The following is a 57,671-nucleotide window of genomic DNA, read 5'->3' as shown; positions in this document are numbered from 1 at the left end:
ACTGGCCCTCTCCGGCAGTTTGCGGGCGATGTCCGTCAATTCCGCCATATTGCGCACGCTAAGCGTTTTGGCGCCGGATTCGATCGACGTTTGTTTGTTTTCCGCGCTTGGCGATCTACCCTTATACAATCCGGATTTGGAAAACGCGCCTCCGGCTGTCGCGATCCAATTCCGCAACGAAGTGAGCTCTGCGGATGCGTTGCTGATCGCCAGCCCGGAATATGCCCACGGCGTTACCGGCACCATCAAAAATGCGCTGGATTGGTTGGTAGCCTGGGAGGGATTTTCTTACAAACCGGTCGCGGTATTGAATGCATCGCCACGCGCCCATCATGCTGACGCCGCACTCAGGGAGATCTTGATCACGATGTCGGCAACGCTGATCGAAGCGGCATCAATCACCTTGCCGCTGCCGAGCGCCAATATTGGAGAAGAAGAACTGAGGTCTTCGCCGGAAATAGTCTCCGCACTGCATCAGGTATTGGCGGCAATCGAACACGCGGTGAACGACTTCTTGGCGATTGTCCCAATCTCTACTGTTGGTACCGCGGATACATGAGCGGCATTTGCGTAATTTTCGACTTGGACGGTACGCTGGTTGACAGCGAAGGACTTTGCAATCAAGCATTTCTCGATCTGCTGCCGCAGTTGGACGACACCCAACAGAGCTTGACCGAACGCTATCGCGGCCAAAAATTAGCGCCGATTCTTGCGGATCTGGAACACCGTCTGCGCCTGAAACTGCCGGACACATTCGAACGGGACTATCGCCAGCGCGTTGCGGAACTCTTCGCCAGCGATTTGCGGCCCATGCCCGGCGTTTTGGAAATGCTCGAAGCAATAACTTTTCCAAAATGCATCGCCTCCGGCGGACCGCTTTCGAAAATTCATCATGCCCTGAAAATTAGCGGCCTCGCACCCTATTTTGCAGACAACATCTTCAGCTCATACGAGGTGGGCTCTTGGAAGCCCCAGCCCGATTTGTTCCAATTCGCAGCCCGTGCGATGGGCTTTATTCCCGCGCAATGTGCGGTTATCGAAGACAGCGACATTGGAATTGCGGCGGCCACAGCGGCCGGGATGAAAGCGTATCGGTATCAGGGAAACGGAAACGGCAACGCCTCCTCGTATCGGGCAGAGCATGAAATGCAATTTCAGGATATGTTGCAGCTTCCGCAACTGCTCTCTGACTTCGCTAGTTTAATATCGACACCTGACCTGGCTTTTCCGGGCCAAACTCCGGAGAAGGCCGATTTTTAGCCGGTGCTTATATCCCAAGCCCCCGGCTTCGATGCGATGCAGACATCAATCCGCAATTTGCCGGTTACCTCGGCATAAGGCTTATATAGCCGGCCGATTGCGGCAGCAAATTGAGTTGCTTTAGAATCCGGCCACCTGAAAACCTCTGTTGCAAATAAATATTAGGAATCTGTCATGACATTTCCCAAATCGTTGGAATACGGCGGTCACGCCTTGGTCTGGTCCGGAGGTTGGACGCCGGAAGGCGCGCGTAAAGCCATCAGCGGAGCGGCCCGGGCCGGTTACGACTACATCGAAATTGCGCTGTTGGACCCATGGCAAGTCGATGTCGCGTTAACCAAGGATTTGCTACAGGAATTTAACTTACGCGCCCATGCCTCGCTGGGTTTGTCCGCCGGCACCGATGTCACCAGCACCAACCCGGCGATTATCGCCAACGGCGACGCACTGTTACGCAAGGCAACCGATGTGCTTCACGCGATTGGCGGTACGGAATTGTGCGGCGTGATCTATTGCGCGTTAGGCAAATATCCGGGCCCCGCATCCAAAGAAAATCGCGCCAATTCGGTGGCGGCCATGCAGCGTCTGGCGGATTACGCGGCGGATAAAGGCATCAATATCGATCTGGAAGTGGTGAACCGCTACGAAACCAACATCATGAATACCGGCATCGAGGGCTTGGCGTTTCTGGACGAAGTGAATCGGCCCAACGCCTATTTACACCTGGACACCTACCATATGAACATCGAAGAAGACGGCATGGAAAAATCCGTGCTGGCCGCGAAAGACCGGTTAGGCTACGTGCATATCGGCGAGAGCCATCGCGGCTATTTGGGTACCGGCAATGTCGACTTCGCAGCGTTCTTTAATGCTTTGCGGAAAATTAATTATCGAGGGCCGATGACGTTTGAGTCTTTTTCCTCGGAAGTCGTCGATCCCAATTTGTCCAATACGCTTTGCGTCTGGCGCAATCTCTGGCACGACTCCGATGATTTGGCCGGGAAAGCGCTGAGCTTCATAAAGGAACGTTATTAAGCGATGAAGAAAGTCATTATTTATCTGCATGGCTTTAACTCCGCGTCCAGCGGCTTGGACGGGAAGCTGCTGGTGGGCAAGGAGAAACTCCTTGTCATGCAGCAATTCTGCTTGGAGCACGATATGCTGTTTTTTACCCCGAATGTCGATTACCGCGATTTTCAAAATCTGGTCGAGGACATGTTATTCGAGTGGAATCAATTTCTTGATCAGGGTTACGACGCGGTCTTCATGGGCTCTTCGATGGGCGGATTTGCCGCCGAATACCTGGCCATGAAAACAGGCAGCAAGGCCATCATGATCAATCCGGCTATCAGCCCCAGCGCATTATTACCGCGGTTTATCGGCGTAACCCGTAACTACGAAACCCGCCAGCCTTACGATTGGCAGCGGAAACACTGCGATCAATATCCGCGGTATGAACAGGAACTAGCCAACAACCGGCTGGCAATAGACCGCACCATTTTGTTGGATATGGCCGACGAGTTGCTCGACGCCGCCAAGACCCAGGCTAAATATAAAACTATCGCCAATGTCATCACGTTTGCCGGCGGCTCGCACAGTTTCGAACATATGCGGCAGGCCTTGCCGATCATTGAACGCGAACTTAGCAACTGAGGGCGTAGTCACTGCAAAGCTTAAACCGGATTAGCCCAGCGTTTGCCGAGGTAAATCCGGCCGCCGCCCCCATTCCGCCCAAGAGCCGTCGAACATCGGCACGTTGCGGATGCCCATTTGATACAGCGCCAATAGCAATAAAGCCGCCGAAACGCCCGAACCGCAAGTTGCAACCAAAGGCTTGGCGCAATTCACCGCCTGGTCCGCAAAGATTTGCTGCAAACTTGCCACCGGCAGTAAGGTGTGGTCATGGCCGGCGAGCAAATTTTGATAGGGGATGTTGATACTGCCTGGAATATGTCCTGGTTGCAGGCCTGTATCGCTTAGCGGACGCTGACCGTTAAAGTTGTCCGCGGAACGGGCATCCAATATTTGTTTGCTGCCTTGCTGTTGAATCTGTTGCATCTGGGCTAAATCGACCAATAGTTCCGGACAAAACTTAGCGTTAAAAACTTTCGGCTTAGGCCGGACCGGTTCGGCAGCCAGCTGAAACCCAAGCTGCAGCCAGCGCTTCAAGCCGCCGTCAAGGACCTTGACTCTATCGTGTCCGAACACCCGAAACATCCACCAAGCCCGGGCCGCGGCAAAAAAGTGATTGTTGTCGTAAATCAATACCCAAGTCCGGTTATCGATGCCCAATTCTCCGACTTGCCGAGCGAACTCATCGGCATTAGGGAGCGTATGCGGCAGCGGATTGTTTAAGTCGGCCACGGCGTCGATATCGAAAAACCGGGCGCCCGGAATATGCCCCGACTCGAATTCCCGCCGGGCATGCCGTTGCTGCCTGGGCAGGAAAAAGCTGGCGTCCAGAATAATCAAATCGACACGCGCCAGATTCTGTCGCAGCCATTCGCAACTGACCAAGCCGTCGTCGTGATTGAGGTCGATTCTGTCGAAAAACCAAGCTTTAGCCATATAAAATCAAGGGTCGATGCAAGATGAACTATTCAGAGCGCGGCCAAACGCTGATAAAGTATACCCATCCCTATTGAGCAGAGTACTCGTGACCACTTTATTTCCAATTCCCCCCAATCATCCGCAGCGCTTTGTGCTGCACAACGAAGTCCATGCCAGGGCCTCGTCGATTCTGAGTTTGCCGGTCAGGGCCAGTTATCTGGCGTTGTCGCTGTCGAGCGACGAAAAAATGCAGGAACGTCAGCACTTGAAAGCCCTGTGCGAACGCTTTGGCGCCACGCCGCCGGATCAGGAGGGCGACCATTTTAGCGCCAGCTTCGATGCGTTTCAGATGAGCTGGGAGCAACACGGCGAGTTCAGCACCTATACCTTTTATGCCTACGACACGGATGGAGAACCCTTTGCGGACCCGGCCTTAAAAAAAGTCCCGGTGGATTGGCTATCGCAGATCGGCGGCCAAGTGATCGTTGCCGCGCACGCCAGCGTGGTATCCGCCGCGGAGGTTAATTACCAGGACGAAATGGATTTATCGCCGCTGACGGCCTACTTTGCCGGCAACCCTATTGTCGGCTCCAAAGTGACCGGCGGCGCCGCTGCGGTTTTCACCGATTTTCGTATCCACGTGGACGGCTTCAGCCGGTTTCTGGTGGTGAATCAAAATTTGAGAACCGCACAGGCCGGCCGCTTATTACATCGCTTGTTCGATATCGAAGTTTACCGGGTCATGGCGCTGCTGGCCTTCCCGATTGCGCGCAAGCTGTATCCGGAATTGAAGAAGGCCGATAGACAGTTGTATACCATCACCAACTCCATGACGCAGCCAACTAACGACGACGCCAAATTATTGGACGAACTGACGGCATTGGCGGCGGAAGTCGAGAACCATATTTCCACCCATCAATTCCGTTTTGCCGCCGCCAGCGCTTACTATCAACTGGTCGGTCAGCGTCTGGAAGACTTGCGCGAAGTGCGTATCCAAGGCATTCAAACCTTGGGCGAATTCATGAAACGCCGCCTGGAACCGGCGATGCATACCTGCAATTCGGTATCCCATCGTTTTACGCTGGTTTCCGAACGCGTCAGCAATGCCAGCCAGTTGTTACGCACCAAAGTCGACATTATTATCGAACGGCAAAATCAGGGTTTGCTGTCGTCGATGGCCTTGCGGGCGAAAATGCAGTTACGTATGCAACAAACTGTCGAAGGCATTTCGATGGTGGCAATTACTTATTACGCCGCAAATTTGATCGGTAAAATTGCCGAGGCGCTGCACAGCGTTGGCTGGCATGTTGACGCCAGTCTGGTTGAAGGCGTATCGATTCCGTTTATTTTAGTCATCATCGCCATCAGTACCAAGAGAATCCATAAAATTATTGCCAGCACTACCGATTCCTAGGTTTTTACTGTCGGCCTCGGTCAATCGGATAGTTTGACTGCGGCCCCCGCTTGGTAAAGTCCCGCGCCCTTAGGTCTATATTCTTCATTCACCGTGCGGCTAAGGCCGCCGGTTAACGTAACTTGCGGACTCGAATTTTCTCCGCCCGTTTCAGCGTCACGCCGCGACCTTCGACAGATCCCATTCACGCCCTGTTTTAACCCTTCCCATCTTCCGCATAAGCGCACGACTCCAAGTGTGGCGATTGTTTGTTAAGACTTCATGTAGTCGCCCGCCGACACAGCATATTCCCGTGCCGACGAAGCTCATCTAAATACCGACAACGAAAGAAAGTGTGATGCATTTCTTACAATTAGTTTTAATTAGAATTAATAAAGTTCTAATCAAAACTAAATGCTGATAAACTTTGTTCACTCTCCCTGATCTGCTTGCAAGCCAGGGTTAGGTCTAGTTTGCTTTAACCCCAACGAGTCCGTCTGACTCTTAAATTAATTTTGTTCGTGTTTAGCAAGGTTTTCGTCATGCCATCATTCAAAAATTTCTTATCTTCCGCCATAGCCATCACCTTTATCAATGCACTGTCTTTTTCCGCCGCTGCGGCCACTTTTAGTCATGAAGAAGTGAGGGCGGCGCTGGAAAGCACTATTGCCAAAGTCAAAGCCTCCATCTCCGCCGTCGAAAGCGGTGCGGACCAAGAAACCGTGGCCGACCTGGTAAGCAATGCCAAACAACAGCAAAAGGACATTGAGAATAACGATCTCGAAGTCAAACGCCAACAAGCCGGAAAGCGCTTGAATACCGCCTGGAAGGCAGCACGCGGCGGCGATTTGCAGTTGGCCGGCGAATCGTTGAGAGACGCGTTAAGCCGCTATGAAGAAATGCAAAAAATTTACGTTTCCAGCCACTAGGCGGTCGAATGTCAACCGATCGGCTCATCCGGCGGCCTTTTCTTCGGCGCACAAAATAGGGGCATGTTGTGCCCATATCGACAATAACATTCGAAACGCGCATCGTTAAAGTCTTTGTATTTTTACGCGCTGCTTCGCGAATAACATCAGTACTCTTGCCGGGTATGTATTGGGCTTGAACCTAAAGTGCGAGGCGCTTCCTGCCCTGGAAAAGAAAAAGATCGAATTGCCAACGCAGCAAGCGGAGACGAGGAATATTCTTATATCGCGCTCGGTGGCACACTTACTGCTGGGTATTGGTATCGAACAAGCATTGTCAACTTTCGCTTTGCTCGATTCGGAATTCATCCGGGTATATACCCGGTTCATACACTACATATGAACCGGGGCCTTGCATCCAATAATTGGAGATTGCAATCATGAAAAAGCTAATAATCGCGCTATCCGTAATGGCTGGAATCGCTATCGTGCTGTTTGCGGCATTCAATCCCACGCTGCCGGTTTACAACTCGCAGTACGACATATCCTATTCGGATTTTATCAAGGACGTACGCAGCAAATCTGTTGCTGAAGTTGTGATAGACGGCAGATCGATCAATGGCCATCGCCATAACGGAACCCAGTTTGCCACTTACAATCCCGGCGATGCGCGGATAATTGACGATTTGTTGGAGTACGACGTAAAAATCAAGGTTGAGAGACCGGAAAACCAGTCAACCCTGACGCAACTACTTTTCTCATGGGCTCCCACCTTGCTGCTGATCGGCGTTCTAGTGTATTTCATGCGCAAGCAGCAAATGGGTGCCGGCGGGCAAAACGGCTTCGGTAAAAGCCGCGCCAAATTGATGACGGAAGATCAGGTCAAGGTGCGCTTCAATGACGTGGCCGGCGCCGAAGAGGCCAAACAGGATGTGGCGGAAATGGTCGACTTCCTGAAAGCCCCGGGCAAATACGAAGCCCTAGGGGGCAAAATTCCGCACGGCGTATTGATGGTGGGGCCTCCCGGTACCGGTAAAACTCTATTGGCTAGAGCGATTGCCGGCGAAGCCGGCGTGCCGTTCTTCTCGATCTCGGGTTCCGACTTCGTGGAAATGTTCGTCGGCGTCGGCGCCTCCAGGGTGCGGGACATGTTCGAGCAAGCTAAAAAACGCGCGCCCTGCATTATTTTTATCGACGAAATCGACGCGGTCGGCCGCCAACGTAGTACCGGCGGCAATATTGGCGGCGGTGAAGAGCGCGAACAAACCCTCAACCAACTATTGGTGGAGATGGACGGTTTTAGCGGCAACGAAGGCATCATTGTCATTGCCGCGACCAACCGGGTCGATGTGCTGGACAACGCCCTGCTGAGGCCGGGCCGCTTCGATCGCCAGGTCCAGATCGGCCTGCCGGACATCAAGGGCCGCGAACAAATTCTCAAAGTTCACGCCGCCCGGGTGCCCTTGGCCGACGATGTCAACATCAACGATCTGGCGCGCGGCACTCCCGGTTTTTCCGGCGCCGAACTGGCCAATCTGATTAACGAAGGCGCCTTGTTCGCCGCCCGCAACAACCAGCGGGAAGTGACAATGCACGACTTGGACAACGCACGCGATAAAACCATCATGGGTGCCGAGAAACGCACCATGATCATGAGCCGCGAAGAATTGTTGATGACCGCTTATCACGAGGCCGGCCATGCCATCGTCGGCCGCTTGGTACCCGAGCACGACCCGGTTTATAAAGTCAGCATCATGCCGCGCGGCGGCGCTTTGGGTATTACCATGTTTTTGCCGGAACGCGACCAATACAGTGCCAGCAAGGACAAACTGGAAGGCCAAATTTCCAGTCTGTTCGGCGGCCGCATCGCCGAGGCCTTGATTTACGGCAAAAACAAAGTCACCACCGGCGCCTCCAACGATATTCAGCGCGCTACCCAGTTGGCGCGCAATATGGTCACCAAATGGGGCTTATCCGATCGCCTGGGCCCGATAGATTGCGGCGACAACGAGGGCGGATTTTTGGGCTCCAACAAACCGATGTCGGAACAAATGGCACGTCTGATCGATCATGAAATACGGCAAACGTTGGCGCATAATTACCACCGCGCCGAAACCATCCTGAAAACTCATCTGGATATTCTGCACAACATGGCGCAAGCCTTGTTGGATTGGGAAACCCTGGATAAATATCAGATCGACGAGTTGATGCAGGGCCGGATGATAGCACCGCCGAAGGCTGTCGAACATGTAACGCGGCGCAGAGACAATAGCAAATTGCCCGAACCGGCGGCGGCTGAAAATACGCCGCCGCTCGGCAAAATTCCGGCACTGTCCTAAGCTCGGGGCCGGGCCGAAAACAATTTATCGAACGCTTGCTTGCTGGCCCTGAATAAATGGTAGAGTTTGGGGCTGTAGCGTTCAAATCGACCCGGCCGGATTGATTGATTGATGACCAGGGGATATTTTCTAAATTTAGTGTGATTCCACAACCCCATAGAAGCTTGAATAAATTTGTTTTAAATTTGGCTCCGGCGCCCTGTTTGGCGCAAGGCTATTGCGGCGGGGCGATGGCGGCATTGATACTGTTGACAGCCTGTACCGTGCCTAATCCTGCTCCGCTCGAAGGAAATTATCCGGTACCTACCGCCAAGCAAACTGTTTCCTGGCGCGACTATCAAGCTAAAAATAGCCCTGCGTTCGTTACCTCCGGCTCTCCGGCCGTAGATAACGGTATCGATACCAAGCAAGTCTACGATTTGCCGGCTCTGGTGGATTTGGCTTTACACACGCATCCCGAAACCCGGATTAGCTGGGAGGAGGCAAAAGCCGCCGCCGCCCGTTTGGAAAGAAATCGCAGCAGCTGGTACCCAACCCTGACGGCAATGGCGTTCGGCCAGCATTTTACAACCAGCTTCCCCATACCCGGCAGCGCGCTGGTCAGCAGCGGATACTCCTCTCTCGCCAGTTTGGATTTGGCATGGACCTTATTCGATTTCGGACGCCGGGAAGCTTTGGTCGATGCCGGCGCGGAGCGGCTGAGCGCGGCTAATTTTGCCTTCGACCGCAAACATCAGGAAATTGCCTATCGGGTCGCCAGCAGCTTTTTTGCCTATCAGGCTGCCTTGGCCAAGGTAACGGCGGCGCAGCAAACCTTCGAGTCGGCAAAGACCAATGCCGACTCGGTTCAAGCCAAACTCAAACAAGGCCTGGCAACAAAACCCGACTTATTGCTTGCACTGCAAGAGCAGGCAAAATCCAGTTACGATCTGCAAGATGCCCGCGGTTCCGTCACGCAGGCGCGGGCCGATTTGACAATGAGCCTGGGCGTTTCCCCGTCTTACAGCCTGCAGCTGGTAGACCTGAGCAAACTACCGTTGCCGGCCGAACTGGCGCAATCGGTGGAAAAAATCGTCGATCAGGCCTTGGAGCGGCGTCCCGATTTGCTAGCGCGCCTCGCCGAATTGCGCGCCCGCGAAGCGGACGTGAAGAAGGCCAGAGCCGAATTCTGGCCCAAAGTCTCATTGCGTGGCATGGTCGGCAATCAATACTGGGGCAATGTGCATACCAAGCCGCCGGGCAACGAAAGTTATTCCGCCAACGCCATGGTCGATACGGCCATGTTGAATGTGGAATGGACTTTGTTCGACGGCTTTGAACGCAATAATGCCGTACGGGAAGCGGAGGCCAAACAAGCTGCCTCCCAAGCCCAGCTTGAGACCATGCGCCTGGAAATTATGCGAGACATCTGGAAAGCCTATGCCGACACCAAAACCGCGCTGGAAAAACGCGAGTTTGCGCTGGCGCTTCTGAAAGCCGCCGAAGAATCCTATGCGGCAACTCAAGAATCCTACACTCACGGTTTTTCGACGGTGATAGAACTGCTGTCGGCGCAAAAGGATCTGGCGCGCGCCCGTTATACCGAAATCGATAGCCGAGCGACTTTATTACGCTCCGCGGCAACTCTGGTTTATGTGTCAGGCGAACAAAGTCAGGATGCTTCGCCCGAGGACGGCGGAGCCTGGAGCGGCCGTGTTGCCCCCTGACAAGCGAACGTTTCGATTACACGGCCTCGGATTTCCCCAAGCCATTCCCAGGTTTTTCTTGAGCGTAAATAGGCTTATAGCTATTATCGAATTCTAATTAGAACAATTTTTTGCATTATGTCCTCCACCTCAACTTTTCCTACCGTGCTACGCCAGTTACTCCGCACCCACCAAGCGTTTCTGTCTTACGCGGCCAAGCACGTGCACCGGCTTGAATTAACGCTGCCCCAATACGATGTGATCATCACGCTGGGTAACACACCCGGCATGCAGCCGAAGAAACTCGGGGAGGAAACTTTGATTACCAAGGGCACGCTCACGGGGGTTGTCAGTCGCCTGGAGGATAAAGGGCTAGTGGAAAGATCGGCCTCGAAAAAAGACGGCCGCAGCCAGATCATACGCTTGACCGAAGCCGGTCGCGCTGTATACGAACAGACTTTCCCGGAGCATTTGACCCATATCGGCCGCCTCTTCGATGAGTACGCGCCCGAGGAAATCTCAAAGCTGGAAGCGGATTTGCAGAGGTTGCATCAAGCAGTCGTCACCGCTCGCGGCGATCATATCGAACAACTCGATGATGAATTCTAGCGCAGGAGTACGGAAATGATCATACGTTTTAGGCTAAACGCATGATGGTCACAGGGCAATTACGCGACAGGTTTTTACTGGCGAGTCTCTCGATTTTCCTGACCGCTTGCGACCCGATGCTGAGCTTGGAGGGTTCGTTCTGGCCGGCATGGATAATCTGTATCCTAACTGGGCTGGGCACCAGCATGCTGCTGATGTGGCAATTGGTGCACTACCGCTTGGCGCCCTATTTGGGACCGCCGTTATTAATCGCTCCCAGCCTGTGGGCCTTATGCACCTTTATCATCTGGTTGCTATTTTATTCAACATGAAAGCGATGGTTTTTTGATGGAAAACAGTCAAATCGATAGCCGAGGGTTAAGCCTCAAAAACCGGATGTTGCTCGGTCGCGCCATCGGCATCGTCATAGTGCTGGGTGCGGTAGCGACCGGCTCTCTGGTTTGGCATATCAACTATCAAAATCCGCGTACCAACGACGCAATGGTGCGGGCCAACATTGTCGGCATCGCGCCGGAAGTCAGCGGCCGCATCGTGGAACTGCATGTCGAAGACAATCAATACGTCAAACAGGGCGATTTGCTGTACGCGATCGACCCGCGGCCCTATCAGGCCAGATTGGACAAAGCTAAGGCCGAGTTGCTGCTCGCGGAAAAAGACGTCGATTCGCGGCGAGCCTCCAGCGGTTCCGCCGAAATCGCCATCGAACGCCTGGAGCACCAGCGCGCAGCCGCCAATGCCGAAGTCAAAAGAATCGAGGCGGAAGACGAATATCTGCATAACTATCTGGAGCGCCTGGAACCCTTGGCCGATAAGCAATACGTCACCACCGATCAGCTCAAGCAGGCGCGCTCCCGCTACACCGCCTCGCGCGCGGAATTGGCGGATGCCCGAGCCAAAGAGCTGTCGGCGCGCAGCGCGATCGAAGAAGCCAAGAGCGACAGCCGGCGGGCGGTATCCTTGATCGCCCAGGTCGGCGATGTCAACGCCCGCATCGAAGCGGCCAGAGCCGTCGTCACCGCCGCCGAACTCGATCTGGAGTACTGTTACGTGCGTGCGCCGTTTAACGCTTACGTCACCAACCTCAATACTCGCGAGGGCGAATATGCCAAGGCCGGCGCGCAAATGTTCGCATTGGTCGACGACCGCCACTGGTATGTAATCGCCGACTTCAAGGAAACCTATTTGAAGTCGATCAAGCCCGGCCTGGAAGCCGAGGTGTTTTTGGTCGGTTATCCCGGCAAACGTTACCGGGGCGTAGTGACCGGTATCGGCTGGGCCAATTCGCCCGATAATATCAAGCAACAAGGCGTGTTGCCGGAAGTGCAGCGCACCTTGAACTGGGTGATCCTGGCATCACGTTTTCCGGTGCGAATCGAGATAGAAGAACGCGACCCCGAGCACCCCCTACGCATGGGCATGACCGCGTTTGTCACGGTACGCGACCGGCGCCCGGCGGAAACCGGTAAAGCCCTGCCGCCATCATGAACAGCGGCGACAGCCGCCGGGTTTCGAGTCCGCACCCAAAACACAGCCGGCTTTGGTTTGGCACCAGCCTAGGACAGTTTCTCAAGGCGGAACTCAAGGATTCCCCGGCACGGCGTGTTGCCGCCATGCGCTTGTTTGCTGTGTCACTAACCATAGCGCTAGTCAGTCAAACCCTGCATATCCCGCCCTTGGGGGCCATTTCGATACTGATTTGCTTGAGCTACGATGCGTATGCCAATGCGGGTCAATCACTGGCGTTTGGCGTGCGTCAGCTAGGCTATCTGCTCGTCACGACCTTGGTATCGGTATTGACGCTGATGCTGGCCGGCAACGACCCCTGGCTATTGCTAGCCCTGTCTTTCGTCATATTGGCGCTGTCCCTGTTTCATGCCCGCTTGATCGCGTGGCCCACGGGCATTGCCTTATGGTATTCGGTGGCGGTGCTGTACAGTCCCAGCACGCCCGGCGAAAATATTTACCACGCTTTATGGAATATCCCGATCATTGGGGTACTGGCGCTGGGTACCTGGACCGTGGTGCATCTGACCGTCAAACCGCAAGATCCGTTAAAACTGTTAAAGGCGGATATCGGGATACAACTGGCGGCGGTGGAATACATTTTCAGCGCGCGCCTGGCCGATGCCGGGGCGCACGGCCCCAGACCGGAGGCACCCGCGCATGCCGCCGCCGGCAGCCTCGGCAAGCTGCTGGGATTACTGGCCAACGCCGAACTGGTACATCCCGCTTTACACGAACGCCACCAGACTTATCGGGCGCTGTTGCTGGAAATAGACGGTCTTCGCCAGTTGGCGGACTGGCTTAATCAAGTCCTGGCGGTGGAATATCGGGCCCAGCCGATGACGCCGGAAAAACTGAATGTCTATCGGGCTTTGCAAAGCGCCTGTGCCCGATTGAGGGAAGGTCTGGCGGAATCGCGCGATGTATCCGGAGAAATCGCGAACTTGCTAAATGACGAGGTGTTGCAAAATTATGCGCGGGAAACCAATCCGTCGCTGTTGACCGCCTTGTGGCGCGCCTTACAGCGCATTGCCGGGTTGATGCGGGCTTTGCATCAACCGATAACCGCCGCTGACAGTAAGGATATCGACCGGGAGTCCGACGACAACCCGGAACGCAGCTGGTTGCCGGCCTGGTTTGCTTACGAATTTTGGGCAACGCATGCCGATAGCGTGCAATTCGGCATCAAGTTCACCCTGGGCGCGATACTGTGCATGCTGATCGTGGAAAGCCTGGGCTGGCCCGATATCAATACAGCCATTCCGACCTGTCTGGTCGCCGCGCAAACCAGTCTTGGCGCAGACTATCGGCTCTCGCTGTTGCGGGTGTCGGGCGCCGCCGTCGGCGGGATCTGCGCTTACTTTTACGTATCGTTCTTCCAATCTCAGCTCGATACTATCGTCGGCTTTGCGTTCGCCACAGCGCCATTCTGGGCACTGGCGGCCTGGATTACCGCCGGCAGCGAACGCATCGCCTACCTGGGCCGGCAGCTTGGTTTTTCGTTTGCGTTGTTTGTGCTGCACGATTTCGGCGCGGTCACCGATCTGTATCTGCCGCGCGACCGGGTCATCGGTATTTTGCTCGGGCTTATCGTGATGGGCGTTATCGATTACGCGCTGTGGCCGAGGCGCTCGATTGTGCTGGCGCGCCACCATGCCGTATCGGCGTTGCGCACGCTCGCCAGCTTCACCAAGCGCTTACCCGATGTCAGCCATCTGCTGAACTACACCTTGCCATTGCGGTTGTCGGCGGAAAAAGATCTGGCGGTCGCTCAAGACCTGTTAGCCCACGCGGTATTGGAACCGGATGCGCGTTTGCCGGAAAAAGTTCACGAAAGGGCCGCGCTTAGAACACTTATCAGGGATACCAGCCATCTATCGGGCTTGTTGCAAGTCAGGAAACGCTATCGCTTACTCAGCGGTCAGCGATTCAGTCATTTTCCCGAAGAATTGCAACAGCTTAGCCGGGCGTTCGATGCGGCGCTGGCAAACGCCCTGGAGCTCGTCGCCAAGCGTCTGCAGGGTGAACAGCAGGTCGCCGGAGTCGAACTTGCCGGCTATCAGGCGCGTCTACATCAAAGCTATATCGATCATCATCGTATCGACAGTTTGGCCGACGATTTAGCGAGGGAATGGGAGTTGCGCTTTATGCTGGATCAGCAAATCGTGGAGCTGATAGAACATATCGACAAAACAGTACTGGCTACTGTTTTCAATCCGCCTTATAGCGTGTAAGCATTTCGCGCAATGGCACCGCTTTGATTTTTCCGGCGTGACCGGCGGAGCCAAAGGCTTCGTAACGCGCTTGGCAAAGGGCTTGCATCGCGTCCCGGGCCGCTTGATACGTTTTGCGGGCATCCAGTTCCGCTACATTTTCCGCTTGGGATAAAAATCGGCGCATCGCGCCAGTCGAGGCCATGCGCAAATCGGTGTCGATATTGACTTTACGGACGCCGTATTTGATGCCTTCCACAATTTCCGCTACCGGCACGCCATAGGTTTCCGGAATTTCGCCGCCATAGTCGTTGATGACTTTCAGCCAATCTTGCGGCACCGAACTGGAGCCGTGCATCACAAAATGCATATTCGGCAGGCGTTGCTGCAAGGTTTTTAAGCGGCTGATCACTAAGACTTCGCCGGTGGGCGGCTTGCTGAATTTGTAAGCCCCATGACTGGTACCGATGGCCACGGCCAACGCGTCGATTTGGGTTTGCTTGACGAATTCCACCGCTTCGTCGGGATCGGTCAGCAACTGGCTATGATCCTGGTTGGCTTCCAACGAACCCAGGCAGCCTATTTCCCCTTCAACCGATACCCCGCAGGCATGCGCCATCTTCACCACGGCACGGGTAACGTCAACGTTATATTCAAACGAGGCGGGCGTTTTCATGTCATCCAGCAACGAACCATCCATCATCACCGAACTAAAGCCGGATTGAATCGCTTGGGCGCAGATGGCCGGGGTGGGGGCGTGATCGCGGTGCATCACCACCGGAATATGCGGGTATTGTTCAACGGCCGCCAATATTAAATGACGCAAAAACACTTCTCCGGCATAGCGATTCGCACCAGCCGAACCTTGCATAATGACCGGACTATCGCAGGCATCGGCCGCTTGCATGATGGCTTGCACTTGCTCCATATTGCTGATGTTGAATGCCGGCACGGCAAAGCCGTGCTCCGCCGCATAATCCAAAAGTTGTCGCAATGACACTAAAGCCATGTTCGGCTCTCCTTAACGTTTGCTTTATTTTAGGTGTTGCCTCATCACAGAGGCGCCAAAGTATGGTTTGGGGAGGAAGCGGGGCACTTGGGTTAAAACTGCCCAATTCAAGATGGCGCATAGTAATGCGATTAAGTTGAATAAGCCAGAGCGACTAGATCGAATGTCGGAAATTCGAGAATAAAGGCGCGTCTAACTATCCGGTAAGCACGCGGATAGCACTAACCGCTGTTGATCCGCCGAGTAGCAGTATTTACGGCCAATTAAACCTCGCTCGGCTTAATGAAACCCATGATGACCGTGATGCCCCCAGCCGCCATGGCGGCCATAGCCCCATCCGCCTCGGTACATCGGCACGGGTACCGGTACAACCGCAGCGGAATATCCATAACTATATCCGTAACCACCGTAGGGGACATAAGTGGCTGGATACGGATCGGCGTAGGGTGCGTAGGCCACACAACCGCTCAATAACATCAAACCGAACGCAAAAACCATTACACGCAGTATCCGTTTCATGACTACCAGCCGCCTCTGGCATGACGGTCAAATCGCGGCATCGGTATTGGTTGCCGATAGCTAAAGCCGCGCACCGGCGGCAACCCGTAATATTGTGGAGGCGCCGGGTAATAACCCATCCTGGGCGGTACCGCATATCCTCTGTAGTAGGGGTTATAACCATAGCCCACGTCATCGCGGAAATGGCGATGATGATGTCGGCCGTGCCAATCATCGTGTGCAACTGCCGCGCTGGAAAAGAAAATACTGATTGCCAATACTGCCAAGACCCTGAACATACATCCTCCTATTTGGATAGTTTTCAGTTGCGGCGGATTGTTCTCCAATTGGCTTAAAAATCACTTAATTGGCAATTTTCTTTTTATGTCTGTACCTTTACCTGAAACGGCGGCATACCTTAAACGATCCTATCTCGTCGGTTGCTAAGCGCCTTCCGCAGACGGCGCCTCCACTTCCTGAGACTTTTTCTTCCGCCCCAACTTCAACTTACTTGCTTGGTCGGCATCGATTTTAGTCACCAGCCCAGCGGCATTACCGAGCAAATCGACTCTGACCGCATCTTCCGTCAGGCAATCCCAGTAACGATTGCCCCAACACCAAGCTTTTATCGCAGCGCGTAATTCATTCTTATTGGTGCCTAGCTCGGTCGCTTGTTCCAAAATATCTTTATGAATACCGATTTTCAGCGGTACTTTGGCGGCGGGTTTTTTCGGGAAAGCCAGAGGAAACTTCTTTTGCAGCAAGCCGATGACAGCCAATAGCGGATCGACCTTACCGGACTTTTTAACCGTTGTACGGTCGTCGGCTTTCTTTTGCCGTTTTGTCTCTTTCTCAGCTGCCGCTTGTTTTACCAGTTCGTCTCTGAGGGATGCCAATTGTTCAAATCCCATAAATTATCCACGCATGTATTAAGGAATAAGAGAAATTGTACATCGAGAATCCTCAGACCAGTAAAGCAATCGATTTTTTACTCCATGACGCCGTGACGAATTTCCGGGAACCAGCCTTCGCCCGCAAACGATTACTGCCGAACGCACGCAAATCCATTCGCTAACCGTACTTAGGTAGAATAGCCAGCTTCCGGCAGCATGACCAGCCCCCCTGTTGCCGGTTCTGTAGCAGACGCCCGATCGCCTCCAAGTCGATTGAGGGGAAATAAATCATGCTCCCATCAAAAACCATTCCCCACGTCCCCAAATCATTGCATATCGGGCGAGAAACAAAATGTAAAACGCATCGGGTTCAAGATAATAGCGAGATGCCGGAAATAGGGCTTGGCAACGAGGAGCCATCGGAATTTTTCATAATGTCCATGCTATTAAACCGATAAAATCCAGGCAAATCGGCAGCCGGCACTTGACTATGTGATAATCGGCGCGTGATGATTCATCATCGCGCCAAACTGGAACCAATACATGTACTCATCATCGGACGAAACCGGCATCATCACTGCTTATATAGAAAAATTGGAAGAACAGTCTATCCCACGAGCCTTAGCCCTTAAAAAACGGATTGAGAGCGGCGAGCTGTTAAATGAAATAGACATTATGTATTTTGAGGATCAACTGGCGAATGCGAGTAGCATGATGCCCATGCTGAAGCACCACCCGGAATATCAAAAACTGATTGCCGAATTAGCCAGCCTTTACCACGAAATTTCCGAACACGCCTTGAACAACGAGGTAAGCAATAAAAAGTGACTGTGATTAACTCATGCGGTTGGCGGTAGCAGCACTATGGAACGTAATTAAACAGGAGCATACATGAGCAGTTTGTTTGACCCCATCAAAGTTGGCGACATCAATTTACCTAATCGCATTGTGCTGGCGCCCTTGACACGTTGCCGGGCCAGCGCCGGACGCGTGCCTAACGCGCTGATGGCCGAGTACTACGCGCAAAGAGCCGATGCCGGACTGATGATAAGCGAGGCCACCAGCGTCTCCGCGCAAGGCGTGGGCTATCCCGACACTCCCGGCATTTGGTCGGAAGAACAAGTCGACGGCTGGACCAAGGTCACCCAAGCCGTTCACGCCGCCGGCGGCCGAATTTTTCTACAGCTTTGGCATGTAGGCCGGGTTTCGCACCCGGATTATCTCAATGGCGAACTGCCCGAGGCCCCCAGTGCGATTGCGCCATTGGGACATGTCAGTCTGCTGCGGCCCATGCGGGATTACGTAACGCCCAGGGCTTTGGACATCGACGAAATTCCAGGTATCGTCGAGACTTACCGCAAGGGCGCGGAAAACGCCAAACGCGCCGGTTTTGACGGCGTGGAAATTCACGGCGCCAATGGCTATCTGTTAGACCAGTTTTTACAGGACAGCACCAATAAAAGAAACGATGCCTATGGCGGCCCGATAGAAAATCGCGCCCGCTTACTACTGGAAGTGACCGATGCCGCGATTTCGGTATGGGGTGCGGGTCGGGTCGGCGTGCATCTTGCCCCCAGGGGAGACGCGCATACCATGGGCGACTCCGATCCTTTGCGCACTTTCGGCTACGTGGCGGAGCAATTAGGCAATCGCGGCATCGCCTTCATTTTTACGCGGGAATCGCTTGGCGAAAACCGTATCGGCCCGGATTTGAAAAAACGCTTCGGCGGCATACTGATCGCCAACGAAGGCTTTAATCGGGAAACCGCGCAGCAGGTAGTTGCGGCCGGCGAAGCGGATGCGGTTTCGTTTGGGAAAGACTACATCGCCAATCCCGATTTGGTCCGCCGTCTAAAACTGAATGTAGCTTTAAACCCTTATCATACCGATACTTTCTACGGCGCTCCGGGGCAGGACCCGAAAACGGGATATACGGATTATCCCAGTTTAGTGGCGGAAGTGGGTTAACAAGGAAAGCGCTTCTTAAACCTATTCTATCCGGCGCGGGGGTTAGGCATATTGCATGATCCTAGCCTCCGCGACAACCGAGATTACGGTTTGTCTGCAAAAAATGAAAGAGATCAATTCCCCCACAACTTCATAAGCCGGCTTTTTAGCCATGTGACCGGATTATTGTCGAATTCCTCGGGGAGCAAACCCATTTTTTTCAACGACGATTGACAGAGTCGAATGTATTCCTGCCGCTTCAGCATTTCTTCGCTTACCGCAGCCTTGATTCGCGGATAACGGCTTAACAGGTCCGCAAAGCAATCCTCGGGTATCGTAAACAAAACGACTTCGCCGACGGCGCGCATTGATGTCGGATAGGGAATCTTCAGGAGCAAGGGTAGCTCGCCGAAAAAATCGCGATGTTGCAGGCTAAACAAGCGCTGACTGACTTTCTCGTTCTCGAATATCGCATCGACCTCGCCTTTGAGCATGACGCAAAAAAATGGAAAGTATTCGTCCTGTTTAACCAAAATGTCGCCAGGATTGAAATAACGCGGCGAGCCCTTTTCAATCAGCTCGCGTATTTCCAGCTCATCGAAATACTGAAAATAAGGCAGTTCAATAAGAGCATTGTGTATGGACGGCATGCTCGCTGCGTCCGGCGAACCGTTGATCGGGTTGGCGGCCGCCTCCATGGCCGGGTAAAGGTTCCGGTTATTCGTCGGATGGTAGGGAATTTTAATGGCATGCAGCCGAAATAAGTATTCAATCCGAAAGTTTAACGCGCTTCTGATCAGGCTACGTTGATCGATATGATCGGTCCAAACCCAAAGTTCGAAATTCAACCCGATATCGCCAAAACCTTGAAGCAAGGCTTTGGGTGCCGGATCGCTTAATACCTTGGGTTCCTGGCCGGCGGCTTTCAATAACAACTCGGTCACCAATACCAGATTGCTCTGCTGTTCGACCACAAGCGGAATTTCAACCCGCCCACGCTTGGCTTGATTCCCCCATTTTTCCACGATATTGTTGGTGAGCTGAACATTGGGAATGATCAGCTCCGAACCTTGGAACGACGTAATCACGGTCGAGCGCAGAAAAATATCCCGGATGCGTCCTTCGCCACCCTCAAAATAAATAAGATCGCCCACTTTTAGTTTGCGTTCGCTCATCAGGGTAATGCCGCTGGCAATGTTCTTGGTGATGTCCTGCAAGCCGAAGCCGACCGCGACGCCCAGGCCGCCGAAAATGAGCGCCAGTGTCTCGAATTTGATGCCCATGACTTGCATGATCACTACGATACCAACCGCCAACAGCGTAAAGCCGGTGAGATTGGCGATCAGTTTGCGATCGCCTTCGTTGACAATCAGGCCGACCAACAAGCGCGTATTCAGGACATGGCGTATCCAGCGGACGACCAACAGCATCAGCCCTAAACACAGCGTGAATTTAGCCAACCAAATGACATTGACCGATTGCGTGCCCAGCGTAAATATTGGCGTTTCAAAAAATAGGAAAGGTTGGGACAGCAGAGCGGATGAATCGATAGCCATAAATTAACTTAGTTGTAAAAGCCGGAGAAATTGCCCCGATTATGGGGCAAACTCGCCGGCAATTGCATCAATCAACTGCAACGGAACCTGTTTTTAGAATACCGCGTTGAATTGGGTACGGACGTAGTCGGTATCCCGTCCTCCCGCTTCGGTAATCACCTGTTCCGCAAAAAAATGACTGTAACTAAAGCCAAGCGAAAAATGTCTATCGATTTCCCACTCTATATTGGTGGAAAGGGCTTGGGTGACGAATCGACCGTTGGCTCCTAGCGTCTGTTCCAACGGATTAAGTCCACGCGCATAAACCGCATCGTGGTTTGACAAGCGCCAGTAAAAATTCCAATCGACAGATAGCCGGACGCTGGGCAGCGGCTGCAAGGACAGATTCGGCATCAGATTAAAAAAGTTCTGCGGTGCCAATATTGCCGCTTCCTCAAAATAAGTCAGATTGGGGTATAAGGGATTAAACGTATTCAACTGCCGGTCTTTTGCATTCCTGTCGCCACTGGCAACATTAGCGCTTAAACCCAACCGGGGGCGCCAGTCCGGGATGGCAAACGTATATCCGGTATTGGATGCCGCGGTCCAGGCATTGATAGTCAACGGTCCGAAGCTGCCGATTTGATAAATGCCTTCAAAATTCCAATCCCAGCCTGACCGCTTGCCAAACACTCGGCTGCCGAACGAATGACGGGATTCATCGGCGACTGTATTTTGATAATGCGCGTCTTTGCGCTGCAGACCTATGTAATAGATCTCGACATCGGTCGGCTTGAACGACCATTTGCTGTTCAGCCCCCAGAGTTTTTCTTGCCTATTTCCCCGGTCGTCGAAACTCGCCGGTGTTATCGCCACTTCTTCAAAGCCGAACGCATCCAGGTCCAGATAGGCGTTTTTTAGAGAAAGCCGCACGCCATCGAAAGCCCGCCGCGCATTTTGGCCTTCACGCACACTGATCAATCGGGACGAACCCAGCGCAAACTCCTGCCGGCCGACACGCGCGGTCAAAGTTTGATACTGCAAATCGATAAAACCCTGCTGCAAATCCGCGCTATCGTTATCCAAAGGCCCTTTCCGCAGCCCCAGATTACTAGACAGATAGCTGGCCAATTGCACAAAGGCCCTAACATGTTCGGTGGCATGCAGATCGGCGTGCAGCAAAAAGCGATGCAAAAACTGCTGGCCGTCGGCGTGTGTTTTCAGTCCGAACAAATCGTTGTCGTAGCTATTGAAACGTTCCCGAAAATTTCCGCCCAAGGATAAATACACGTCCTCGCGGTCGGCGATCAGCGGCAGGTATTTGAGCGATTCATAACTGCTCCGCCGAGTTTGCTTGGCAAGGTATTGGTAATTTTCCTGCCAGCGGTTGCTGTTAAAACCCCGCTCGGACTCTAGCGCGATCCCCGCTGTGCTAACCAGCGATAAGGCCAATGGAATGAGTCCGGGTTTCATTGGCAATGACCTCATTCGCGTTTTTGCATGAAGGCTAGCCGCTATTAGTAGGCAAAACAGCCGCAGCCCAGTGCCCACGGATTTTCAATCTGCGCTTGTTTTCCAGTATTATCCAGCCCCAACCAGCGCGACAGCTTGCCATCGTGGCCTGGGTGATGACCGTGAATCGCACAGGCGTGCGCTGCGCATGAAGCGGCCGGCAACGCAGAATGCGTTTGCGGTGTTTGATGACCACCGAAATAGCGCACCGGCGACCAATCGGGACTGGCCGGCGGCAACGGCGTATCGAACCGGCTGAAATCATCCGCCGCGTAAACAATCCTACCGCCTACCATGGTCAGCAGCGAGGTAATGGCTTTGATGGCCTCGTCAGGGACGGTCATGAAATCGTGCGATGTCACGATCAGGTCGGCATACATGCCTGGCGACAAAGCGCCTTTTACGGTCTCTTCCTTCGATTTATACGCGCTGCCGGCGGTCCACAGACGCAAGGCCTCCTCGCGTTCCAGGCAATTGCTTTCGCCGTAGAGCGGCAAGCCGCCGACCGTTCTGCCTGTCACCAGCCAATACAGGGAAACCCAGGGATTAAAACTGGCAACCCGCGTGGCATCGGTGCCGCCGCCTACCGGTATGCCCATTTCCAACATTTTTCGCAGCGGCGGCGTATGCTCGGCAGCCTTTTTACCGTAGCGGTCTACAAAATATTCACCTTGAAAAGCCATGCGGTGCTGTACCGCAATGCCGCCGCCCAACTGCTTGATCCGCGCCAGATTTTTTTCGCTGACGGTTTCGGCATGGTCGAAAAACCAGCGCAAATCACCGAAGCGGGTGTCGCGATCAATCGCCTCGAACACGTCCAGGGCCCGGTCTATGGTCTCGTCGTAAGTAGCATGCAGCCGGAACGGCCAGCGATTCTCCACCAAAAATCGAACCACATCGCCCAGCTCTTTTTCCATGCTGGCCGCCATGTCCGGGCGAGGTTGCAGAAAATCCTCGAAATCGGCGGCGGAAAACACCAGCATCTCGCCCGCGCCATTCTGGCGAAAATAACTGTCGCCGCTGTAAGGTTTGACAACGCCGGCCCATTTCTGAAAATCCGCCAGCTCGCCGCCCTTATTTTGGGTAAACAAGTTGTAGGCGATGCGCACGGTCATTTGTCCGTCAGCATGCAGCTTTTCGATCACCTGATAGTCTTCCGGGTAATTTTGAAAACCGCCGCCGGCATCGATACAACTGGTCACACCCAAACGATTCAACTCACGCATGAAATGCCGGGTGGAGTTGATTTGATCGTCCAGCGGCAATTTCGGTCCCTTGGCCAGGGTCGAATATAGAATCATCGCATTGGGTTCGGCAATCAGCATCCCGGTCGGATTGCCGTTGGCGTCGCGCTGAATTTTGCCGCCGGGCGGATCGGGCGTGTCTTTACCGATGCCAGCGGCGCGCAGCGCGGCGCCGTTCAATAACGCCCTATCATAAAGATGCAGGATAAACACCGGAGTATCCGGCGAAACCGCATTGATTTCCGCCAGGGTCGGCATCCGCCTTTCTTTAAATTGAAACTCGCTCCAGCCGCCAACCACCCGCACCCATTGCGGTGCCGGCGTTCTGGCCGCTTGCAACTGCAGCATCGCCAAGGCATCGGCGATGCTGCCGACACCTTCCCAGCGCAGTTCCATGTTGTAATTCAAGCCGCCGCGAATCAAATGCAGGTGCGAGTCGTTCAAGCCCGGCAGGACCCGTTTACCGTTCAAATCGATGACAACGGTATCGGCCGTTGCCAGCGTTCGGATCTGTGCATCAGACCCTAGTGCAACAACTTTTCCGCCCGCGATGGCGATGGCGCTGACTTCCGGTTGTGCGTTGTCTAGCGTGGTAATCTTGCCATTGAATAAAACAGTGTCCGGGCTAGAGATAATCATGGGCGGTGCCTCGATCTGTGAATTTAACGAACGGAATACTGCCTATTTATTGACCTGGTGCGGATATTTGGCGCGTTGCCCATAGTCGTGCACCAGGCTGGCCGCGTAGTCGATACCCATGCCGTAGGCACCGAAATGTTCGCGGGCAATATCCGTAGTGCCGACATAGGTTTCTTTACGGCTCCAATCGCGTTGCAGTTCCAAAAGCACCTGCAGCGAGGTAATCGACTCCGCCCCATGTTGTTCGGCGCGCCTGATGGCGGCATTGTGCGCTTCTACCGAAGTACCGCCCGAGGCATCGGTATTCATGATGACTTCAAAGCCTTCCGCCAGCGCACAGATGGTTGGGAAGATCAGACAAGCTTCCGTCCATAACGCGGCCATCACCAATTTTTTACGTCCGGTTTTTTTAACGGCGGCGACGAAGGCCTCGTCTTCCCAGCTATTCATGCTGGTACGTTCGATTGGATCCAGCTGCAACACATCCATCAATTCGGGCCAGATATAACCGCTGAATGATTCGGTTTCGACGGCGGTAAGAATGGTAGGAATATTGAACAACTTGGCCGTCTTGGCCATCGCAACGGCGTTGTTCTTGAGTAATTGGCGGTCGATATTGGTCACGCCAAAAGCCATTTGCGGTTGATGATCGATAAATATAAACGCACAATTATCAGGGGTAATAAGTTTTTCGGTGGCTGCACTCATTGATTGCTCCTTTAAACTAAATTGATTAAGTCAGAATTCACGGACTTGTATTTGACCAAACTCTGAGATTTGAGTATTGAACAATATTGACTTTTTTCTTAAAAAATTAACGTATAAATAAAATGGTTTAATATCTCTCCCGTAAACAAAATGCAAAGTGGAAAAGGCGGCGTCTGTAGGAAAAACGCTACAAAACCTATGACAGTTTTACCGAACAAATGACAGTAATTCGGCAGGTAAACAATCTCGATTAAGCGATTCGAAATTGGCCCGGCGTTACCCCGACCTTTTTTTTAAACACGCGGTTTAGATGGCTTTGATCGGCAAAACCGCACAGCATCGCAACATCGGTTAATGCGAATCCGGTAGAAATAAACTTTTTGGCTTGGATAATTCGATATGCTTGCAGATATTCGTGAGGCGTAATTCCCAAGCATTTTTTAAAATTTCTTAAAAGTACAAACGGATTCGATTTAGTGATTTCCGAAAGCTCGTTCAGCGAAATATTTCGATTATAAAAAGTCCGCAAATATTCAATGGATATTTTCACTTTCGAAGGCTTTAATAGTTGCGGGCAATCGTAATGATTGCCTGTCACTTGCTGCAAAAACCGATTTACGAATAAAGCCAGACAAGTCGATCGTTCCAGGGCGCATTGGCTGGTTTCTAAAACTCTATGCGTGTCGGCAAAGTAATTCCGTAAATACAGGTTATCAATGATCGGATTTTTGAAATCCAATACAAACTTGCTTAATTCGTGTTTTTCGCAAAAATCGATCAGTTGCCGAGGGCTGATTTTGATTTCTCGACAAATTGCACCATCCTTGTTTATAAAAGCCGATTTCAGGGAGAATATTTGCCCCGCATCGCGCATTACCAGACAGTTTGGCGTTTCAAGATAGTTCTGGCCATTTTGCCGGCTTTTCCAAACCGCACCGGAAAAACCGATAATGGCAATTTCATCGTGAAATATTTTTTCCAGTGAAATAGACTGCTCTGGCGTTATATCGAAGCGAGAAAAATGACATCCTTCAATCTGCCAGTTCACTATTTTGCTGGAAGTAGTTTGTCCCATAATTTATCCTCCAGTTAATAAAGGTCGTTTTAAATTCGGATTGCCGGGAATGCGATAACGATTGTCACAATCCGCTGCCGTTGACTTGCGCCCAAGATATAATCCGGACACTAACTTTTAAAAAACCATTTCGCGATTAGCCGGACATAAAGCGGCATGATCAAATACACCACCAAACCAACAATCACCAAAGCCAATACTCCCTGGCGAATGCCGAACTCCCCCAACTGAGGATATTTTATAAACACGGGTTCCATCGCCTGTGGCACATACATCGTCAACGGCCAGATCACCGACGTCGTCACCAGCCATTGTTTCCAACGCCGCGGATGATTACCCACCGCCGGCGGGGTAAACCAGTAATCGATACCGGTTTTGATATCGATCGCTTCTTCGCTGTCCAGAATCCCGTTAATTTCCTGAAGCAACTGCTGACGTTCCGGAGACCGCTGCCAGAATTCCAAGGCCTGAATACCGGCAAAGCGCACCACGATCAGATACTCGTTGTGGCCGTCCGGCGGCCGAACGACTTGTACCCCCAAATGCCCCGGAAAGCTCGCCGCAATCGGCATGATTTTGCTTAACCAATGCTCGTATTGCTGAAGGTTGCGCTTACCTTTTTTCAGCCGATGACGGATGGCGAAAAAAACTTGTTCGTTGTTGGGCGGCGTTTGGCTGATTTCGTTCATGTCGCGCTACCGGCTGGGTTTTTCATGCGGGCGTAAATCAAACACCAACACTTCGGCATTGTGACCCTGTTGTATGTCAATTTGGCCCTCGCCTCGGATGCGGGCGCCATCGCCTGCGTGAAGCACGGTGCCGTTCACTGTCAAGGTACCGCGTACCAGGTGCACGTAAGCGTAACGGTTATCGGCAAGCGTTAACCGCGCCTGTTCATCGGCATCGAAACAACCGGCGTAAACCCGCACATCCTGGTAAACCGACAAAGATCCTTCCGCACCGTCGGGCGAAATAATCAGCGCCAGCCGGCCTTGTTTTTGCGCGGGGCTAAAATGACTTTGCTGATAGCGCGGTTCGACGCCTTTGCTATTCGGCACCAGCCAAATTTGCAGAAAATGCACCAACTCGCTCCGCGAATGATTGAACTCGCTATGAGTCACACCGGTTCCGGCGGTCATTAACTGAACGTCGCCGGCTTCGATCACCGAGCCGTTATCCATCGAATCTTTGTGTGCCAACGCCCCGTCGATGACATAGGTAAAAATTTCCATATCCCGATGCGGATGTGTGCCAAAGCCTTTGCCCGGCTGTACGATATCTTCGTTGATCACCAACAAATCGGAAAATCCGCTTTGTTGCGGATCGTAGTAATTGCCAAAAGAAAAAGTGTGTCTTGAGAATAGCCAATCGAAATGAGCGCTACCTCGGCGGTGGGCGGGACGAATTTCCAGCATGATCGGACTCCTTTCAAAAATTTCGAATTTACATTCACTCAGCTTTTGTATGGAATATTAGGGTTTTAAGCGAGTGAAACTAGAATACTCCTGAATTTTTATTATATAAAACGAGTTATTTTGCTTTTAATATTCGATTTTTTCGAAAGTGATTTTGGAGTTCTAATGAAGTTATCGCTGGAAGCTATTCAAATTATCGATGCGATCGACCGCACCGGGTCGATGTCGGGCGCGGCGGAACTGCTGCATCGCGTGCCCTCCACTATTTCCTATGCCGTCGGTAAATTGGAAGAACAATTGAAGCTGAAGTTATTCGAACGCAATGGCCCCAAGCTTTCGCTAACAGCGGCCGGAAATGCCTTGTTAAACGAAGGGCGTTTGTTATTGCACGCCTTCGGCGACCTCGAATCTCGGCTATATAAAATCGCTTCCGGATATGAAGCCGAACTGACCGTGGTGTTTGATTCGCTGATACCCAGCAGGGTGTTTATTAACGATTTACATGAGTTTAATACCCTGGAATGCGGAACCCGCATTCGCTTCACCGCGGAAGTGATGAGCGGCGTATGGGAGGCTTTGCGTGAGGAACGGGCGGATATCGTCGTTGCCGTCGGCGATTGTCCGAATTGGAGCGGCTATCAAGTCAGGCAGATCGATACCGTGGATTTTGCGTTTTGCGTCGCGCCCGTCCACCCGTTGGCTGCGGCGGATCAGCCAATTAAAACCGACATGCTGCATATACATACCGTCATCGCCGTCGCCGACAGCGCCCGGTCGCTGCCGGCAAAAACAGTAGGCTTATTGTCCGGGCAAAAACGCATTACGGTGCCGAATATCGACACCAAAATCCAATTTCAACGGGCCGGTTTGGGCTTTGGCTTTTTACCGCGACGATTAATCGCCCATGACCTGGAAATCGGATCGCTGATGGAATTGCAGGTTGCAGAAGCACGTCCGTCGGAACCGGTGTGGCTGGCAATGCGCACCGCAAATAAAGGTGAAGCGGCCGGTTGGTGGTACCAAACATTAAGCCGGCCGCTGTTAAGCGACGTTTGAAACATCGGCGCATACCGTCGCCCAAGCTTAGCGTCGGCTGTGCCGGTTATCGGAGGCGCGGCAAACTCATTTGGAAATGGTAATGGTCGGCACCGACCCTTTGGGTAATTCCGACATGGTCATCTGATAAATCTGCGCCAATACTCTGAACGCCGTTTCATTCCAGGGATACGTCGGATCACGAGCCACCGAATAATACTGTTCGTCGTAATTCACGGCTAACAGCGTATCGTTCGGTTTGTCGTCCGTCACCCGGATCGCAAGCGCGGAGACCGGATTTTCGCTGACCGGCGGGGTTCTGGGATCTTTGCTCACGTCCACTTCCGGTTCCGCGGACAAAGTGCGGCCGATGAAATATAAAATATTGCTGAAACTTCGCAAACGCAACCGGCCGTGAATCGGCAACTCTCCCCCCGGATACCCCGCCCGAATATCGATTAAAACATCGTTCGGCGCAAGCGTCTGGCTTTCGTCATCCAATTGCTGCCGTTCGGTTTCCGTCAACAATGCGGGGTTGTAGTTGCTGATCACAAGCCGCGATTGCTGCAGCTTTTTCAATGTGTATTGTTCATGCGCCTGGTCGATACTAATGTCGTATTCTTTTTCCAGTGTCGAAAAATCCTTGGAAGATAATTGCTGGATGGGTAATTGCCAGCGTTTCGTCAGGATCAACGGTTCGAAAAACAGGTGATCCTGGTCCTGAATGGTGGACAAATGCAATACCATTCTCCGGAACGCCGCATAATCCTCCTGATTGCGCGGCCGGTTGTGGTACACCTCCTCAGTGCCGTTTTCGATGGTGCGGAATTCCAGCCCCGCCAGCCGCAGTAATAAATCCACATCCACATTCTGGCGCAGCAACAGCGCAAGTTTGTCTTCGCTCAACGGTGTCAGCATGCGCCGGGTAAATTCTTCACCCTGCATCGGCACAATGCTTATGGTGGGGTTTTCCGCGGCTCCCACCCCAAACAAGGGCATTAACGTAGTTCCGCTATTACCGGTCAGAGCCGGAGTCGCCCCCACATTGGCCTGAAAATTCATCGTAGCGGCAATATTGGAAATACCGGTAAACAAAATGGGTTCGTTATTACCGGCTCGGGCGATATTGAGCAGCAACTGCTCCGTCAAATCACTGGCAACCGATTCGTTGTAATTCCTGGACAGGGTACTGATCGCTAACGGCGACAGACAACCGGACAGACCAATGCTACTGAATATTCCAATAACTAATAGTGCTTTTTGCATGAAAAAAATCGGATAGTTGGACGAGTGTTTTTTAACGGCAAACCATAGCACACTACACAGTTACTCCTAAAATCGGGTGTCGGCTGAGGCCATTCAAGATGTCGCTATGGCTCCGAAATTCGGTTTGGCGGATGACTCCGCGCTTATCCGCACTACACCTTGACTCGGCCTGGTTCAATATCACCATCAAAACGCACTTTTGATCACGCCGCCATCCACCCGCAACGCGGCACCGGTAGTGGCCGAAGCCAACGGGCTGGACAGATAGCACACTAGGGCGGCGACTTCGTCGGCGGTCGCAAAGCGTTTGATCAGCGAAGTCGGGCGGACTTTTTCGAAAAATTGTTGTTCGAATTCTTCGAAAGTTTGTCCCTGCTGCGCGGCCAGTTCGTTAACGAAATCGCCGACGCCCCGAGAGCGGGTCGGGCCGGGCAGGACCGAGTTCACGGTAATACCGCTGCCGGCCACGTGCTCGGCCAATCCGCGCGCGACCGCGATTTGCGCAGCCTTGGTCATGCCGTAATGAATCATTTCCGCCGGGATTTGCACCCCGCTTTCGCTGGAAATAAAGATTACCCGGCCCCAGTCTTTCTGTTTCATTGCCGGCAAATACAAACGGGCCAGGCGTACGCCACTGAGGACATTGACCTCAAACAGACGGCGCCAGTCGTCGTCCGGAATGTCTTCGAACGCTAGTGGTTCGAAAATGCCTAGGTTGTTGATCAAAATATCTACATGAGGATGCGCGGCCACCAACTCGGCAGCCGCATCGGCCTGGGATAAATCGCCGGCAAAGCCGAACAATTCGCTGACGGCGAAAGGCTTAAGTTCGTTAATCGCGCGTTGCACCGACTCCGGCGCGCGGCCGTTGACGATGACTTGCACGCCTTCCCGCGCCAGCGCTTTAGCAATGGCGAATCCAATACCGGCCGTGCTGCCGGTCACCAGGGCAATTTTGCCGTTCAATTGCAGATCCATCGTGTCTCCTTGCCCAATCCGGGCGGTAAGCTGAGTTGCGGTTGCTTGATTCCGGTCGACCTTGCCGAGCCGGCGATCGATAAAATCTACCGGCGGGTTGGCTATAACTCAAGGTTTTGCGAGCAAACTTACACCAGAGCTAAGGCGTTGTCGATCCGCACTGCTTACACCGGGAAAGCTCTGCAATGCGGTGAGATGGTATGCATCTGCTGCCGTAAAGGCGGTTACCCGGCCGATGACTAGACAGTATTCCCGGCCGCAATTTGCTACATACCAAGACGCAGGAGTTTTTGATTTTTGACGGAGAGAACGGGGAAAACGAGATAGCTATTCGCAAGCGAGCTTTTTTACAAACTGTTCGATACCAAGCGGTTTAGCATTCAGTTTGCGGACTGGGTGCCCCAGTCGATACTGGGGGCACCCGCCATAAATTAGCCGCATAGGCTTAATTGACGCTGTTAATGTGCGATTACCAGTCTAAAAGACCAATTCCGCATCCAGCACATTTAAAACTTCCGGCCTTTGTTGCACGAATACTTCCGGCCGCTTCAAGATGCGATGCCAATTTCGCCGGGTCATCTGCTCAATCCAGTCCAACACCTCATCAAATTCGTTCTCACTCCACGATTCGATAATCGTCAGCGTGACTGGAGGAGCATGTAGAAACTCAAGCGCGCTTTTCATATTTGCGTAACGTAAATTCATGGTATTTCTCCTATGGCGTTATGCTGGGCTTTGAATGACTGTGTCGAACTTTGACCTACTGTTAATTTAACTCCGTTTATAAAGACCCCAAAAAAAGCCTCTACCGTGGAAAATGGTAGAGGCCATAGAGTTCGCGGCCAGGAGGAGCCGCCAGAGGTCGCACGAAAATCTTAAATACGGGCAGGCGTTGCCGGGTTCAAATTACTGGCCAACGATGCAGCGCCAAACAACAGTGTGGAAAGGATAAATTGACCCGACATAAAACTCAGCATGCCGGTGACAAAGAACAAGCCGGTCGTCACGTCTCTGTAAAAGCTTTTTGATGTATTCATAGGGTCCACCTTGACTGGGTTTAGTTGCTTTGTAAGTACGGCTTCACTATATACCTACGAATAATATTTACAATCAGGCATTTATTACATGATTTGTTTCTTAATATGAAACTATTTAACGGAACTTTTGCGGCACGCGCCGCAACATTGCAATAACAGGCGCTCTTACCCTACAAGCACCACTAGTTTCGACGAGACATCGGGCTCGAGCGTTTCCGATGCGAGACATGAGGAAAGCGGATTGCTTACACGACAATCTGGGACGAACAAAAAACGGGCGTCAAGATGGCGCACCGGCGATTTGGCTGAGCGCCAGCTCGGCTTCGGAGCGCCTGGGTTGTATCCTTGCCAACTCAGTCAGCAGCGAGCGGGCGGCAACCGCATCCATATCGGCAAAAGCGAGCGCCATGCGCAGCAGCGGGTCGTAAGCCGGCCGGAAATCCGGGCTGATGCGCAATACCGAAAGCAATGGTTCGCGCACCTGCGCCAACATATCCCGCACGTTCGCCGCCGGGTGCACATCCTTGCCGGCCTCAAGGTAACGATTCCTTGCCGCCCAATATGCGATCAGACGCCGCTGCCAGTCAACATCGGTCTTAGCGACGATCTCAGCCGGCTCGATGGACAGTTCATGTAGCAAGGCAATCAGCCTGTCTCTTGGCAACGATTCCGGCGCATAAGTAATACGCGGCGCACGGTAGGCAACCACCGGATGATCGTCGGTGTTGGTGGCGGCGTTGCCGGCGAAGCGCGCCAGCGCTTTCGGTCCGGCAACGAAACTGCCGAACAAGGCGAATTCGTCCTCGATCCCAAAATCGGCCGGACTCCTCGGCAACGCGGTTTGGGCCAAACGGTCATGCGTACTTTCGACATTGAAAGCAGCGTCGTCCTTTCGCCCGATCAGACCCAACACCGGCGTTTCCAGGCTGTTACTGGCGAACATGGCCGATCCGGCCGGATACGCGGCGATAAAGGATTGCACAATGCTGCGCAGGGTCCCCAGATCGAGCTGATGCAGCGGCAGCCATTGGCAAAACACACCATCGTCGGCAAGGCGTCCGCGCACAGCCTGGAAGTGCTCAACCGTATATAGTGAGCCCGACCCGCTGCGCGCCGGGTGAAAGTTATCCGAGACGATCACATCGTAATGTTGACGGCTGGACCGGACATAACGACGGGCGTCGGCTTTCATGGTATGCATACGGCTGGAAGCCTCGCCCGCAAACACACGCTGCCGGAAGTATTGCGACGCTTCAATAACCTCTGGCAACAACTCCACGGCATCGACTTGCAGGCTAGGGTCCTCTGCCGCCGAGGACGCGGTCATACCCGTGCCCAACCCCAGAAACAGCACGCGCTGCGGCGCCGGATGCAGAAGCACCGGCAACAAAGCCTGCCGCGCGTCGACCAATAGGCTCGAACTGCTGCCCTCTTGTTGCCTATTGTTGATGCGTAAGCGGGCGACGCCGTTGGCGTCTTCCACGACGCTGACGGCGGCCATCGCACCTTCCCGGTAGCTGACGATATGCCCGCCTGCGGGTACATCGACGAAAGTCAGCGGCGGCGCCCAGACGGCCAACGCCGACGCCAACCCTGCCGGCAACCAGACCATGGGTTTTAACCAGGAGGGCTTGGCGGTCAGCATCAGATAGCCGCCGGCGATCGATAACAGCACGGATTTCGCCCCCAGCAATGGCGTCAGCCACACGCCGAACAACAACGGCGCCAACGCCGCGCCCAAGGTATTAAGCCCCAGCGAACAACCGAAACTGATGCCGGAGGTACTGGCGCGGGCGCAGAGAAGGCTGAACAAAGCGCCCATCACCAGCGTCGGCAGGCCGAAGGCGGCCAGCGCCAGCGCCGCCTCCGCACCGATACCTGTCATAACGTTGGTTCCCATGCTTTCAAGCAATACGGCCTTGAAGCGTTCTGACGCCCATAGGCTGGCCGTACCGAGCAGACAGGTGGCCGCCAACGCGCAGAGCAGGCGGTCAGTTAATTTTTCCCGGTCGCCGAACCGACTCAGCCAGCGTTGGTAAGCCGCGGCGCCAAGTGCACTGCCCACTAAATACACCGCCAACAGCATGGCAAAGGTGTAAACCGTATCTTCGGATACTTGGCTGAGTACGCGTACGACAAGCACTTCGTAACCGATGCCCAGCAAACCGGTGAATGCCAGTCGCGCCTGCAAACCGCGTCCTGCGGATGAAGCGAATTGAATCGGATGCTGAATCGTCTCGATACTATGTGGCAGCGCGGCAAGTGCCACGCCGGCACACAGCAGGTTGAGCGCAATACAAATGGCTGCCGTTCGCGCCAGACCGAGCTCGGGTAGCAGCCAGAACGCGGCAGCAAGCACGCCGATTACCGCGCCGCAGGTGTTAGCGGCGTAAAGTGCCGCAATAGAGCGGCCTTCGCTATGCAGCCGGGCCGTCACCCGCTCCATCGCGGGCAGCGTCGCGCCCATTGCGGCCGTAGCCGGTAACAGCAGCACAAAAGTGCCGCAAAACGCCACGGTCCACTGCCAAACCGGGGACGGCTGTGTGCCGGTAAGATCGAGCAGCCAGCCGCTAAAGGGCGACATTAGCAGGGCTAACAATAGACTCCACAAAGCGACGACCACTTCGGCGGCCGCATACCAGCGCACCGGATGCCGGCTACGCTCGATACGCGGTCCTATCGCCAAGGCGCCCAGGCCCAGGCCGCCGAAGAATGCCGTCACCACCGCCAACACGGCGGCGGATTCATGCCCCAGCCACAGCGCGCATTGTTGGGTCCAGACAATCTGATAGCCCAGGCCGGCAAAGCCGGAGGCCGTCATCAGCAAAAGCGGGGACCAGCGGGAATTCACGTCGAGCGGAGCGGGCAACAGTTGGGATAAGTATGTAGGCAAAGACAATTCGGCAACCTTAAGTTATTTGGTTAGGCGAATTCGGCCGCAATCGGCCGGACCGCCCGGACGGTAACGTCTGAAAGAAAGGCGGGATAAGTTCGGCACTCAAGCGCCGAACTTGATGCTATAGCCCCACGAGTTCAGCTGAGTAGGTATCGCGTTCATCGCCAGCGTGATGCGCCGCTCCCCGGCATTCGGCGGCACCGCGTGCATAAGATAACTGGGAAACAGCACCAGATCGCCCGGTTCCGGCTGGGGGCTAATCCATTTCTCCGCATTAAACGGCCCGGTGATGACACCTTCGTGGTCGTTCTTGAAGGCGAAATCGGTACCGCCGGGCGACTTCATAAAAACCGTGCGCGACGAATCGTGCGTCGGCGTCAGATAAACCACGCCGGAAATAAAGCTGTTGGCATGGTTGTGCATGGCCTGATGGCCGCCGCTGTCCAGTACGTTGACCCACATCTCCTTCAACGACCAGCCCATCATTTCGCCGAACAGCAGTGCGCCGAATTCGCTTAACTTCGGCGTGATCAACGCGGCGGCTTCGACCAGCAGCGGGCTGTCGCCGGGGCTAAGCATCGCGGTGTGCGAAAGATTGGCGGACGAATTGTTGTCTCGCACCGCCAGCGTGCTGAAATGTTCGACTAAGCCTTCAACCAAGGAGCGAGGCAAGGTTGCCGGCGCCCGCATGATAGGGGTGGGGAAGATACCGATGACTTCGTTCATTCGCTTGATTGCCGTATTTGTTACAAGAAGTTGTAAAGCCGTTCCGATGAGAGCCGGGTCAGCCGAAGATCAATGCGGCGCGCTCCCAAGACCAGTAAGCGGCCACCGAACCGATACCATACAGCAGTGCCGGGCGGGCCAGTACGACCTTGGGCCAACGTAAACTCAGGCACCACAGCGCCCAAGCGCCGGTCACTGTCAGTAATTGGCCGATTTCGACGCCGACATTGAAGGTTAGCAAAGCGGGCAGCAGATGGTTTTCGGGCAGGCCGATTTCCTTTAATGCTCCAGCAAACCCCAGGCCATGGACCAAACCGAACAGAAAAGCAATCAGCGCCGGATAGCGGCGGGCCAATGTTTGTTGTTTGTGCAAAGCTTCGCCGGCAACCAGGACGATGGATAGCGCAATCGTGGCCTCCACCGGTGCAGAATGCAATGTCAACCAGCCCAAGGCACTGCAAGCCAAGGTCACGCTATGCGCCAAGGTAAAGGCGGTGATAGTCCACAACAATTGACGGTTAAAGCCGACCAGCAGCAATAGGCCGATGACGAACAGCAGGTGGTCGATGCCGGAAAGAATGTGCTCGACACCCAAAACCGTATAGGCCGAGGCAATTTCGCCCAGTCCACGCTGGTCGTCGGCGGATCCGAACAATTGCACGGTAGGCTGGCTTGCCGTCAGGGTGTAGACCCGCGATTGGCCATCGAGCCAGAAGATCTTCACCAGCGCAGCCGAAAAACGTTTGCCCACTCCATCCATGGTCAGCATACCCTTCAGGCCCGTTTCGCCGCAATGCAATAAGTTCGCTTCGGCTTGGCAGCCCTCCGGCCACGATGGCGTCAGCTCGTCGGCGACCGGACGTTTCTCGCTGGCGCCCCATTGCCAAAAATACTCGCCCTTGGCCATTTCGCGGACTTGCATCTCGGCCATGCTCATTTCATGCGCCGCAGTGACATTGCTCAGTAGCGATATAAAAACCGCCAACAGTATTTTTAAAGTTAGAGGCTTCATTGCAGTATCACGGTCTCGTGTTTGACGGTGTATTTTTTGGCCAGGGCGCGCACTGCGGCGGTGCGTTGTTCAGCCATGGCGGCATCGGTCCAATCCTGTAATACCACGCCACGCAGATTTTCGAACACGGCCGGTTTGGGCGCTGCAATAAGGTCGAGACGAATCGCTCGCCAGCCGTCACGAGTCGGCATTGCCCGCCATTCGTTGACCGGCGCTTCTTCCAACGCCTTGGCGAATTCGGCGCCGTAGCTTTGTTCGAGATTTGCGCGCGGGCGCCCCTTGAACACCCGCAAGCCGGCCTGAGCATCTCCCGGCGCGCCAGCGTTTAATGTATTGACAAAGGCGCGGACGTCGGACTCGGAGTTCTCGCCAGACAGCACGGCCTCTTGGAAATCGTAGCGGGGCGGCTCGTCGTATTTCGCGCGATGACTCTCGAACCAGTCGCGCAGCAGTTTATCGTCGTACGGCGGCAATTTAGTATTGGCGTCAATCACGCTCAAGGCTTTAAAAATCACGCGTTCGCGGATGGCGTCGTCGCCTTTGTCGAGCTGCATTGCCAAACCTTCGCGATAGAGCACCTCATTATCGAGCCAGACTTGTTGCAGCGCCGTCATTTCCTGTGGTTCTGGTTCGCGGCCGCGGTACTTCTCGAATAAGTCTCCCGCTTCGTCGTCGATTTCGGTGGTCACGACAATGGTATTTTTGTCGTCGGCTTTACCGACGATCCAATAGTCGACACCGAACAGCAAGCCTCCCAGCAACATGAAGTGCAATAGCGGTTCGCGCAACCAATTTGGCCAAGATTCGGCGCGGCGGGCAGGGGTGGAATCGTTATCGGTCGATGTTTGTAATAGTGTGGACATAGTCATATAGCATAAAAACAGTCGCCAAATTCGCGCGGCAAGGCAGGAAAATGGCAATGGGCTTCCAAAGGAAAAAACCCTAAAACAAGAAAAGAGCCGCGCGACAAAACCTCGCGGCTCCTGCCTCCTATTGGGTCATAAGACCCGTATCACCGAAGGTTCAGACCGACGCTTTCAAACCGCGGCGGCTGATCGCGCCGACCATCGCCAAACCGGAACCCAACAACCAAAACGCGGCCGGGACCGGTACCGAGCTGATGTTGTCCAGACCGACAAAATTCGCGCCAGCGCCTGCCAAGTCGAACGACTGGGCAGAGCCGTTGAACAAAAACGTGGCCTGGGTCCAAGTATCGTAAGCACCGCTGTTGTTGGCCGCCAGATCGAAGCTACCCAATAGCGTACCGGTACCGTTCAAACCGGAATAAGCCTTCACCGCGCCGGTTACAGCGACGGGGCTGGAATAGAAGAACGATAATCCGCCGGTTACGCCGGCAGCAACATTAATGAACGCCGCGTCGTGAGCATAGGCAGTACCTTGCGCGGATGGCGCGCCACTGTAATAAGTGAAGTCGGCATCGTTAGACAAACCCGATACGTTGATGAAAGACACGCCAAGGTTAGGGCCGCCAGTGTTACCGTCGGCAGCTGCGCTACCGTTGTAGTAGTCGTTGACATCGCCGTTAAGGTAATCCCAGTTCTTCTCGAAATCCACCAGGAAACCCGAGGCCGAAGCGAACGCAGGCGTGCTGGCGAACAAGGCCACTGCAAAGAGTTGTTTGAGTTTCATTTTGTTTCCTATCTATAAGTTACTTGTTGATGCGCTGTTCGCTTTACTTGACGCCGGCGACGGTAGTCGAGCCGTTGACTTGAACGTAGATCGGATTGCTGTAGAACCACAGATCCGACCAGGCCGCCACATCATACGACACTGCTTTTTGGCCGGTGATCGGACTGGTGCCCGAGGCGGTTGCCAAGTGCGAAGGGCACTTGTCGAATTCCGTTGTACCGCTGGTAGCTGTGCACGGAATACGCAGCATGGTCAGGTCGTTTGAGTTGGTGAACACGTCCGGCAATGGGTTGCCGTTGGCGTCGGTTTCATAAGGCACGGCCGCCGGCAAGTTGGTACCGCGCAGTCTCAGGTATTGCGAGGCAGTAACGGCTGGCACGCGGTAGGTCATTTTCAGGAATTGAGTCTCGTCAACCCCGGATAATATTGGCGACCATGCGGCGGAACCGCTCTCGTTGAAGGTTCTGACGATGGCAGCGGAAGTGTTTTTAGCCGCGGCGGGCACCACCGACAGATCGGCCACGCTTCCATCAGCTCTCAACCAGTTGGCGTTTCTTGGCCATTCACCCGAATAATCGGCTGCACCCGGTGTTTTGTAGCCAGTCACCAAACCGCGGATCAGGTCGATATGGTCGAGTACCGGCTGGTTCAAAGGCTGAGAAATACCGACTTGAGCGAGCGATGGGTTGGGGAAGCTGTACGGTGAGGAATTGTTGCCTTGCGGATCGCGGACAACGACTGAAACGACAATTTCCGCGCCCGGACGTACAACCAATTTTTCGCCCATGGTGGCGCAACCGGTGCTGTTAATGTCGGTATTGTTGGTTGCGGCGGCGACAGCCAGCGCTTCCACCGAGGCGTTTGAACGAGCGGCCGGACCTGGGTAAGAGGCGCAAGCGATGAAACCCAGACGGTCGATGATTTGTCCGCTGGAAGACCAGTTGTTACCGCTACGCAAACCGTCAACGATGGTTTGTGGACGCAACTTATCGCTGCCGTTGCGAACCAGCGAGTAGGTCCGTTGGTACTCGCCAGGATAAAAGTCCTGAGTCGAGCGGCGGTCATCCGGACCGAAGCTGCCGCGGTTATGCCAATCGGAACTGGCGAAGAACCACCAGTTGCGGCCTTCGCCCAACAGCGCGTCCCAAACGCCGCCTACTTGCGCGGCATAAACACCGGTACCGCCGTAAGTCGTGCCGCCGACGGAGTCGACCAAGCCGGCGGAGCCACCGAAGTTATTACGTTTTACTTGGTATTCACCGCGATTGTTTGCGGCGCCATGGCCCGGTTGACTTTCGAAGCCGAAAGCGACTGTGGGAGCGGCGTTGTTGAAGTCACGCAAGTGTTCGATGTTGAAGCCATTGCTGCCGGCAGTGTTGAATGGCCCGGCGCGTTCCAAATGCGCCGGCACGTAGTAGCTGGCGTTACCGTGATTTTGCGCCATCCATTTCAGACCTTCGACGGTTTTCAAATGGCCGGCGTTGCCGCTGTTGTTGGTCAGCTTTTGCGCGGTAGCATTCCAGTTAGGATCGGTAGCGTTCGCACTACCGGTTACCGAGCAGTTCCAGTTGTTACCTGTGCTGGTGCCGGTGACGTTGCCGCGGCTGTTATCGCCATCGTTGCGGTCGAAGCAGTATTCCCATTGCGCCAAAGCACTGGCGTCGCCAAGCGGCGCGTAGACAGGAGCGGACGGCAGGCTGGCTGTATCCAGGGCCGACGGCATTTGGCCGGAAATCACCGACATCGAAACGTGTTCGTGGCCCGGAGCGACCGTTTCAATGCCTATGAACATCGGTTGGTTTTTGTACTCCGTCAGGTATTCAATCAGCGGGTATTGGAATTCCTGGATAGACTGCCAGCGCCACATATTGCCTGTTCCGCCAACGCCGCCGCCTTGGCCCTTGATCGCAGCGGCTCCGATGCTTTGAGTCCAGGTAGTGTTCGGGCCTTGGCCGCTAACAAACGGGTAAGCCGGTGTACCCAGAGTAGCGTCCTCAACCAGCGTACAGTTACGGTTACCATTGCCGCCGTGACCGGCTTGGACGAACCAATCCAGGCCAAAAGTGCTATCGGACTTTTCCGTGGCCTTTTTGACCAGCTTCTGCATCGATATCGAACCGTCCGAGCAGGTGGTGTGGTTGTGGAAGTCGCCGGCCACGTATTGGCCCGGGGTTTTGGCGGCTGCCGTTGCGGTAGTTGGCGCAATGGCAAGCGTGGTAGTGCCGATGGCCGCCAGCACCGCGAGGGCGAGCGGGTTCTTGCTAAATCCTGTTTCCATTGTAACTGTTCTCTAGTAAGGGTTGAAAAATTCAAGGGTCGTGCCTGACCGTTGCGAGCAACTGTGAATCCGTTAACACTTTTTTACCCGAGCTTTGTTACAAGGCGTTTACAGCAATTAAAAGTACGTTGCCTATCTGCAAATTTTGGCAACGATTTGTAGAAAGGTTGACGATTTAAGACCGTGTCAGACTTAACCTCTTGCGGGGCTTCGTAGCAGCGAAGAATACTGCCACGCTTTGAAAACAACATAAGGCAATGGGGCGATTTCCGTTGTCGGCTTTAACAATTGATTATATTTACGCCGGTCGGTAATCCCGGATTTACAAGGTATGGGTATGGCTTGCTGGCGCCGTATCCCTCATAACTTTGTGATCGACTCTATTTATGTCGCTACACCACTTTCAATCCGCAATCGAATTTGAACAAGATCAAGTCAATGCCCGGATCGCAGCCACAACAAATTTCAAAACACCAACCTCATCGGCACCATTCCGGACTTTTCAAACCCCTGCCGCCCATAAAACCGCTGCGCCTGCAGATTGTCGCCATCCGTCAACAACGTAATCCGCCGGCACCCTTTTCCCCGAGCAAACTCCAACGCATATGCCAGCAACGCCGACCCAACACCCAAACCTCGTGCATCGCCGGCCACCACCATGTCTTCCAGCCAGGCCGCGCGTTCGCCCAATGCCGTGGACACGGTATATAGCAGGCTAACCATACCCAAAACCCGATTGTCTTGTCGCGCGACCAGAATATGTCCGACGGCCGGATCGGCAATGATGCGCGACAATCCCCGGTTCTGAGCGGCCGAGTCCGGCCGAAACTCCGCTTCCTGAGCGAACAATTCGCTTAATAAACGGCAAAGCGCCGGTATATCTGCCTCGCTGGCCAGACTTATTTCCATTCTTTTCTCCTCATATTCAGTGCCTGATCCGCACAACATCACGCCGCCATAACACCCATGCCACGTCTGTTTGGCATACGCTTTTCAGGTACAATAGCCGCATTTTTTAGCAAACAAGTGGCTCCCGACGTGTCGATCAGCAAAAACGATGTCTCTACTTTTCAGGGCCTGATTCTGACCTTACAAGAATACTGGTCGAATCAGGGTTGTGTGTTATTGCAGCCTTTGGATCAGGAAGTCGGCGCCGGTACCTTCCACCCTGCTACTTTCTTACGCGCCATCGGTCCGGAGCCATGGAACAGCGCTTACGTACAACCTTCGCGCCGCCCGACCGACGGCCGTTACGGCGAAAACCCCAACCGCCTGCAACATTATTACCAATTTCAGGTAATCATGAAGCCGTCGCCGGACAATATCCAGGAATTGTACCTGGGCTCATTGCGACATTTGGGTCTGGATTTGCTGGAACACGACATCCGTTTCGTAGAAGACAACTGGGAGTCGCCAACGCTGGGCGCTTGGGGACTGGGCTGGGAAGTCTGGCTGAACGGCATGGAAGTCACGCAGTTTACCTATTTCCAACAAGTCGGCGGCTTGGAATGCCGGCCGGTAAGCGGCGAGATTACTTACGGCCTGGAGCGGATCGCGATGTATCTGCAAGGCGTGGAAAGCGTGTACGATTTGGTGTGGACGCGCGGCCCACAGGGCGTGGTTACTTACGGCGATGTGTTCCATCAAAACGAAGTGGAAATGTCCGAGTTCAATTTCGATCACGCCAATGTCGAATTCCTGTTCCAATGCTTTGATACCTACGAACGCGAATGCCTGATGCTGCTGGAGAAAAACCTGCCGCTACCGGCTTACGAAATGGTCTTAAAAGCCTCGCATTCCTTTAACCTGCTCGACGCCCGCCACGCCATCTCGGTCACCGAGCGTCAACGTTACATCTTACGGGTACGCAATATGGCCAAATCGGTCGCCGAAGCCTATTACAACCGCCGGGAAGCGCTAGGCTTTCCGATTCTCGCCAGACAGGGAGCGTAATCATGACCGAGACCAATCATTTATTGTTCGAACTGGGCTGCGAGGAATTGCCGCCGAAGTCTTTGAAAAAGCTTAGCCAGGCCTTGCTGGACAATATTCTGGCCGGCTTGCAAGAAGCCGGCTTAAGCTACAACCAAGGCCGTGCTTATGCAACGCCGCGCCGCTTGGCGGTATTGATCGACGATCTACAAACCTTCCAGGCCGACAAGGTCGTCGAAAAGCGTGGCCCAGCCATTCAAGCGGCTTACGGTTCCGATGGGACACCAAGCAAAGCCGCGCTGGGTTTTGCCGCCAGTTGCGGTGCCAGCTTTGAGGAATTGGAGAAACTGGAAACCGACAAGGGTTCTTGGCTGATCTTCAAACAGGCGGTGAAAGGCCAGGCAACCGCAGAATTGATTCCGGACATCATCCGCAAAAGCCTGAACAATTTGCCGATTGCCAAACGCATGCGCTGGGGCAGTTTCGACGCTGAATTTGCCCGGCCGGTGCATTGGGCGGTTTTGCTGTTTGGCTCCGAAATTCTGATTACCGACATTCTTGGCCGCACCACCGGCCGTGTCACCCGTGGCCATCGTTTTCATTCGCCACTGGATTTGAGCATCGGCAGCCCGCACGAGTATCTGGACATCTTGAAACAGCATGGCAAGGTACTGGCAGACTTCGAAGAGCGCATGACCATCATTCGCGATGCGGCCAATCAGGCGGCTAGCAATGTCGGCGGTATCGCCCATATCGAAGACGATTTGTTGGAAGAAGTGGCGGCATTAAATGAATGGCCGGTACCGGTAGTAGGTAATTTCGATGCACGTTTTCTGGAGTTGCCACAGGAGGTGTTGATTACCACGATGCAGGCCAATCAAAAATACTTTCCGGTTAAGAATACGGCAGGTCGTTTGTTACCGCATTTCATCACCTTTGCCAATATTGAAAGCTCCAACCCTGACTCCATCCGCCAGGGCAATGAGCGCGTGGTGTTGCCGCGTTTGGTCGACGCTGAATTTTTCTGGAAGCAGGACAGAAAGCAATCGTTGGCCGAGCGGGTCGAAAGCCTGAAAAGCATCGTCTTTCAAAAAGATCTAGGCACCTTGTTTGACAAAACCGAGCGCGTTGCAAATCTGGCTGCCTTGATCGCCGAAAAACTTGGCGCCAATATCGAATTAGCCAAGCGCTCCGCACTGTTGGCTAAAACCGATTTGATGACCAATATGGTCGGCGAATTCGCCAATCTGCAAGGCACAATGGGTCGCTATTACGCAGCGGCCGATGGCGAACATGCCGACGTAGCTCTGGCTTTGGAAGAACATTATTATCCCAAGCAATCCGGCGGCGCGACACCGAGCGGCCAAATCGGCCAGGTGTTGGCGCTGGCGGAAAAAATAGACACCCTGGCCGGCATTTTCAGCGCCGGCTTGATTCCGACCGGCGACAGGGATCCATATGCATTACGCCGCGCCACACTGGGTATATTGCGGATTCTAATCGAAAACGGTATCGCCCTGGACGTGGTTGCATTATTGGATGCAGCGCTGGATCAGTTTAGCCACAGTTTCAATAAAGCCGAGACCAAACAAAAAGTAATCGGTTTTCTATTCGACCGTCTGAAAGGCTATTGCCTGGATCAGGGCTACACCAGCCACGAATTCGACGCAGTACTGGCTGTCAGCCCGGCTAGTCCCTTGGATTTTATGCTGCGTATTCGGGCCGTACAAAGCTTTAGAGCCTTACCGGAAGCGGAAAGCCTGGCGGCCGCCAACAAACGCATCATCAATATTCTGAAAAAGTCCGATCAACCACTTGCCGATAATATTGGCAATCTGGTCGAAATTGCGGAAAAAAACCTGCTGGCGGCAGCCGAGCAAGCGGAAGTCGACATTTTGCCGTTGCTGGCCGAACAGAATTATGCGCTAGCTTTGAGCCGTCTCGCCCAATTGCGCGATAGCGTCGATGCGTTTTTCGACAATGTAATGGTCAATACCGACGACGAAGCCTTACGCAACAGGCGTTTGGCATTATTGGCCAAATTGTCCAACCAGTTTCTGAAAATCGCCGATATTTCCAAATTGCAATCGTGACCGAGCGTTACGTTATTCTGGACCGCGACGGCACCATCAACGTCGATTCCGATGAGTTCATCAAGACGCCGGACGAATGGCTGCCGCTACCCGGCAGTCTGGAAGCGATTGCGCTATTAAACCAGCACGGCTACAAAGTCGTGGTGATCAGCAATCAGTCGGGGATTGCCAGAGGCTTATTCGATTTGGCAACGCTGGAGGCGATACACGCCAAAATGCATGAGTTGGTCGATCTGGCGGGTGGAAGCATTGAGGCGATTTACTTTTGCCCACACGGCCCTAACGACTCCTGCGACTGCCGCAAACCCAAAGATGGACTATTTCGGCGCTTTGCAGGCGCCACAAACGCCGATTTGAGCCGGACTTATGCAATTGGCGACTCCTTGCGCGATATTCAGGCGGCGGAATCCACTGGCGCCAGACCAATTCTGGTCAAAACCGGTAAAGGCGAAAAAACCGCTATTAATAACCCTCTACTCAACATTCCTGTTTTTGATAATCTCTATGACGCAGCCAAGTACATCGTCTCGAAAAGCTGATTTCAGAGTCTATTTAGGCTCGACATTGTTATTCATCTACATCGTATTCTCGACGCTGATTGTTGGCGTAGCCATCTTGGGTGGCTATTTTCTGCCGTTTCCGATGCGCTATAAAATCGCCGATATTTGGATCGACTGCCTGCTGTTCATGCTGAAATTATGTTGCGGCTTAAGTTATGAAGTGGAAGGACTGGAAAACATTCCGCGCGACCGAGCGGCGATTATTCTCAGCAAGCATCAGTCAGCCTGGGAAACGGTAGCATTACGGCAATTTATTTCGCCACAAACCGCGGTACTGAAAAAATCTCTACTGCAGATCCCTTTCGGCGGCTGGGCATTAGCCACGCTAAAGCCAATCGCTATAGATAGACAAAATCAAAAGGAAGCGCTAAAAATGCTGATCGACCAAGGCATAGCCCGCTTGCAAGAGGGCTTGTTTGTGGTGGTGTTTCCGGAAGGAACCAGAGTGGCGCCTGGGGCGCATAAAAAATTTAATGCGGGCGGCTCAATGCTGGCACAAAAATCGGGTTTTCCGGTGATCCCATTAGCGCATAACGCCGGGGAATTTTGGCCGCGTAACAGCTTTTTGAAATATCCGGGCGTAATTAAGGTGAAAATTGGCCCTCCGATTATCAGTACCGATAAAAAATCGAAGGATATTAATGCCGAAGCGGAAGCTTGGATTACTCAAGCCATGGCCGACATTGCCGCAGAGAATATTACCGGCTAAAAGATTGGGAAAACGTTAGTTTCAGACAAAAAAAGGCCCGCTTTCACGGGCCTTTTTCTTAAAGCTTAAAGCGCTACAGATGTAGAGCTGGAAACTTTTTGTTTTGATGCATCTGGATCGTCCATGCAACCGCTCAGGCCAACAATCATCAGGGTCATAGCTAAAAGAGATAATACTTTTTTCATAACATCCTCCAAATAAAAGTTTTTTTATATTTTTCGTGTACTGAATCTAAACTGAAAATTAAGCACGGCGAGATTTAAACATGCCGAAGCAGTTTTGCGCAAACGAAATCTGTTTGGAGGAAAGAATTCTGTTGTGTAAGGCCCACCAGAGCGGGCCTTACTCAGGAATGTATAATCCAGCCTAAGCCAGGATTACTTAACTCCCGAACCTTGTTGGCTAGGTGAACCATAGCCTTTTGGTTTAGGGTTGCCTTGGTCTGGATCATCCATGCAGCCGCTCAAGCTCACAATCATCATTACCATAGCCAAGACAGAAAATACTTTTTTCATAACATCCTCCGAATTAAAGGTTTTTATTTTTGTGTGTACTCAAATTCAAGCACGCAAAATTTATAGCATGACAAAACCGAGTATGCAATACCCCAATTTCTCACAAAATATCTATGTCTTTCGGAAGACTGATCTTTACTTCCTTGCCATCCCATTGCACCGCGCCTATTGATTGCCATTCTCCATACAGGTTATTGTTCCTCAAGTCTTTTTCCCACTCAAACGGCGCTCTGATCCGCTTCATTTTGACAATAAACTGCGTGTTTTCGAGGTCCAAACCGGTCTTTCTACCCCAAAAAGCCGTGACCTTCATGATAAATTTTTTCAACCGGATTTCATCGATATTAGGCGTCACCGCAATGTTGGCCCACATCGAATGCACCCTGCCCCAATTCGGCGCCAGCAGGCGGCCTTGCCGATCGACAAACGGCAGCCATTGCTCTTCGCCATCGGCATTCAAATAGGTAATCGCCAACAAACGGTCGTAGCCCTCGAAATGATCATGCAAATACAAGGCATGCGGCGTGATGCCCAAAAACGTGTGCGACATCATCAATATCGCATTGCTCATATCCGCCAGCATGCTGGTTATCGGCGACTGACGCGTGTCGACATGCAAGCGATACAACAAGCCATAATGGAAGCTGCTGTTAAATTGAAATAAGATCAGCACCAGTAATACCTTGCTGATTTTGTGTACGCGACTTCTGGCCGGCAAAGCATGCTCCGCTTCGAAAATTCGCTCGTACAAGCTCGGCGGCAGACTATCGGCTGATGCAGGCATACAACTCACGTCGCACACCAACCGCGCGCGCGAATCGGCAATCGCCCGATAACGCCCACATATCCACTGATAAAGTAGCGGCAGTTTCATGGCCCAGCCGATAATCGCGGTATAACGCATCGAGATTAAAATCTGCGCATAGGTATCAACGCCGGCATAAACCCGCCCATCGCCATCCACCGCGTACAGATCGGTCAGCAATTGCTTTTCGCCCAGCTCGGCTAGGGCCGGATAGTCGATTGCGAACACTTGTGCAGGCTTGAAATCGACACCGTGCAAAACGTCGAAATGATTGAGCGTTAAAACCGTGCGATTGCACAATGGACATTGTTGATCGTAAAACACGGTCAATAACGGCTGTTTAACAGTCAAGAAAGCGCCGATTTTTCTATACCAGGCAAACGGCATCACCAGCGCGTAAAAAATCAGCATCCCCATCCCGAAGGGGTAGATATTGAAGGATAGGGTGATGCCCAAATGCAAGGAAATCCCGAGCAGAAAATACAGCCATCTGAACTGGCGGCGATGGAAAAACAGCAGGAAAGTAAACTGGAAAACAATGATGGTGTAACCAATGATTTTTTGCAAAATCTCGATATTCAGCAGCCACGACAAATCCAGCGCGGACATGTAATATGGGATCGAAGACGGCAGCCAGGCACCCAAGCCGTTGCGCCAATGCTGGGCAAACATCTTGTGTATCGCCGAATCGAAGTACAAAAACCCCAGACAAATCGCGACAGGCAAGTAGTAGGTCAATGCCGACACTTCCGGGGCCGGGTATTGCGAATAATGTACGAACGGGCGTAACAGCTTTTTTCTTAGGCTATCGACCGCAAACGCCCGGTCAAGCGGCATGAAAATCAGAAAGAAATTGGCGCCGATCATAAACAAATCAAAGCCTCCGTCGAAATCGCGCTGCATCGGCGTGAAATTGACGAACACCAGCCAGAAAATGTAGTTGGCAATACTGGCGGCCTGACAGCGATAGCCTATCGCCAAACAAAAGGCCACCAACGCCCAAAGCCACAGAAAGAACGGAATCATCGGAAACTCGACATCCGTGAACGGGATGGGATCGAATATCAAGTGATTGAAATATAAAAGAAAGAAAACCTCTTGCAAAGTCACCAAGCCGAACAATAATCTGAACAGGCCTACGCCGGTAGCCGGTACTTTTTTGGGATAGAGTGCGTTTATTTTCAGAACTAACAGTTTGTACATGTCGCGTCAGGCCGGCCAAAAGGCCACGGATTATAAGGTATTTAAAACAGGCATGCTTCAGGCAAAAAAAAAGCGGCTACGGGATCTATCCGTAGCCGCTTTTTCCAGAAAAGCTTTGTAAGCGAGGGGTGTAGCTTACTCTTCGTCTTTAGGCTCAGCAAAAACCCATTTTACAAAGAAGTATCCTGCAGCGATGATAACCAGCGCTCCAATCATACCCGACGGTTCTTTCAGCATTTCTGTTAAATCTAAGATCGCTCCCATGGGTGCCTCCTACCTTTAGTTAGTTGTTATAAAATGTGCCATTACGTTGGCGGTCGAGCTTCATATGTTACTTTAGCCACCTTCAAAGTCAAGCAATTCATGGCTATCGCGGAAACATCCCACCTTAATTGCCATCCGGGCGTATTATGGTAGTATGCCCTCTCAACCTGAATTTTGAGAATTATAAAAATAGTTAACAGTTACAAGGGGAATAGAGATGATTGGTGGCGTAATAATGATTTTGACGGCAATCTGGGTATATCAAACCCTGATAAAAGCTAAAACAGGCAACATTTTATTGTGGGTTGCGGGCTGTGCGATAGTATTTTTGGTCATTCAAGTGATGTTCTACAACATTAACATCATGATTATCGACGGTCTCGACGGCAAAGACGTCGGCGGCGAATACGATCGCGATCTGACCAGTGTGGGCGATAGAAAAACTCAAGAAGGCGCCGGCGGCTGGTTTATGCCGGTCCTGTTCGAATTATTGCCGCCTTTCGCCGGCGTACTGGCCGTGGCTTTGATTCGTACCCAGTTCATTTTGAAACAAGCGCTGACACCGGCCAACTTGTTCAGCGGCATCAAAGAACTGTTCGTTAGCATCAAAGACAGCTTCAAAACTTCCAGCAACTAAACCGGCTGATCCCGAAGCTCAAGCCTGCTTGAGCTTCGGTACCGACCGAAATTCCTCAACCGCCGGTAACTGCGGATACGATACTGACTATCGTAAAAATAAATAACGCGGTCGCGATCAACCCCACAACAATATAGGCAGGCAAAGAGCCATGCTGAAAATCAACCTCTCTGTTCTTATTGCTCTGCACGCCAATCGCGGCGGCAAACACGCTTTTTACGACATGCAATAGACTGGGTTTAGACATGATTTCCCTCAAAAATTTGGTTTGATAACAATACGGACTAGCCCGCCGTACATTCACCCTTGCGACCATCAGGCAGTATGAACAGCACACAAAGATTACACCAGTTATTATCTCAACGGATTTTGTTTCTGGATGGCGCCATGGGCACCATGATACAGAGCTACAAATTGGAGGAGAAAGATTATCGCGGCGCGCGCTTTGCCGACTGGCCTGTCGATCTGAAAGGCAATAACGATTTATTATCGATTACCCAGCCCGATGTAATCAAGGCGATTCACCGCGCCTATCTGGACGCCGGCTCGGACATTCTGGAAACCAACACTTTCAACTCCACCCGTATCGCGATGGCCGATTACAGGATGGAAGACCTGGCTTACGAAATAAATGTCGCTTCGGCGCGCGTAGCCAAACAAGCTGCCGAAGAAGTCAGTGCGCTGACACCCGACAAACCCCGCTTCGTCGCCGGCGTGTTGGGCCCGACCAACCGCACCTCGTCAATGTCGCCGGACGTCAACGACCCCGGCTTCCGTAACATTAGCTTCGACGATCTAGTAAGCGCCTACAGTGAAGCTACTCAAGGCTTGATAGACGGCGGTGCAGACATCATCCTGATCGAAACCGTATTCGATACCCTGAACGCCAAGGCAGCGATTTTCGCGGTCGAACAGACTTTCGACAAACTCGGCTACAAATTGCCGGTGATGATCTCCGGCACGATTACCGACGCCTCCGGCCGCACGCTGTCAGGCCAAACGGCCGCTGCATTCTGGTATTCGTTGAAGCACGTGCAACCGATCTCTATCGGCTTCAACTGCGCGCTGGGTGCCCAGGAATTGCGCCAGTACATCGAAGAACTATCCAACATCGCCGACACCTACGTTTCCGCGCATCCTAACGCCGGATTGCCCAACGAATTCGGCGAATACGACGAAACGCCGGAGCAAATGGCCGCCGAACTGGCCGACTGGGCTGCGAGCGGCTACTTAAATATCATCGGCGGTTGCTGCGGCACCTCGCCCGACACTATCCGCGCCATCGTCGCTGCACTGGAAAAATATCCGCCACGCCCGATTCCGGAGCTAGAAAAGCGCTGCCATCTGGCCGGACTGGAAGCCATGAGCATCGGTCCGGAAACCTTATTCGTTAACGTCGGCGAGCGCACTAACGTCACCGGCTCCGCAGTGTTCAAAAAAATGATCATTGAAGAGCGTTACGAAGAAGCCTTGGAAGTGGCCAAACAACAGGTCGAAAACGGCGCGCAAATTATCGACATCAACATGGACGAAGGCATGCTGGATTCGAAAGCCGCGATGGTGCGCTTTTTGAATCTGCTGGCTGCCGAGCCGGACATCGCCAAGGTGCCGATCATGCTGGACTCCTCAAAATGGGAGATTCTGGAAGCCGGTCTGAAATGCATCCAGGGTAAGGGTGTCGTCAACTCGATTTCCATCAAGGAAGGCGAGGACGCGTTTATTAAGCATGCCAAGCTGGTGCGCCGTTATGGCGCCGCCGTCATCGTGATGGCGTTTGATGAGCAAGGCCAAGCCGACACGATGGAACGTAAGATCGAAATCTGCACCCGCGCCTATAGAATTCTGACCGAACAAATCGGCTTTCCGCCGGAAGACATCATCTTCGACCCGAATATCTTCGCGGTCGCCACCGGCATCGAAGAGCACAACAACTACGGCGTCGATTTCATCGAAGCCACTCGCGTAATTAAACAGACCTTGCCGTACGCCTTAATTTCCGGCGGTGTATCCAACGTCTCGTTCTCGTTCCGCGGCAATAACCCGGTGCGCGAGGCCATCCACGCAGTGTTCCTGTACCACGCCGTACAAGCCGGCATGGACATGGGTATCGTCAACGCGGGTCAACTAGCGATTTACGCCGACATTCCGGAAGAACTGCGTAATGCCGTTGAAGATGTAATCCTGAACCGCACGCCGGAGGGTACTGAACAACTACTGGCAATCGCCGAAAAATATCGCGGCAGCGGTCAGGCTGCCAAGGTGGAAACCCTGGAGTGGCGAGAGTGGCCGGTGACTAAGCGCTTGGAGCATGCGCTGGTCAAAGGCATCGCCGATTACATCGAAGAAGACACCGAAGCGGCCCGACTGGAAGCCGAAAAACCGCTGCACGTCATCGAAGGGCCGTTGATGGACGGCATGAACGTGGTCGGCGACTTGTTCGGCGAAGGCAAGATGTTCCTGCCGCAAGTGGTGAAATCCGCGCGGGTCATGAAAAAAGCCGTGGCCTATCTGATGCCGTTCATGGATGCGGAAGTCGACGGCAGTGAGCGGCAAACTAACGGTAAGGTGCTGATGGCCACCGTGAAAGGCGACGTGCACGACATCGGCAAAAACATCGTGGCCGTGGTGTTGCAATGCAACAATTACGAAGTCATCGATCTGGGCGTGATGGTGCCGGCAGAAACGATCTTGAAAACCGCCCGCGAACAAAATGTCGATGTAATCGGCCTCAGTGGTTTGATTACGCCGTCGCTGGATGAAATGGTGCATGTCGCCAAGGAAATGCAGCGCCAAGGCTTCACGATCCCGTTGATGATAGGCGGCGCCACTACCTCGCGCGCCCACACGGCGGTGAAGATCGAACCTAATTATCAGGCCGCCCCGACCATTTACGTTACGGATGCCTCGCGCGGCGTCGGCGTGGTCAGCGCCCTGCTCAGCGACGATTTAAAAGCCGATTTCGTCGAAAAAACCCGAGCCGAATACGAAATAGTCCGCGAGCGCCATAAAGGCCGCCAGGCAAAAAATCCGCAACATAACCTGGAAATGGCGCGAAAAAACAAATTCAATTACGCCGATCATCAACCGGTCAAACCGAAGTTTCTTGGCATCAAAGTCGTCGATAATTTTCCGCTGGATACGCTGGTTTCGTATATCGACTGGACTCCGTTCTTCCAGACTTGGGAGTTGTCCGGCAGTTACCCGGCCATCCTCGGCGACCACGTGGTCGGCGTCGAAGCCACCAAGCTGTTCGAAGATGCGCAAAAAATGTTGCAAAAACTGGTTAGCGAGCAATGGCTAACCGCCAAAGCCGTCATTGGCTTTTTTCCGGCCAACAGCGACGGCGACGACATCGTACTTTATACCGACGACAGCCGCAGCCAGCAACGAGAAGTACTGCATCATTTGCGTCAACAAAACGTCAAGGCGCCGGGCCGGCCCAATTACTGCCTGTCGGATTTCGTCGCCCCGGTGGGTAGCGGCATTGCCGATTACCTGGGCGGTTTCGCGGTGACCTCCGGCATCGGCATCGAAACCAAACTGGCGGAATTCGAAAAAGATCACGACGACTACAGTTCGATCATGCTGAAGGCGCTCGCAGATCGCTTGGCCGAAGCATTCGCCGAATACATGCACCTTGCCGTGCGCCGCGATTATTGGGGTTATGCGGAAGACGAAGCACACGACAACCATGCCTTGATCGAAGAAGCGTACCAAGGTATCCGTCCGGCACCGGGTTATCCCGCTTGCCCGGATCACACCGAAAAGGCCAAGCTGTTCGAATTGCTGAACGTTACCGAACACACCACTATCGAACTGACCGAGAACTTCGCGATGTACCCGACAGCGGCCGTGAGCGGCTGGTATTTCTCGCATCCGGCATCGCAGTATTTTAACGTCGGCAAAATCGATCAGGATCAGTTGGAGGATTACGCGCGACGCAAAGGCCTGAAGCTCGAAGTGGCGGAACGCTGGTTGGCGGCGCATTTAAACCATTAATCTGCCTTCAGTAATGGCTGAGTTTATTCTGTATGGCACCGAAGGCTGCCATTTGTGCGAAGAGGCGGAAGCGTTGCTGATCGCGGCTGAACTTAATTTCGAAATCCGAGACATCATGTCCAGCGAACAATGGCAGGCTGATTACGGATTGCTGATTCCAGTGCTATGGCACAGTCATAGCCGGAGTCAGCTGAATTGGCCTTTCGATGGCCGACAAGTTCAAGCTTTCAACGCTGCGATCAACCCAAAAATATGAACGTGCGATGGTCGCGACTCATTTGAACGCCAACTCCAGTCAAGCAAGGCACAGTCCGCACTAACCATTTTTTACACATCCCCTAAAGTTATCGCTTTACGGTTCGATAACCTAGTACACCAACAGCCTTGCCTTATGGCGATTGCTTCCCTAAATAACCCAGACGAGGCCCAGCCATGCTTGATTCCGTCTCTTCTATCGCCGCACTGGCGACGCAAATGTCCACCCAAAAAACCGCTCAGCAAGTCGAAGCCGCCGTGCTGACCAAAGCCAAGGAGATGCAGGAGCAACAAGGGCAAAACGCGTTGAAATTGCTGGAATCGGCCAGCGTACCGACTAACGGTATCGATGTCCGGGCCTGATAGGCTTGGAGAATCGGCGAAACTTAGCCGCCTTGTTTGTCCTGCATCGCCAATGCCGCCTGATACAGTGTCTTTTTGCGCTGACCGGTAATCTCCGCAGCCAGTGCGGCAGCGGTTTTGGTGGAGCATTCCGTCAGTAATATGCCCAGTATTCGCCGCTGCTCGTCGTTCAATTCATCGTCCTGCGCGCCAGGTTCGTGCCCGGCCACCAGTACGACGAATTCGCCCTTGCGCATATTTTCGTCGCTTTGAACTTTCTGCAACACCTTGGCCAGCTCGTCGCCGACGATAGTTTCATGCAATTTGGTGATTTCCCTGGCGACGACAATGCGATGCTCCGCCGGAAACACTGTCAGCATGTCTTCCAACGCCGCCTGGATGCGGTGGCTGGATTCGTAGAAGGCCCAGGTCGAGGCATCGCTCAGTTTGCTTTCGAAAAAGCTGCGCCGCGCCGAGCCGGTGCGCGGCAAAAAACCTTCGAAACTAAAACGGCTTGTCGGCAAACCGGCCACCGACAAGGCCGCGATCAGCGCACAGGCACCGGGAATCGGACTTACCTCCACGCCTTGCTGCCTGGCTAATTTGACCAAAGGCAGGCCAGGATCGCTGATCATCGGCGTACCGGCATCCGACACCAAGGCTACCGACAATCCTTCGCGGATTTTGTCCACCAACCCTTGCGACGCATGTTCTTCGTTGTGCTGATGTAAGGACTGTAGCGGCTTATTGATGCCGTAATGTTGCAGCAGCATTTTGACGTGGCGGGTATCTTCGGCGGCAATCAGATCCACCTGTTTCAATACTTCCAGCGCCCGGAAGCTGAAATCGGCCAGATTACCTATTGGCGTGGCAACCACGTATAATTTTCCGTACATCTATTTCTCAGGCCCTATCTATGTCTGATCGCAAATTAGCCGCCATTATGCCGCGTCGTATTTTAAGCTGCTGGATTTTCGGCTTATTGTTTCTCGCCGCTTGCAGCGAACAACCGGTGAAAAACAAGACTCAGCTGGAAGTGCGCCCGCAAACCAGTGCCCGGAAAGCCAAACCGGCCGAACCGCCGCGCAGCTACCGGATGGCCGACAATCAAAACAGCCTGCATCTGCTGGACGCCGACACCCGCCTGCAGGCCGGCGACAGTCAGGCCGCGCAAAAAGCGCTGGATAAAGTGAACGCCGGCGAGCTACCGCCGGAGTTGTTCAGCAAGTACAAATTGATCGAGGGCCAAATAGCCTTGAGCATGGGCGATGCCGAACTGGCCTTGAAAAAACTGGAAGGTGTGCGCCCGGCCATACTGACCGACGCCGATCAGATCGCTTATTACCAATCCATGGCTTTCGTCCACGCCTTGCTGGGCGATGTATTACCCAGCGTCAGAGCCCGCCTGAAACTGGGCCGGCTCTTGCAAAAACCCGAGCAACAAAAGCAAAACATTATTGCCATCCTGGATGCGCTAAGCGTGTTACCTATCGAAACTTTGGGCGCCTCGTCGCCTATTGCCGATGAGTTAAGCGGCTGGATGTCCTTAGCCAAAATCCTTAAACAACGCGACGTCGCCGGCTTCGATACAGCCGGACAAATTCAGCAATGGCGGCAAATGTTCCCGGGCCATCCGGCCAACGCCGACTATTTGCATGCCTATTTAAATCCGCCACCTATCGCTCAGCAAACCGCAGAAGCACCGCAACAGCCCGCCCAGCCGCCCAGCCCCGGCGCCATTGTGGCGGTGTTGCTGCCAAACTCCGGCTCTTACGCCAGCGCGGCTAAAGCCATCAAGGAAGGATTGACGGTAGCCCATCGCCTGGCCGCCAGCGCCGCACCGCAAATGCCGTTAAAGTTTTACGACAGCGAAAAAGACGATATTGTCAACGTGTATCGGCAAGCCGTCAGCGACGGCGCCAAGCAGGTGATAGGGCCGTTGGTGAAAGAACAAATCCAAAGTCTGGCGCAAGCCGCCGAACTAAGCGTACCGGTACTGGCGCTGAATCATGTGGAAAACCTGAGTAAGACCAATCTGTATCAATTCGGCCTCAGCCCGATCGACGACGCCGAACAACTGGCCCTTAAAGCCAAACGCGACGGCCAACAAAACGCCGTGCTGCTGACGCCGGATACCAATCAAGGCCAACGCATCCGCCATTATCTGATGTCGGCCTGGCAAGCCAACGGCGGCGCTGTGGTCGGTATGGAAAGCTACGATCCGAAACAGCACGATTTCGCCGCCATCGTGAAAACCTTGCTCAGCTCCAGCGTCAGCGTCAACGGCCAAAAACAATCATTAGCCTTGTTCGTCAGCGTTACCCCGGAGTTGGCGCGAGAACTGGCGCCGCAGTTGAAATACTCGCAAAACAGCGAGTTTTCGGTATACGCGATGCCGAATCTCTACAGCGGCCGGCAAAATCCGGTGCGCGATAGCGAGCTGGGCAAAATCAATTTCTGCGATTTGCCCTGGGTATTCGCCGACGCATACACCGGTCAACTGAGCCAACAAGCCGTGCAAAATACCTGGCAAAGCCTGAGCGACAGTCAGATCAAGCTGGTGGCACTGGGCATAGACGCCTACAACTTGATCGGCCAATTAGGACAAATAGCCAACGCGCCCTACGCCGGCGCCACCGGCCGGCTATCGCTGAACAACGAAAACCGCATTACCCGCAAGCTGGTCTGCGCCCAATTTAAAGCCGGCGTGCCTGTCGCTTCGGGTTTTGTCGAATAAGATGCTGTTCGGCAAAGCCAAGCCTATCCATCTGCAAAAAGGCGATAGCGCCGAACGTCTGGCTCTAACTTACCTAGAGCAACAAGGCTTAAGCCTGGTATGCAGCAATTTCCGCTGCAAAATGGGCGAGTTGGATCTGGTGATGAAGGAGGGCCCGACCCTGGTGATAGTGGAAGTACGCTTTCGCAAATCCGAACAATTCGGCGGCGCCCTGGCCAGTATCACCCGGCAAAAACAGGCGCGCATCGTCGCCGCCACCCAACACTATGTCATAATCAACAAGCTGGGCAACGCTTCGATTCGCTTCGACGTGGTTGCCGTATCCGGCGACAACCGCCTGGAATGGATTAAAAACGCTTTTCAAACCTGAGTAATATGAGCTTACAAGACCGCATCATCGCCCACTTTTCCGACAGCATTCAAACCAAGCAGGATGCGATGGCCAGCCTGTGCGAGCTGATCGAATTCGCCTCGCAAAAAATCGTCGAAGCGCTGGTGAACGACAAAAAAGTGCTGACATGCGGCAACGGCGGCTCGGCGGGCGACGCTCAGCATTTTTCCTCGGAAATGTTGAACCGTTTCGAAAGGGAACGTCCGGCATTGCCGGCAATAGCGTTGAGTACCGATACCTCGACAATCACCTCCATCGCCAACGACTACCACTACGACGAAATTTTCGCCAAGCAATTGCGCGCACTAGGGCAGGCCGGCGACATCTTGCTGGTTTACACCAGCAGCGGCAACTCCGGCAACATCATCAAGGCCGTGAAAGTGGCGCACGACCGCGACATGACGGTCATCGCCTTAAGCGGCAAGGACGGCGGGGTATTAGCCGGTGCCTTGAACGAAGCCGACATCGAAATCCGCGTACCGTCCTATTCCACCGCCCGCATTCAGGAAGTACATTTATTGATCTCGCATTGCCTATGCGATTTGATCGATCATCAGTTGTTTGGGGGGTGACACCCCTTTTCTGCCGAGCATCCTCTTTCAGGTGAATGGCCGAAAATAGATCTAAACCTGCAGCCATTTATCGGAGAATTGTGTGAGATACATTCCTAGCAACTCCGATTAGCGAAGCATAATCTGGGGAATGATGCCCCTGCTTTAGTACGATTACACGTTGCAAATCGGTATTTACGCCGTGGATTACATTATGGTATCGGAGTTAACACAATTGTTAGACCTGTTGTTCTGCACGGATGCCCACCATCCGAATAAAAGAATGAATGTCATCAGAGATTCTGCGCGCACTGTCAGGCCCAGCAATACAATCAACCATCACGATAGGCCATGGGTAAGTTTGGCTCATATCAAAGGCAATGGATTCCATTCCCCCATTGCAGCCAAAAAAGAACAAGTCCGGATACTCGTTTCGATAGCGCTGATCTTGCCAGAGCTGAATAGCAAAGCCGACGTCAAATAACTGAAACCACAGTGGCTCAAGAGCCAGCTCTCCTTCGCCACCATTTTAGAAGCGAAGAAATTCCAGATACTCAACAGATGGTTCAAATGACAATACCTCCCTCAGCTTAGCAAGTTCTTGTTCGGAAGCCCCTTCAACTCTTCTCCATTCACGGTTAGGGGGTGGAAAATAGGTCAGAAAGGTAGTTCATAGAGGCCTAACAAATGGTTATAACATTCCTCATATCATCCCTGATTGCCTGGCTCTGAACAATAAACTCTGAGATTTACTAGGAACGATTTGTTTTAATATTTCAATAATTGTTGTATAGTTGCCCAATGGATACGCAACTTGCCACCACCATCTTTGAATCACTCGCTTCCGCTGTCAGGTTGGACGTTT

55 protein-coding genes (2 of these 55 cut by a window edge) are annotated in these 57,671 nt (G+C 53.3%); 27 read left to right on the top strand and 28 right to left on the bottom strand.

Features of this window, described 5'->3' with window-relative positions:
* The 4 genes from ACH50O_RS19065 to ACH50O_RS19050 all read left to right on the top strand — a co-directional run.
* Positions 1 to 559: the 3' portion of an NADPH-dependent FMN reductase gene (locus ACH50O_RS19065; protein ID WP_446809328.1), read on the top strand. Its footprint begins 8 nt before the window's first position; the window shows 559 of its 567 coding nt (coding positions 9–567); its start codon lies beyond the left edge, outside the window; the stop codon is at positions 557 to 559.
* 23 nt (positions 560 to 582) lie between these two features.
* Entirely contained in the window at positions 583 to 1,260 is a 678-nt protein-coding gene (locus ACH50O_RS19060; RefSeq protein ID WP_446809327.1) for an HAD-IA family hydrolase, read from the top strand.
* Between the two features lie 174 nt (positions 1,261 to 1,434).
* The gene (locus ACH50O_RS19055) at positions 1,435 to 2,295 is read left to right on the top strand and encodes a TIM barrel protein (RefSeq protein WP_446809326.1); all 861 of its coding nucleotides are present in this window, start codon (positions 1,435 to 1,437) and stop codon (positions 2,293 to 2,295) included.
* A gap of 3 nt (positions 2,296 to 2,298) precedes the next feature.
* A complete protein-coding gene (locus ACH50O_RS19050; RefSeq protein ID WP_446809325.1) occupies positions 2,299 to 2,913 on the top strand; it encodes a YqiA/YcfP family alpha/beta fold hydrolase in 615 nt (204 codons plus the stop codon).
* A 30-nt stretch (positions 2,914 to 2,943) separates the two neighbouring features.
* Here ACH50O_RS19050 and sseA read toward each other — a convergent pair whose 3' ends face one another.
* Complete coding sequence (gene sseA / locus ACH50O_RS19045) at positions 2,944 to 3,828, bottom strand: 3-mercaptopyruvate sulfurtransferase (protein WP_446809324.1); 885 nt, start codon at positions 3,826 to 3,828, stop codon at positions 2,944 to 2,946.
* 88 nt (positions 3,829 to 3,916) lie between these two features.
* Here sseA and ACH50O_RS19040 point away from each other — a divergent pair, with 88 nt between their 5' ends.
* From ACH50O_RS19040 to ACH50O_RS19005, 8 genes are all read left to right on the top strand, one after another.
* Positions 3,917 to 5,224, top strand: coding sequence for a DUF3422 family protein (locus tag ACH50O_RS19040; protein ID WP_446809323.1), 1,308 nt, complete (start codon positions 3,917 to 3,919; stop codon positions 5,222 to 5,224).
* Between the two features lie 521 nt (positions 5,225 to 5,745).
* Positions 5,746 to 6,132 (top strand): hypothetical protein, encoded by a 387-nt coding sequence (locus ACH50O_RS19035; protein WP_446809322.1) that lies wholly within the window; start codon positions 5,746 to 5,748, stop codon positions 6,130 to 6,132.
* 419 nt (positions 6,133 to 6,551) lie between these two features.
* On the top strand, positions 6,552 to 8,450 hold the full coding sequence (gene ftsH, locus ACH50O_RS19030; protein WP_446809321.1) for an ATP-dependent zinc metalloprotease FtsH: 1,899 nt from the start codon (positions 6,552 to 6,554) through the stop codon (positions 8,448 to 8,450).
* Between the two features lie 164 nt (positions 8,451 to 8,614).
* Complete coding sequence (locus tag ACH50O_RS19025; RefSeq protein WP_446809320.1) at positions 8,615 to 10,156, top strand: TolC family protein; 1,542 nt, start codon at positions 8,615 to 8,617, stop codon at positions 10,154 to 10,156.
* 117 nt (positions 10,157 to 10,273) lie between these two features.
* The gene (locus tag ACH50O_RS19020) at positions 10,274 to 10,744 is read left to right on the top strand and encodes a MarR family winged helix-turn-helix transcriptional regulator (protein ID WP_446809319.1); all 471 of its coding nucleotides are present in this window, start codon (positions 10,274 to 10,276) and stop codon (positions 10,742 to 10,744) included.
* Between the two features lie 41 nt (positions 10,745 to 10,785).
* A complete protein-coding gene (locus ACH50O_RS19015; protein WP_446809318.1) occupies positions 10,786 to 11,055 on the top strand; it encodes a YtcA family lipoprotein in 270 nt (89 codons plus the stop codon).
* Positions 11,056 to 11,071: 16 nt separating this feature from the next.
* The gene (locus ACH50O_RS19010; RefSeq protein WP_446809317.1) at positions 11,072 to 12,229 is read left to right on the top strand and encodes an efflux RND transporter periplasmic adaptor subunit; all 1,158 of its coding nucleotides are present in this window, start codon (positions 11,072 to 11,074) and stop codon (positions 12,227 to 12,229) included.
* Entirely contained in the window at positions 12,226 to 14,481 is a 2,256-nt protein-coding gene (locus ACH50O_RS19005) for an FUSC family protein (protein ID WP_446809316.1), read from the top strand. The genes ACH50O_RS19010 and ACH50O_RS19005 overlap by 4 nt, the downstream gene beginning before the upstream one ends.
* On the opposite strand, the gene fba is transcribed toward ACH50O_RS19005, so the two are convergent.
* The 4 genes from fba to ACH50O_RS18985 form a co-directional block, all read right to left on the bottom strand.
* On the bottom strand, positions 14,459 to 15,469 hold the full coding sequence (gene fba / locus ACH50O_RS19000) for a class II fructose-bisphosphate aldolase (RefSeq protein WP_446809315.1): 1,011 nt from the start codon (positions 15,467 to 15,469) through the stop codon (positions 14,459 to 14,461). The genes ACH50O_RS19005 and fba overlap by 23 nt on opposite strands.
* A 279-nt stretch (positions 15,470 to 15,748) precedes the next feature.
* The gene (locus ACH50O_RS18995; RefSeq protein ID WP_446809314.1) at positions 15,749 to 15,988 is read right to left on the bottom strand and encodes a hypothetical protein; all 240 of its coding nucleotides are present in this window, start codon (positions 15,986 to 15,988) and stop codon (positions 15,749 to 15,751) included.
* Between the two features lie 2 nt (positions 15,989 to 15,990).
* Complete coding sequence (locus tag ACH50O_RS18990) at positions 15,991 to 16,266, bottom strand: hypothetical protein (RefSeq protein WP_446809313.1); 276 nt, start codon at positions 16,264 to 16,266, stop codon at positions 15,991 to 15,993.
* Positions 16,267 to 16,410: 144 nt separating this feature from the next.
* Positions 16,411 to 16,878 carry a ProQ/FinO family protein gene (locus tag ACH50O_RS18985; protein WP_446809312.1) on the bottom strand — a complete coding sequence of 156 codons (468 nt, stop codon included), beginning with the start codon at positions 16,876 to 16,878 and terminating at the stop codon, positions 16,411 to 16,413.
* A 525-nt stretch (positions 16,879 to 17,403) separates the two neighbouring features.
* On the opposite strand from ACH50O_RS18985, the gene ACH50O_RS18980 reads away from it, so the two are divergent.
* Complete coding sequence (locus ACH50O_RS18980; RefSeq protein ID WP_446809311.1) at positions 17,404 to 17,688, top strand: hypothetical protein; 285 nt, start codon at positions 17,404 to 17,406, stop codon at positions 17,686 to 17,688.
* A gap of 63 nt (positions 17,689 to 17,751) precedes the next feature.
* Entirely contained in the window at positions 17,752 to 18,828 is a 1,077-nt protein-coding gene (locus ACH50O_RS18975; protein ID WP_446809310.1) for an alkene reductase, read from the top strand.
* Between the two features lie 113 nt (positions 18,829 to 18,941).
* Here the strand turns inward: ACH50O_RS18975 and ACH50O_RS18970 are convergent, their stop codons facing one another.
* From ACH50O_RS18970 to ACH50O_RS18940, 7 genes are all read right to left on the bottom strand, one after another.
* Positions 18,942 to 20,363 carry a mechanosensitive ion channel domain-containing protein gene (locus ACH50O_RS18970; protein WP_446809309.1) on the bottom strand — a complete coding sequence of 474 codons (1,422 nt, stop codon included), beginning with the start codon at positions 20,361 to 20,363 and terminating at the stop codon, positions 18,942 to 18,944.
* A 93-nt stretch (positions 20,364 to 20,456) separates the two neighbouring features.
* A complete protein-coding gene (locus ACH50O_RS18965; protein WP_446809308.1) occupies positions 20,457 to 21,815 on the bottom strand; it encodes an alginate export family protein in 1,359 nt (452 codons plus the stop codon).
* A gap of 44 nt (positions 21,816 to 21,859) precedes the next feature.
* The gene (locus ACH50O_RS18960; protein ID WP_446809307.1) at positions 21,860 to 23,737 is read right to left on the bottom strand and encodes an amidohydrolase; all 1,878 of its coding nucleotides are present in this window, start codon (positions 23,735 to 23,737) and stop codon (positions 21,860 to 21,862) included.
* A 42-nt stretch (positions 23,738 to 23,779) separates the two neighbouring features.
* Positions 23,780 to 24,445: a hydrolase gene (locus ACH50O_RS18955; protein ID WP_446809306.1), complete on the bottom strand. Its 666-nt coding sequence runs from the start codon at positions 24,443 to 24,445 to the stop codon at positions 23,780 to 23,782.
* Positions 24,446 to 24,695: 250 nt separating this feature from the next.
* Complete coding sequence (locus tag ACH50O_RS18950) at positions 24,696 to 25,520, bottom strand: helix-turn-helix transcriptional regulator (RefSeq protein ID WP_446809305.1); 825 nt, start codon at positions 25,518 to 25,520, stop codon at positions 24,696 to 24,698.
* A 110-nt stretch (positions 25,521 to 25,630) separates the two neighbouring features.
* Entirely contained in the window at positions 25,631 to 26,209 is a 579-nt protein-coding gene (locus ACH50O_RS18945; protein WP_446809304.1) for an antibiotic biosynthesis monooxygenase, read from the bottom strand.
* Positions 26,210 to 26,215: 6 nt separating this feature from the next.
* Complete coding sequence (locus tag ACH50O_RS18940; protein WP_446809303.1) at positions 26,216 to 26,935, bottom strand: pirin family protein; 720 nt, start codon at positions 26,933 to 26,935, stop codon at positions 26,216 to 26,218.
* A gap of 165 nt (positions 26,936 to 27,100) precedes the next feature.
* On the opposite strand from ACH50O_RS18940, the gene ACH50O_RS18935 reads away from it, so the two are divergent.
* Positions 27,101 to 27,991 carry a LysR family transcriptional regulator gene (locus ACH50O_RS18935; protein ID WP_446809302.1) on the top strand — a complete coding sequence of 297 codons (891 nt, stop codon included), beginning with the start codon at positions 27,101 to 27,103 and terminating at the stop codon, positions 27,989 to 27,991.
* Between the two features lie 66 nt (positions 27,992 to 28,057).
* Here the strand turns inward: ACH50O_RS18935 and ACH50O_RS18930 are convergent, their stop codons facing one another.
* The 11 genes from ACH50O_RS18930 to ACH50O_RS18880 form a co-directional block, all read right to left on the bottom strand.
* Positions 28,058 to 29,236, bottom strand: a complete 1,179-nt coding sequence (locus ACH50O_RS18930) for a hypothetical protein (protein WP_446809301.1) — start codon at positions 29,234 to 29,236, stop codon at positions 28,058 to 28,060.
* Positions 29,237 to 29,422: 186 nt separating this feature from the next.
* Positions 29,423 to 30,214, bottom strand: coding sequence for an SDR family NAD(P)-dependent oxidoreductase (locus tag ACH50O_RS18925; protein ID WP_446809300.1), 792 nt, complete (start codon positions 30,212 to 30,214; stop codon positions 29,423 to 29,425).
* Between the two features lie 477 nt (positions 30,215 to 30,691).
* Positions 30,692 to 30,919 carry a hypothetical protein gene (locus ACH50O_RS18920; RefSeq protein ID WP_446809299.1) on the bottom strand — a complete coding sequence of 76 codons (228 nt, stop codon included), beginning with the start codon at positions 30,917 to 30,919 and terminating at the stop codon, positions 30,692 to 30,694.
* A 170-nt stretch (positions 30,920 to 31,089) separates the two neighbouring features.
* Positions 31,090 to 31,251 (bottom strand): hypothetical protein, encoded by a 162-nt coding sequence (locus ACH50O_RS18915; protein ID WP_446809298.1) that lies wholly within the window; start codon positions 31,249 to 31,251, stop codon positions 31,090 to 31,092.
* Between the two features lie 280 nt (positions 31,252 to 31,531).
* Positions 31,532 to 34,144, bottom strand: coding sequence for a fused MFS/spermidine synthase (locus tag ACH50O_RS18910; protein ID WP_446809297.1), 2,613 nt, complete (start codon positions 34,142 to 34,144; stop codon positions 31,532 to 31,534).
* Positions 34,145 to 34,249: 105 nt separating this feature from the next.
* Positions 34,250 to 34,873, bottom strand: coding sequence for a putative 2OG-Fe(II) oxygenase (locus ACH50O_RS18905; protein ID WP_446809296.1), 624 nt, complete (start codon positions 34,871 to 34,873; stop codon positions 34,250 to 34,252).
* A gap of 58 nt (positions 34,874 to 34,931) precedes the next feature.
* Entirely contained in the window at positions 34,932 to 35,885 is a 954-nt protein-coding gene (locus ACH50O_RS18900) for a HupE/UreJ family protein (protein ID WP_446809295.1), read from the bottom strand.
* On the bottom strand, positions 35,882 to 36,748 hold the full coding sequence (locus ACH50O_RS18895) for a peptidyl-prolyl cis-trans isomerase (RefSeq protein WP_446809294.1): 867 nt from the start codon (positions 36,746 to 36,748) through the stop codon (positions 35,882 to 35,884). Before ACH50O_RS18895 ends, ACH50O_RS18900 begins: the two co-directional genes overlap by 4 nt.
* A 160-nt stretch (positions 36,749 to 36,908) precedes the next feature.
* On the bottom strand, positions 36,909 to 37,535 hold the full coding sequence (locus ACH50O_RS18890) for a VPLPA-CTERM sorting domain-containing protein (protein WP_446809293.1): 627 nt from the start codon (positions 37,533 to 37,535) through the stop codon (positions 36,909 to 36,911).
* Positions 37,536 to 37,578: 43 nt separating this feature from the next.
* The gene (locus ACH50O_RS18885; protein WP_446809292.1) at positions 37,579 to 39,813 is read right to left on the bottom strand and encodes a hypothetical protein; all 2,235 of its coding nucleotides are present in this window, start codon (positions 39,811 to 39,813) and stop codon (positions 37,579 to 37,581) included.
* A gap of 465 nt (positions 39,814 to 40,278) precedes the next feature.
* Entirely contained in the window at positions 40,279 to 40,722 is a 444-nt protein-coding gene (locus ACH50O_RS18880; RefSeq protein ID WP_446809291.1) for a GNAT family N-acetyltransferase, read from the bottom strand.
* Positions 40,723 to 40,851: 129 nt separating this feature from the next.
* Here ACH50O_RS18880 and glyQ point away from each other — a divergent pair, with 129 nt between their 5' ends.
* The 4 genes from glyQ to ACH50O_RS18860 are packed head-to-tail and all read left to right on the top strand — an operon-like array spanning position 40,852 to position 45,107.
* On the top strand, positions 40,852 to 41,766 hold the full coding sequence (gene glyQ / locus ACH50O_RS18875; RefSeq protein WP_446812172.1) for a glycine--tRNA ligase subunit alpha: 915 nt from the start codon (positions 40,852 to 40,854) through the stop codon (positions 41,764 to 41,766).
* A 2-nt stretch (positions 41,767 to 41,768) separates the two neighbouring features.
* Positions 41,769 to 43,838 carry a glycine--tRNA ligase subunit beta gene (glyS, locus tag ACH50O_RS18870; protein WP_446809290.1) on the top strand — a complete coding sequence of 690 codons (2,070 nt, stop codon included), beginning with the start codon at positions 41,769 to 41,771 and terminating at the stop codon, positions 43,836 to 43,838.
* Positions 43,835 to 44,377: a D-glycero-beta-D-manno-heptose 1,7-bisphosphate 7-phosphatase gene (gene gmhB, locus ACH50O_RS18865; RefSeq protein WP_446809289.1), complete on the top strand. Its 543-nt coding sequence runs from the start codon at positions 43,835 to 43,837 to the stop codon at positions 44,375 to 44,377. Before glyS ends, gmhB begins: the two co-directional genes overlap by 4 nt.
* The gene (locus ACH50O_RS18860) at positions 44,343 to 45,107 is read left to right on the top strand and encodes a lysophospholipid acyltransferase family protein (protein ID WP_446809288.1); all 765 of its coding nucleotides are present in this window, start codon (positions 44,343 to 44,345) and stop codon (positions 45,105 to 45,107) included. Before gmhB ends, ACH50O_RS18860 begins: the two co-directional genes overlap by 35 nt.
* 377 nt (positions 45,108 to 45,484) lie before the next feature.
* Here ACH50O_RS18860 and ACH50O_RS18855 read toward each other — a convergent pair whose 3' ends face one another.
* The 3 genes from ACH50O_RS18855 to ACH50O_RS18845 all read right to left on the bottom strand — a co-directional run bounded on the left by ACH50O_RS18855 (position 45,485) and on the right by ACH50O_RS18845 (position 47,894).
* Positions 45,485 to 45,622 carry a hypothetical protein gene (locus tag ACH50O_RS18855; protein WP_020483805.1) on the bottom strand — a complete coding sequence of 46 codons (138 nt, stop codon included), beginning with the start codon at positions 45,620 to 45,622 and terminating at the stop codon, positions 45,485 to 45,487.
* A gap of 100 nt (positions 45,623 to 45,722) precedes the next feature.
* Positions 45,723 to 47,630 carry a DCC1-like thiol-disulfide oxidoreductase family protein gene (locus ACH50O_RS18850; RefSeq protein WP_446809287.1) on the bottom strand — a complete coding sequence of 636 codons (1,908 nt, stop codon included), beginning with the start codon at positions 47,628 to 47,630 and terminating at the stop codon, positions 45,723 to 45,725.
* 135 nt (positions 47,631 to 47,765) lie between these two features.
* Positions 47,766 to 47,894, bottom strand: coding sequence for a hypothetical protein (locus ACH50O_RS18845; protein ID WP_020483807.1), 129 nt, complete (start codon positions 47,892 to 47,894; stop codon positions 47,766 to 47,768).
* Positions 47,895 to 48,111: 217 nt separating this feature from the next.
* Here ACH50O_RS18845 and ACH50O_RS18840 point away from each other — a divergent pair, with 217 nt between their 5' ends.
* Entirely contained in the window at positions 48,112 to 48,531 is a 420-nt protein-coding gene (locus ACH50O_RS18840) for a hypothetical protein (protein WP_446809286.1), read from the top strand.
* Positions 48,532 to 48,586: 55 nt separating this feature from the next.
* On the opposite strand, the gene ACH50O_RS18835 is transcribed toward ACH50O_RS18840, so the two are convergent.
* Entirely contained in the window at positions 48,587 to 48,778 is a 192-nt protein-coding gene (locus ACH50O_RS18835; RefSeq protein WP_446809285.1) for a DUF2970 domain-containing protein, read from the bottom strand.
* 77 nt (positions 48,779 to 48,855) lie between these two features.
* Here ACH50O_RS18835 and metH point away from each other — a divergent pair, with 77 nt between their 5' ends.
* The 3 genes from metH to ACH50O_RS18820 all read left to right on the top strand — a co-directional run bounded on the left by metH (position 48,856) and on the right by ACH50O_RS18820 (position 53,148).
* A complete protein-coding gene (gene metH / locus ACH50O_RS18830) occupies positions 48,856 to 52,530 on the top strand; it encodes a methionine synthase (protein ID WP_446809284.1) in 3,675 nt (1,224 codons plus the stop codon).
* Positions 52,531 to 52,543: 13 nt separating this feature from the next.
* On the top strand, positions 52,544 to 52,786 hold the full coding sequence (locus tag ACH50O_RS18825; RefSeq protein ID WP_446809283.1) for a glutaredoxin family protein: 243 nt from the start codon (positions 52,544 to 52,546) through the stop codon (positions 52,784 to 52,786).
* Between the two features lie 176 nt (positions 52,787 to 52,962).
* On the top strand, positions 52,963 to 53,148 hold the full coding sequence (locus ACH50O_RS18820) for a YjfB family protein (protein ID WP_446809282.1): 186 nt from the start codon (positions 52,963 to 52,965) through the stop codon (positions 53,146 to 53,148).
* Positions 53,149 to 53,171: 23 nt separating this feature from the next.
* Here ACH50O_RS18820 and rsmI read toward each other — a convergent pair whose 3' ends face one another.
* Positions 53,172 to 54,023: a 16S rRNA (cytidine(1402)-2'-O)-methyltransferase gene (gene rsmI, locus ACH50O_RS18815; RefSeq protein WP_446809281.1), complete on the bottom strand. Its 852-nt coding sequence runs from the start codon at positions 54,021 to 54,023 to the stop codon at positions 53,172 to 53,174.
* Positions 54,024 to 54,043: 20 nt separating this feature from the next.
* Here rsmI and ACH50O_RS18810 point away from each other — a divergent pair, with 20 nt between their 5' ends.
* The 4 genes from ACH50O_RS18810 to ACH50O_RS18795 all read left to right on the top strand — a co-directional run.
* Positions 54,044 to 55,864: a penicillin-binding protein activator gene (locus ACH50O_RS18810; RefSeq protein WP_446809280.1), complete on the top strand. Its 1,821-nt coding sequence runs from the start codon at positions 54,044 to 54,046 to the stop codon at positions 55,862 to 55,864.
* Positions 55,854 to 56,234 carry a YraN family protein gene (locus ACH50O_RS18805; protein ID WP_446809279.1) on the top strand — a complete coding sequence of 127 codons (381 nt, stop codon included), beginning with the start codon at positions 55,854 to 55,856 and terminating at the stop codon, positions 56,232 to 56,234. The genes ACH50O_RS18810 and ACH50O_RS18805 overlap by 11 nt, the downstream gene beginning before the upstream one ends.
* A 5-nt stretch (positions 56,235 to 56,239) precedes the next feature.
* Positions 56,240 to 56,827, top strand: a complete 588-nt coding sequence (locus ACH50O_RS18800) for a phosphoheptose isomerase (protein WP_020483819.1) — start codon at positions 56,240 to 56,242, stop codon at positions 56,825 to 56,827.
* A 780-nt stretch (positions 56,828 to 57,607) separates the two neighbouring features.
* Positions 57,608 to 57,671, top strand: partial view of an ArsR/SmtB family transcription factor gene (locus ACH50O_RS18795; protein WP_446809278.1) — the start only. Its footprint extends 305 nt past the window's final position; 64 of the gene's 369 nt are visible here — the first part of the coding sequence; its start codon is at positions 57,608 to 57,610; the stop codon falls past the right edge of the window.

The sequence above is a fragment of the Methylomonas sp. 2BW1-5-20 genome (genome assembly GCF_052474515.1).
This window is presented reverse-complemented; position numbering and strand designations above follow the sequence as displayed.

Excerpts from the sequence above, each read along its gene's own strand:
- ACH50O_RS18840 (WP_446809286.1), top strand. The coding sequence starts at position 48,112 with ATGATTGGTGGCGTAATAATGATTTTGACGGCAATCTGGGTATATCAA.
- ACH50O_RS18980 (WP_446809311.1), top strand. The coding sequence starts at position 17,404 with ATGTACTCATCATCGGACGAAACCGGCATCATCACTGCTTATATAGAA.
- ftsH (WP_446809321.1), top strand. The coding sequence starts at position 6,552 with ATGAAAAAGCTAATAATCGCGCTATCCGTAATGGCTGGAATCGCTATC.
- metH (WP_446809284.1), top strand. The coding sequence starts at position 48,856 with ATGAACAGCACACAAAGATTACACCAGTTATTATCTCAACGGATTTTG.
- ACH50O_RS18990 (WP_446809313.1), bottom strand. The coding sequence starts at position 16,266 with ATGTTCAGGGTCTTGGCAGTATTGGCAATCAGTATTTTCTTTTCCAGC.
- ACH50O_RS18955 (WP_446809306.1), bottom strand. The coding sequence starts at position 24,445 with ATGAGTGCAGCCACCGAAAAACTTATTACCCCTGATAATTGTGCGTTT.
- ACH50O_RS18845 (WP_020483807.1), bottom strand. The coding sequence starts at position 47,894 with ATGGGAGCGATCTTAGATTTAACAGAAATGCTGAAAGAACCGTCGGGT.
- ACH50O_RS18985 (WP_446809312.1), bottom strand. The coding sequence starts at position 16,878 with ATGGGATTTGAACAATTGGCATCCCTCAGAGACGAACTGGTAAAACAA.
- ACH50O_RS18850 (WP_446809287.1), bottom strand. The coding sequence starts at position 47,630 with ATGTACAAACTGTTAGTTCTGAAAATAAACGCACTCTATCCCAAAAAA.
- ACH50O_RS18820 (WP_446809282.1), top strand. The coding sequence starts at position 52,963 with ATGCTTGATTCCGTCTCTTCTATCGCCGCACTGGCGACGCAAATGTCC.
- ACH50O_RS18965 (WP_446809308.1), bottom strand. The coding sequence starts at position 21,815 with ATGAAACCCGGACTCATTCCATTGGCCTTATCGCTGGTTAGCACAGCG.
- ACH50O_RS18930 (WP_446809301.1), bottom strand. The coding sequence starts at position 29,236 with ATGCAAAAAGCACTATTAGTTATTGGAATATTCAGTAGCATTGGTCTG.
- ACH50O_RS18885 (WP_446809292.1), bottom strand. The coding sequence starts at position 39,813 with ATGGAAACAGGATTTAGCAAGAACCCGCTCGCCCTCGCGGTGCTGGCG.
- ACH50O_RS18800 (WP_020483819.1), top strand. The coding sequence starts at position 56,240 with ATGAGCTTACAAGACCGCATCATCGCCCACTTTTCCGACAGCATTCAA.
- ACH50O_RS18970 (WP_446809309.1), bottom strand. The coding sequence starts at position 20,363 with ATGGCTATCGATTCATCCGCTCTGCTGTCCCAACCTTTCCTATTTTTT.
- ACH50O_RS19010 (WP_446809317.1), top strand. The coding sequence starts at position 11,072 with ATGGAAAACAGTCAAATCGATAGCCGAGGGTTAAGCCTCAAAAACCGG.
- glyS (WP_446809290.1), top strand. The coding sequence starts at position 41,769 with ATGACCGAGACCAATCATTTATTGTTCGAACTGGGCTGCGAGGAATTG.
- ACH50O_RS18935 (WP_446809302.1), top strand. The coding sequence starts at position 27,101 with ATGAAGTTATCGCTGGAAGCTATTCAAATTATCGATGCGATCGACCGC.
- ACH50O_RS18975 (WP_446809310.1), top strand. The coding sequence starts at position 17,752 with ATGAGCAGTTTGTTTGACCCCATCAAAGTTGGCGACATCAATTTACCT.
- ACH50O_RS18940 (WP_446809303.1), bottom strand. The coding sequence starts at position 26,935 with ATGCTGGAAATTCGTCCCGCCCACCGCCGAGGTAGCGCTCATTTCGAT.
- ACH50O_RS19005 (WP_446809316.1), top strand. The coding sequence starts at position 12,226 with ATGAACAGCGGCGACAGCCGCCGGGTTTCGAGTCCGCACCCAAAACAC.
- ACH50O_RS18835 (WP_446809285.1), bottom strand. The coding sequence starts at position 48,778 with ATGTCTAAACCCAGTCTATTGCATGTCGTAAAAAGCGTGTTTGCCGCC.
- ACH50O_RS18950 (WP_446809305.1), bottom strand. The coding sequence starts at position 25,520 with ATGGGACAAACTACTTCCAGCAAAATAGTGAACTGGCAGATTGAAGGA.
- ACH50O_RS18915 (WP_446809298.1), bottom strand. The coding sequence starts at position 31,251 with ATGAATACATCAAAAAGCTTTTACAGAGACGTGACGACCGGCTTGTTC.
- ACH50O_RS18825 (WP_446809283.1), top strand. The coding sequence starts at position 52,544 with ATGGCTGAGTTTATTCTGTATGGCACCGAAGGCTGCCATTTGTGCGAA.
- ACH50O_RS19050 (WP_446809325.1), top strand. The coding sequence starts at position 2,299 with ATGAAGAAAGTCATTATTTATCTGCATGGCTTTAACTCCGCGTCCAGC.
- ACH50O_RS19055 (WP_446809326.1), top strand. The coding sequence starts at position 1,435 with ATGACATTTCCCAAATCGTTGGAATACGGCGGTCACGCCTTGGTCTGG.
- ACH50O_RS18905 (WP_446809296.1), bottom strand. The coding sequence starts at position 34,873 with ATGAACGAAGTCATCGGTATCTTCCCCACCCCTATCATGCGGGCGCCG.
- ACH50O_RS18960 (WP_446809307.1), bottom strand. The coding sequence starts at position 23,737 with ATGATTATCTCTAGCCCGGACACTGTTTTATTCAATGGCAAGATTACC.
- ACH50O_RS19015 (WP_446809318.1), top strand. The coding sequence starts at position 10,786 with ATGATGGTCACAGGGCAATTACGCGACAGGTTTTTACTGGCGAGTCTC.
- ACH50O_RS18925 (WP_446809300.1), bottom strand. The coding sequence starts at position 30,214 with ATGGATCTGCAATTGAACGGCAAAATTGCCCTGGTGACCGGCAGCACG.
- ACH50O_RS19035 (WP_446809322.1), top strand. The coding sequence starts at position 5,746 with ATGCCATCATTCAAAAATTTCTTATCTTCCGCCATAGCCATCACCTTT.
- ACH50O_RS18890 (WP_446809293.1), bottom strand. The coding sequence starts at position 37,535 with ATGAAACTCAAACAACTCTTTGCAGTGGCCTTGTTCGCCAGCACGCCT.
- ACH50O_RS18920 (WP_446809299.1), bottom strand. The coding sequence starts at position 30,919 with ATGAATTTACGTTACGCAAATATGAAAAGCGCGCTTGAGTTTCTACAT.
- rsmI (WP_446809281.1), bottom strand. The coding sequence starts at position 54,023 with ATGTACGGAAAATTATACGTGGTTGCCACGCCAATAGGTAATCTGGCC.
- sseA (WP_446809324.1), bottom strand. The coding sequence starts at position 3,828 with ATGGCTAAAGCTTGGTTTTTCGACAGAATCGACCTCAATCACGACGAC.
- ACH50O_RS18995 (WP_446809314.1), bottom strand. The coding sequence starts at position 15,988 with ATGAAACGGATACTGCGTGTAATGGTTTTTGCGTTCGGTTTGATGTTA.
- ACH50O_RS18810 (WP_446809280.1), top strand. The coding sequence starts at position 54,044 with ATGTCTGATCGCAAATTAGCCGCCATTATGCCGCGTCGTATTTTAAGC.
- ACH50O_RS18900 (WP_446809295.1), bottom strand. The coding sequence starts at position 35,885 with ATGAAGCCTCTAACTTTAAAAATACTGTTGGCGGTTTTTATATCGCTA.
- ACH50O_RS18855 (WP_020483805.1), bottom strand. The coding sequence starts at position 45,622 with ATGAAAAAAGTATTTTCTGTCTTGGCTATGGTAATGATGATTGTGAGC.
- fba (WP_446809315.1), bottom strand. The coding sequence starts at position 15,469 with ATGGCTTTAGTGTCATTGCGACAACTTTTGGATTATGCGGCGGAGCAC.
- ACH50O_RS18945 (WP_446809304.1), bottom strand. The coding sequence starts at position 26,209 with ATGAACGAAATCAGCCAAACGCCGCCCAACAACGAACAAGTTTTTTTC.
- ACH50O_RS18860 (WP_446809288.1), top strand. The coding sequence starts at position 44,343 with ATGACGCAGCCAAGTACATCGTCTCGAAAAGCTGATTTCAGAGTCTAT.
- ACH50O_RS18895 (WP_446809294.1), bottom strand. The coding sequence starts at position 36,748 with ATGTCCACACTATTACAAACATCGACCGATAACGATTCCACCCCTGCC.
- ACH50O_RS18880 (WP_446809291.1), bottom strand. The coding sequence starts at position 40,722 with ATGGAAATAAGTCTGGCCAGCGAGGCAGATATACCGGCGCTTTGCCGT.
- ACH50O_RS19020 (WP_446809319.1), top strand. The coding sequence starts at position 10,274 with ATGTCCTCCACCTCAACTTTTCCTACCGTGCTACGCCAGTTACTCCGC.